The organism is Poseidonocella sp. HB161398, assembly GCF_005870025.1.
Taxonomy (GTDB): domain Bacteria; phylum Pseudomonadota; class Alphaproteobacteria; order Rhodobacterales; family Rhodobacteraceae; genus Mangrovicoccus.
The window spans coordinates 1-57,671 of the sequence record NZ_VATA01000042.1; the positions used below are offsets into that span (position 1 = coordinate 1).

The following is a 57,671-nucleotide window of genomic DNA, read 5'->3' on the forward strand; positions in this document are numbered from 1 at the left end:
TCCCTCGACGAGCTGCTGACAAAGATCGCCTGAGCCCCCGGGGCAAAAGGCAAAGCGCAGGGCCCCGCCGGAAACGGCGGGGCCCTTGTGCATTCCGCCGGAGCGCATTCCGCCGGGGGGGGGCGCATGCCCCGGCTGCCGAAGTTTTCGGCAGCGCCGCGCCGCGGCGAGGGCAGGAACCGTGCCGGGCGGGCGCGGCAGCGGGTCCCGCTTGTCGCGCAGGTCCCGGGGTGCTACGGCCAAAACTCTAGCAGTTGCATCAGAATTGACCTTTCCCACGTGCCCGAGACGACGCCCCGACTGGAAATCCGCAAGCTGGAACGTGCCTTCCACGGCCATCCCGTTGTCAACAAGGTGTCTCTGGGCATCGAAGCGGGGGAATGCGTCTGCCTGCTGGGCCCGTCGGGCTGCGGCAAGTCGACGACGCTTAGGATGATCGCCGGGGTCGAAGTGCCCGATGGCGGCGAGATCCTGCTCGACGGCCGCGCGGTTTTCGGGCCGGGGGTCTTCGTCGAGCCGGAGAAGCGCTCGATCGGGCTGATGTTCCAGGATTTCGCGCTCTTCCCGCATCTGACCGTGGCCGAGAATGTCGCTTTCGGGCTGAAGGGCAGCAAGCCGGAGAAGCGCGGCCGCGTCACCGAGCTGCTCGCCCGGGTCGACATGGCGGGCTATGACAACGCCTTCCCGCACGAGCTGTCGGGCGGCGAGCAGCAGCGCATCGCGCTGGCGCGCGCGCTGGCGCCGCGGCCCAAGGTGATGCTGATGGACGAGCCCTTCTCGGGGCTCGACAACCGGCTGCGCGACGGCATCCGCGACGACACGCTGGCGCTGCTGAAAGAGGAGGGCACGGCGGTTCTGATGGTCACGCACGAGCCCGAGGAGGCGATGCGCATGGCCGACCGGATCGTGCTGATGCGCGACGGGCAGATCGTGCAGTCGGGCGCGCCCTACCACATCTACAACAAGCCGGTGGACAAGGCGGCGGCGGCGTTCTTCTCGGATATCAACGTGCTGAAGGGCACGGTGCGCGGGGCGACCACGGAAACGCCCTTCGGCTCCTTCTTCGCCCCGGGCGTGCCGGACGGCACCGAGGTGGAGATCGTCATCCGCCCGCAGCACCTGAAGATCGATTTCGACCGCGGCGGCAAGGGCCCGGCGCCGACGCCCGAGCATGGCGTCCCGGCCCGCGGCAAGGTGCGCCGCGCGCGCTATCTGGGCCGCGAGAGCCTGGTCGAGTTCGAGATGGAATTCGACGGTTCGCGGCTTCAGGCGGTGATCCCGGGCGTCTTCCTGCCCGAGGAGGGCCAGCGGCTCTGGCTGATGATGCGGCGCGACCGCTGCCACGTCTTCCCGGTCGCGGCGCCGCTTTCGGCCTGAGGCCTCAGCCCGCCACCAGCGACAGCGCCAGGTAGCCCGCCGCCGAAAGCAGCGCGGCCGCGGGCACGGTGACGATCCAGGCGGCGATGATGGTCAGGAAATGCGAGCGCCGCACCAGGCGGCGGCGGGTGCGCTCCTCGACCGGCAGGCGCTTCTGCGGATCGCGGGCGCGCGACAGCCGCTGCTCGTGCTCCCATTCGCGGTAGAAGCCGACGCCGAAGACGCCGCCGATGGTGATATGGGTCGAGCTGACCGGCATGCCTGCCCAGGAGGCGAGGATGACGATGATCCCGGCCGAGAGCGCGATGCAGCTGGCGCGCAGCGGGTTCAGCCGGGTGATCTCGTCGCCGACGAGCTGCACCAGTTTCGGCCCGAAGAGCAGCAGGCCCGCCGAGATGCCCAGGGCGCCGATCATCGTCACCCAGAAGGGGAAGGCGACGATCTCGTCGGCATGGCCGACCTCGACCGCATGCACGATCGCGGCCAGCGGGCCGATCGCGTTGGCGACGTCATTGGCGCCATGGGCGAAGGACAGGATCGCGGCAGAGAAGATCAGCGGCAGGCGGAACAGCGTCTTGAGCGAGCGCTTGCGGTTCTCCAGCCCTTCCGAGGCGCGGTGCACCGCGGCGCGCGAGCCCGCCCAGGCGGCCGCGCCGGCCAGGGCGCCGCCGCCGATCACCACGGCCGGGGACAGGGAGGCGGGGTAGGCCAGCCCCTTGATGCCCAGGTAGATGGTGAAGGTCGCCGCCATGGCCGCGATCATGACCGGCACCCAGATGCGGGCGGCGGCGATCTTGTCCTCGCGCTCGACCACGGCGCGGGTCAGCAGCGCCAGCAGCCCGGCCGAGAGCAGCCCGCCGGCCAGCGGCGACACGACCCAGGTGGCGGCGATGGCGGCCAGGCTCGACCAGTGGATGGCGGCGACGCCCGCGGCGGCCAGTCCGGCGCCGATCATCGCGCCCAGCACCGCATGGGTGGTCGAGATCGGCGCGCCGATCCAGGTCGCGATATTCAGCCACAGCGCCGCGCCGAGCATCGCCGAGAGCATCGCCAGCGTGTAGCTGCGCAGGTCGCCGAAGCCCGGCTGGTCGATGACGCCGCTGGAAATCGTGGTGATGACCTCGCGCCCGCCGATCAGCGCGCCCGCGCTTTCGCAGACCGCGGCGATGGCGATGGCCCCGCCCATGGTCAGCGCTCGCGCGCCGACCGCCGGGCCCATGTTGTTGGCGACGTCGTTGGCGCCGATATTGATCGCCATGTAGGCGGCGAAGACCGCTCCGGCGACGACAGCCAGGCTGCCGGCCGAGGAGATCCCGGCCAGCAGGGCCGCGACGATCGCGGCGGCTGTGACGAAGAGCATGGCGAGCCCGGCGCCGACGAAGGGGCGCACCGCGTAGATGCTGGCCGCCTCGAGCGTCGAGACGCGGCCGAGATCGCGGTCCAGCGTCGTCCACTGGGTGTCCCTGTCCTGTCCGGCCATGTCTCGGCTCCGGGTGCTTCGGGCTCAGCCGCGCGGCGGCGGCGGGCAGGGCGCCTCGAAGGCGCGCAGCATCTCCTGCAGCCCCTCCTCGTCGACAAGCTGCGCCGCCTCGGCGGGGGCGAACCAGCGCCGCTCGCGCTGGCCCAGCTCGGGATAGTCCTCGGCCAGCGACTCGAACTGCATCGCGTAGACCGCGACCGAGACCGGCACGGGCAGGCCGCCATCGAGCCGCTTCAGGTAGGAATAGTAGCCCGCCAGGACCGGAGCGCCAGGGCGGAACCGCACGCCGGCCTCTTCCCAGGCCTCCTCGGCGGCCGTGCCCGCGGCGTCGAGCCCGCGCTTCGGCCAGCCCTTCGGCAGGACCCACCGCCGCGTCTCGCGCGACGTCACCATCAGGATCTCGGTCTCCGCGCCGCTGCCGCGATGGCACAGCGCCGCCACCTGGAAGCGGGGCGGGCGGCGCAGCAGCGGGCCGAGGAAATCATGGATGAGGGCGTGGATCATCTGTTCGGTATCGGACACTCGTCGTCGAAAAGGGGGAATGCGGGGATTCCGGCGTCAATTGGACGTTTGCACTTACGCGCGTCTTGCCGCAGGATCAATGCCGCAGGCGCCCGGAATCCGAAAACGTGTCCGCAGTTGCGGCGGCATGGCAACAATCCGGGCCTTCCGCGGCCGGTTGGGCCCGCGGCCGGTCGGGCTGTGCAGGCGCTGCCGCTTTGCTAGTCATCCGGCGCCGCAAGGCAAGGCGGTTTTGCCATCCGCGGCGGTTTTGCCCTTCTATCCGGCGCGCGGAGCCTCTACATACGCGATACTGTCCGGGACGCGGGTTCGGCCCGGACCTGCAGTATGGAGACCAAGATGCTGAACAATATCGGCCCCATGGGCTTGATCCTGATCGCCGTGGTGGTGCTGGTCCTGTTCGGGCGCGGCAAGGTCGCCGGCCTCATGGGCGAAGTGGGCAAGGGGATCACCTCGTTCAAGCGCGGCATGAAAGAGGGCCAGGACGAGCTGGAGAAGCCGGCCGAGACCAAGGACGTGACCCCGAGCGAGACCGCCAAGGACAAGGTGTAAGCCTTAATGTTCGACATCGGCTGGACCGAGCTCGTGGTCATCGGCGTGGTGGCCCTGATCGTCGTCGGACCGAAGGACCTGCCGGTGATGTTCCGCACCCTGGGGCAGTTCACCGGCAAGGCACGGGCGATGGCGCGGGAATTCACCAGCGCGATGAATGCCGCCGCCGACGAGGCGGGGGTGAAGGACGTGGAGAAGAGCCTCCGCGACATCTCCAACCCGCGCGCGGCCGGGATGCGCAAGATGCAGGACGCCGCCGACGCCTTCGAGAAATGGGATCCGATGGCGGGCCGGGACGGCAAGTCCGGCGGCGACGGCAAGTCCGCCGCGGACGCGCCGAAGGCGCCCGCCGGGCCGTCCTCGCGCGCCGAAGCCGAGGCGGCGATGGCCGGCAAGGCGGCGACCGGGCCCGCGCCCGCGCCTGCAGCGCCTGAGGCGCCCGCCGCCGGGACCGACAGCCAGCCGGACAAGAGCGCATGACCGACGACGACATCGACGACAGCTCCGCCCCGCTCATCGAGCATCTTGCCGAGCTCCGGACGCGGCTGATCCGCTCCGTTCTGGCCTTCGTGATCGCGATGGTGCTGTGCTTCACCGTGGCCGAGCAGCTGCTCGACTTCCTGGTGCAGCCGATCGCCGAGATCCTGCGCGCCCGCGGCGAGGATCCGCGGCTGATCTTCACCGCCCCGCAGGAGAAGTTCTTCGTGCTGGTGCGGATCTCGGTCGTGGCGGGCTTCGGGCTGAGCTTCCCGGTGATCGCCCACCAGATGTGGCGCTTCGTGGCGCCGGGGCTCTACAAGTCCGAGAAATCGGCCTTCATGCCCTTCCTGATCGCCTCGCCGGTGCTGTTCCTCGCGGGGGCCGCGTTTGCGCAGTACGTGGTCACGCCGATGGCGATGAACTTCTTCATCGGCTTCTCGGACGCGATCCCGGCGCTGGCCAACATGATCGCGGGCAACGGCGATTTCGAGGCGCCCGCAGGCAGTGCCGCGCAGGAGGAGCTGAAGACCGTCTTCCTCGGCTCGGTGCGCGAGAGCCTAGACCTGTCGCTGAAATTCATCTTCGCCTTCGGGCTCTGCTTCCAGCTGCCGGTGCTGCTGACGCTGATGGGCAAGGCCGGGATGGTCTCGGCCCGCGGCCTGGCGGACATGCGCAAATACGCGGTGGTCGGCATCCTGACGCTGGCCGCGCTGGTGACGCCGCCGGACGTGATCACCCAGGTGATCCTGTTCACCGTGGTCTATGCGCTCTACGAGGTGTCGATCTTCCTCGTCGCCCGCGTCGACCGCGAACGCGAGAAGCGGCTGAAGGCCGAAGGACTATGGGACGAGGAAGTCGATGGACACGGCGTTTGACCCCGATCCGCTGACCCGCATCGCCGAGGCGCTGGAGCGGCTCAGCCCGCCGCCGGGCTCGGTGCCGAATTTCGACGCGGCCGATGCCTTCGTCTGGCAGACCGCGCCGGACCGGCTGGCGCCGGTGGCGAAGATCAGCCGGATCGATCTCGACCTGCTGGTCGGGATCGAGCGCTCGCGCGATACGCTGCTGGCCAATACGCTGCAATTCGCCAGGGGCTTCCCGGCCAATAACGCGCTTCTCTGGGGCGCGCGCGGCATGGGGAAATCCTCGCTGGTGAAGGCGGTGCACGGCGCGGTCCTGGCGCAGGGGCACGAGGTGAAGCTCGTCGAGATCCAGCGCGAGGACCTGCCGACGATCGGCCGGCTCCTGCATGTGCTGCGCGAGACCGAGACCCGGGTGATCCTGTTCTGCGACGATCTCAGCTTCAGCCATGACGACCAGCACTACAAGTCGCTCAAGGCGGTGCTCGATGGCGGGATCGAGGGGCGGCCGGACAATGTCATCCTCTACGCGACCTCCAACCGCCGCCACCTGATGCCGCGGGACATGATCGAGAACGAGCGCGGCTCGGCGATCAACCCGGCCGAGGCGGTAGAGGAGAAGGTCTCGCTGTCGGACCGGTTCGGCCTCTGGCTCGGCTTCCACGCCTGCTCCCAGGACGACTACCTGGCGATGATCGAGGGCTACTGCCTGGCCTACGGGCTGGAGATCTCCGCCGAGGCGCTGCGCGCCGAGGCGATCGAATGGCAGGCGACCCGCGGTTCGCGCTCGGGCCGGGTGGCCTGGCAGTTCTTCACCGATCTCGCGGGGCGGAACGGCATCCGCCTCTGAGCGCTGCCGCATTTGCGCCATGAAAGGGCCCGGGGATTGCCCCGGGGCCTCCCTCATGGCGCCATCTGCCGGGGCTAGGACGGTGTCATCGCAAGCGAGCGATCAAAGGTCCCGGGGCCGAGCACTCATAGCCCCCGCACCGCGGAGCCCCGGGACCTCAAACCTCTCCAGACATCGCGAACCGCCCGGACGCCTCAGGCCTCTTCCAGCAGCTGCTCCGGCCGGTAGCCTTCCTCCTTCAGCACCCGCGACACGACCGGCCGCGCCAGCATCAGCCGGAAATGCGCCAGCAGCTTCGGCGGCATCGCAACGCGGGTCTTGGCGGCCCAGAATTCCACGTAGAACAGCACCGGATCGGCGGCCGAATAGCTGCCCGCGGCATAGCCCTCGGGCGGCAGCACGGTCTCGAGCCAGTCGAAGCCCGCGGCGACGATCCGGCGGCCCATCGCCTGGGTGCCGGGATCGCTGCCGAAGGCCCCGGCCGAGAAGATCCGCGCGAAGCCCTGGCCGTGGATCGTCGCGGTGACATGCGACATGATCTCGAGCGCGCGGGTCTGCGCGGCGGGGTCCTCGGGCCAGAAGCGGCGCGAGGCCTGGCCGAGCCAGACGGCGATCGCCAGGAGCTCGGTCATCACGGTGCCGTCGCGGCGCACCAGGACGGGGATCGAGCCCTTGGGGTTCAGCGCCAGGAAGTCGGGGGTCAAATGGTCGCCGCGGGGCAGGTTCACGACATGCGCCTCGAAGACCTCGCCCATTTCCTCGAGCAGGATGTTGAGCGCGGTCGTGCACGAGCCCGGCGCCATGTAGAGTTTCATGTTTCCCATCTGTGGTCCTTTCCTGAGCCAAGGGGCGGCGAACTGCCTGCGCTTTCCGCAAGCGGCGAAGGGGGAGCCCCCGCATCAGGTGCGGGGGATGGACCGCAGGGCGGCAGCCGTCCTTCCCTCGCCGCACCATGACCGAGACCGATCCCTCCGCCGCGCTGGCCGCGGTTCTGCGCTATCACGAGGCCAGCAAGCACCGTGCCGCGGGCGTCGCGCCGGGGCCGGGCCCGGTCGACTGGGACGCCCAGCCGGCGCGGGTGCGGGGCTATCCCGGCTGCTTCCGCCTGCCGCTGGTCGAATCGCGCGTGCCGCCGGGGCCGCCCGGGGCGATGACGCTGGGGCGGATGCTGGCGCTGAGCCTCGGGGTCACCGGCTGGAAGGTCGAGGGCGACGATGCAAGGCCGGTGCGCGCGGTGCCCTCCTCGGGCGGGCTCTATCCGGTCGAGGCGCATGTCATCGCGGGCGGGCTGCCGGGGCTGGCCGACGGGATCTGGCACTACGACCCGGAGGCGCACGGGCTGGAGCTGCGCGCCGAGGCGGCGCTGCCGCCGGGGCTGTGGATCGCGCTCAGTTCGGTGGCGGGGCGCGAGGCCTGGAAATACGGGCTGCGGGCCTTCCGCTACACCCAGCTCGATCTCGGCCATGCGCTCGGCGCGCTCTGCCTCGGCGCGGCAGCGATGGGCTGGCAGGCCCGGATGCTGCCGCCCGAGGGGCTCGGGGCGCTCCTGCGGCCTGGCGCGGGGGAGGTGCCGGAGGCGCTCCTGCGGATCGGGCCGGGGCAGGGCGCGCCGGTGGCGGAGGGGGCCGTGTGGCAGGGCGCGCCCGCGGAGCTGGAGCCGGGGCTCTGCGATCCCTGGCCGGAGCTTGCCGAGGTGCAGGCGGCCACCCTGCGCCCCGCGGCCTGGCCCGCATCGCGCCCGCCGCAGGTCCCGTGGCGGCCGAAGCCGCAGATCCTGCAGGCAAGGCGCAGCGCCCGCCGCTTCACCGCCCGCGAGCCGGTCCCGGTAGAGAGCCTGGCTCGCATCCTCGGCGCGCTCGATCCCGCCCGCGCGCCCTTCGGGCTCTGGCCCTTCGCGCCGCGGATCCATGCGGCCGTCGCGGTCCACAAGGTTGCGGGGCTGGCGCCGGGGCTCTTCCTGCTGCCGCGTGGGCCGGGGGCGCCCGCGCTTGCAGGCGAGGCCGTGCCGGAGATCCCGGGGCTGCTGCGGCTCTCGGAGGGCGATCTGAGGCGCGAGGCGCGGGCGGTTTCCTGCGGGCAGGGCATCGCCGCGGAGGGCGCGGCCTGCCTGATGCTCCTCGCCGAGACCGCGCCGCTGCGCGACGATCCCTGGCGCTACCGCCAGCTCCACTGGGAGGCGGGGCTGGCCGGGCAGATGCTGTACTACGCGGCCGCCGCCGAGGGGCTTGGCGCTTCGGGCATCGGCTGCGTGCTCGAGGACGAGGCGGCGGCGCTGGCCGGGCTGCCGGAGGGCCATGCCGTGCTCTACAACTTCGCCATCGGCCGGGCGCGGCCGGACCCTGCGCTGAGAGACCGCCCCCCGGACCCGCCGTCGCACTGGTAAGTGCCCGTTCCGCGGCCTATCTCGGTCACAGGCGGAAGCGAGGACAGCACGGGTGATCGGATCCCTGATCGACACGATGGCGCGCAGCGTCGAGGAGGCGGGCAGCGCGGTGAGCGAGGCCTTCCTGGAACCGGTGGTGCGGCTCGGCGTGACCGGGCTCAGCCGGTCGGGCAAGACCGTGTTCATCACCTCGCTGGTGGCCAACCTGCTGGACCGCAACCGCATGCGGCAGCTGGAGCCCGCAGCGACGGGGCGGATCCTCACGGCCTATCTGCGGCCGCAGCCCGACGACACGGTCGCGCGCTTCCCCTATGAGCGGCACCTGGCGGCGATCACCGGCACCGATCCGCACTGGCCCGACGGCACCCGCGCGATTTCCGAGCTGCGGCTGTCCTTCCGGGTGCGGCCCAAGGGGCTGGTCGGCGGGCTGAAAACGCTCGGCGGGCTGACCGGGCCGCGCACCGTGCATCTCGACATCGTCGACTATCCCGGCGAATGGCTGCTGGATCTGGGCCTTCTCGACAAGTCCTATGCCGAGTGGTCGCAGACCGCGCTGTCGCGGCTGGCCACCCGGCCGGGCGGGCAGGCCTATCTCGACGCGATGGCGGCGGCCGATCCGGCGGCGGGGTTCGAGGACCAGCTGGCCGAGACCCTGGCCGGTCTCTTCGCGGCGAGCCTGCGCGCCTCGCGCGAGGCCGGATTCTCGGACTGCTCGCCCGGGCGCTTCCTGCTGCCCGGCGAGATGGAGGGCTCGCCCGCGCTGACCTTCGCGCCGCTGCCGCCCCGGGGCGACGCGCCGCGGCGCAGCCTCTGGCGGGAATTCGAGCGCCGCTTCGAGGCCTACAAGTCCAAGGTGGTCAAGCCCTTCTTCCGCGACCATTTCAGCCGCATCGACCGGCAGGTGGTGCTGCTCGACGTGCTGGGCGCGATCCATGACGGCCCGGCCGCGCTGGAGGACCTGCGCGGGGTGATGGCCGATGTGCTGGGCGCCTTCCGCCCGGGCGCCAATTCCTGGCTCTCCTCGCTGCTCCTCGGCCGCCGGGTGGAGAAGATCCTCTTCGCCGCGACCAAGGCCGACCACCTGCACCATTCCCAGCATGCCCAGCTGGCGGCGATCACCGAGGCGCTGGTGCGCGAGGCGCGCGACCGGGCGCAATTCGCCGGCGCCGAGACCGGGGCGATGTCGCTTGCCGCGCTGCGCGCCACGGTCGAAGAGACGCGCCAGCATGGCGGGCGCAAGCTCGACATGGTGCGCGGACGGCGGCTCGATACCGGGGCGGAGGCGGCCTTCTATCCCGGCGAGCTGCCCGCCGATCCGATGCGGCTGCTGGCCCCGGCCCGCGAAGGGGCGGAGCGCTGGCTCGATGCCGACTACCAGGTCATGCGCTTCGCGCCGGCGCCGCTGACCCTCGTGCCCGGGGACGGGCCGCCGCATATCCGGCTGGACCGGGCGGCGCAGTTCCTGTTCGGGGACAGGCTATGACACGGATGGCGGCGGGAGGCCCGAGATGACCCGAGACGATACCCTGCGCGGCGGCCCGGTGCTGTTCGACATCGGCACCGGGGACGAGCCCGCGGCCGAGACGCCCTCGACCGCGGCGCCGGTCGGAGAGGACCCGGCGGCCGAGGCGGCAGCGATGGCGACGCTGGCGCATCTGGCGGCGCGCGACCGCTCGGTTCTGGGGCGCTGGTTCCTCGGGCTCGGCGCGGCGCTGGTCTCGGCCTTCTTCGGCATGGCGGCCTGGGCGGCGGTGGCCGCGCTGATGCAGGCCAGCCCGGTGCTGGCGGGGGCGATGACGCTCCTGCTGGCGGCCTTCCTGCTGGTCGCGGTTATCCTCGTGCTGCGCGAGCTCTGGGCGCTGTCGCGGCTGTCGCGGCTCGACCGGATCCACCAGGCGGCGGCCGAGGTGCTGGCCCGCGGCGATCTGGAAGCCTCGCGCAAGCTCGCGCTCAATCTGGGCAGCTTCTATGCCGGGCGGCGCGACCTGGAATGGAGCGCGGGCGGGCTCGAGAAGGCGGTGACGGAGCATTTCGACGCCGATGCGGTGCTGGGCGTGACCGAGCGGGCGCTGGTCGCGCCGCTCGACCAGCGCGCGGTGCGCGAGGTCGAGGCGGCGGCGCGGCAGGTGGCGACGGTGACGGCGCTGGTGCCCCTGGCGCTTGCCGATCTGGTGACGGCGCTGGTCGCCAATCTGCGGATGATCCGACGGATCGCGGAAATCTACGGCGGCCGCGCCGGGGTGCTGGGCGCCTGGCGGCTGACGCGGGCGGTGCTGACCCATCTGGTGGCGACCGGCGCGCTGGCGGTCGGCGACGACCTGATCGGCTCGGTCGCGGGCGGCGGCCTGGTCAGCCGGGTGTCGCGGCGCTTCGGCGAGGGCGTGGTCAACGGCGCGCTGACCGCGCGGGTCGGCGTCGCGGCGATCGAGGTCTGCCGCCCGCTGCCCTTCCTGACCCAGACCCGGCCCTCGGTGACGCGCATCGTCCAGCGCTCGCTGCGCGGGCTCTTCTCGGAGCCGGGCGCGAGAGGATGACGGACGCTCCGGAGAGTGGCGCCGGCATGCAGCCCTCCTGATCATCGACATGCAGATGGAGATGCAGCGCCGGATCGATTCCGGGGCAGACTGCGTCAATCCCGGATGCGCCCTGGCGGAGGCCTTCCGCCGCAGCGGGCGGCCGGAGCTGCATGTCCGCCATGGCGATCCCGATCCGGCCGGGCCGTTCCATGCCTCCGCGCCGATGCCCTGCGCGCTGGCCGGGGATGGCGAGCCGGTTTTCATCAAGACGACCTCCTCGGCCCTTGCCAGCACGGTCCTGGAGGCGCATCTGCGCGGGCAGGGGGATCGGCCGCCTGGCCGTGGCCGGCGCGGTGGCGGGGTTCTGCGTCAATTCGACGGTCCGCCATGGCTGCGATCCGGGCTTCGGCATGACGGTGGCCCGCGACGCGGTGCAGGGCTTCGGCCTGCCGCAGGACGGGCTGTCGGCGGAGGTGGTCTTCGCCGTGACGATGGCCGCGCTCGCTGCGGATTTCGCCCGCTGCGCCGGCACCTCCGGGCTGCTCCGCGCGCTCGCCGGCGGGGCGGCGGCTTGAGACGTGAGCAAATAGGCGAGCTGCCCCGCAAGGCAGGCCCGTGACCGGTTCGCCGCAAGGGAGGCGAGCTTTGCCCGTCCTGATCTGACGGACTTCACGCATGCGGCGATTCAGCCCCCGTCTGTCAAAGAGCCGCGCGGCGTGGCACGGGGCGACAAGCGAGGGCTCGACGGCATCTTCCGCAGCGCCCTTGCTCGGCCTGCCCGGGCGCTGCGGGTCCCGCACCACCGTCCGCAATCCAGTCAATCGTCCGGCCAGGTCAGCCGTCTGGATGCCGGTCTCGGACCCACTTGCGGAACGCTCCCCGGACCGCAACCCGTTCAGCGACGCCCGATCATCCGTCCCTCCAGTCCGCGTCCTCGGGCGATGGGCGGGCGGAGATCATGCCATCGATCGTTGCCGTGGCGAACTGAGAAACAGGATTGACGACAAAATCGATCTGCGCAGCCCGCCGGGGCGGGTGTTCGGCAGGGCTGCTGCCGGCGATTTTCCCGCCGCCCGCCCGTGCCTTCCGGAGCGGCGCCGACCGTCGTTGCGACGGCCGCGCCATTCTCCTGCACGTAGATGCGATGTCATCTGTCCGCTTCCCTGGCTCGGGCTTGCAGCAGGGTCTCCGTCCCGCTCAATCGCCAAGGGCATGCCTTCGATCCGGCGCGGGCGCGGTCTTTGGACGGCGGCCTCCCGAGTAGCGCAGGCGCAGCTTCCAGCGGAGGTCTTTTCGGAAATATGCCTCCACCCGCGATCCGCGGAGAGACTGCCGACAGGATGCCGGTTCGGGCAAATTCGGCTTGCCGGTGCTCACGGCGCAAGCCGGCGGCAGGTCCTGGCCACGGCCTCGCCGGAACCTGGCCTCGGCGTGCCCTCGGAGGTCCGCAATCCGGCGGCTGTCTGGGCAACACGGTCCGGCGGGGGGGGGCGTGCCGCTGGCCTGCGGCCAGCCGCGGCGCGGGACATGCGGGAGATGCAGTCCGGGTGCGGAGGGTCGGTTCTGCGGGGGCGCACAGGGGTTTTCCGGAGGATCACAGCGATCTGGCTGTCGGTCGGATTGTCTGGGTGCCGCCAGATGGCGGATCGCCTCGGAGGCGGGCGCAGCGATGGCAGGTTGCGCGGAGGGCAGATTGCCTTGGGGGTGGGGCCGGCGTTTGCGGGCTGCGCGGCGGATGGTCGTGGGGGCGGGCGCAGCGATAGGAGGCTGCGCGGAGAGTAGATTGCCTTGGGGGTGGGTCCAGCGTTTGCGGGCTGCGCGGCGGATGGCCGTGGAGGCGGGTCCGGCGTTGGCGGGCTGCTCGGAAGGCGGATGGTTGTGGGGGCGGGCGCGGTGATGGCAGGTTGCGCGGACGACAGAGCGCAGCCCGGGCCTTTCGCGCCGGTCGGGCCAGAGGGGCCGTCCTGTCCCTCCGGCGAATGCTCCCGGCCTAAGGCGCAAGCCGTGTTGCTGCTGTCGGCGGGCTGGGGAATGCGCCCTCCGGATGAATCCGCTGCGGCCGGTGGTGCGGCGAGTAATGCCGCAGAGCTTCGCGGTCCGTGAACCTCGCGGCTCTGGTCGTCGGCCTTCGGAGCCGTCCGGGCCCCCGACCACCGGCGCATTGCGCAGAATCCGGCGGCAGCCGGGCAGGGGATTGCGAGAATGGCTGCCACCGGGACGCGTATGGCGGTGCAGGGAGGGGCGCACTCTCCGGCCGGCCCAAGGCATGGGAGACGGCTCCTGGCCGGGGGCGCCACGGCCGCCGGAGAAGGGTCCGGCGCACGGGGCTCTTGCCGGGACAGGGTCACTCCGCGGCGGTGCCGAGGGCGCTTCCCGCCTCGCGCGCGTCGCTGCAGGAGGAGGTCAGGCTGCAGGCCGTGCGCTGGACCAGGCGGTTGCGCTCGTCGATGCGCTGCAGCCGCTCCTCGATATTTTCCTGGAACTGGTCGAGCTGGCGGATGACGCTGACCAGGTTGTCACCGGTGTTGCGCAGCCGTGCGCCCTCGATCTTGCACATCATCCGCGTCGCGCCGAGACCGGTGATCAGCCGCTTCATGTCGCGCACCGACTGGGTGAAGCGCGCCGCCTGCCGCGCGACCATCGCCATGCCGTCCTGCGCCTGCAGGTCATAGGCAAGCCGCTGCTCGTTCAGGATCCGCGTCTCGGCTGCGACATCCATGTGCTCGTCCAGTCCGGTCTCGCGCTGGAAGGCGGCGACCATCTCCTGCTGGATCAGCGCGGTGCATTGCAGGAACTGCGCGGTTTCGATCGCGCGGGTCATGTCGTGGAAGGAGCCGCCGTTCTCGTCGGCGAAACTGTGCATCCAGCCCGAGATCTCGTCCGAGAGAATGCCGTAATTGGCGGAGATCACGCTGATCGGCCCGCCCGCCGCCTCCAGCCGCGAGGCGAGGATGCGCATGTTGTAGGGGATGCCGCGGATGCTCTGGAACACGTCCGAAAGCTCGCCGGTCTGGTCGGCGACCTCGCGCAGCGCGCCGGTGATGGTGCGGAAGGGCCCTATCCAGGGCGCCTCCGTCCGCTCCAGCCGCTCCGAGCGGGCGGCGGTCTCGGTCGCGGCGGCATGGGACATGAAGGCCCGGTAGCTGGGAAACCCCATCTCCTTCAGCCGCTCCAGCAGGAGCGCGGCCGAGGTCTCGGGCGTCAGCCCCTCGCTGCGCTCGCGCGCCAGGAGCGCCGCATATTCCGCCTCCACCGTCTTCAGCAGCGGACTGACCGGCTTCAGCCGGATCGAGAGATAGCCGTCCTTCACCGGGGAGACGAAGGCGAAGACCCAGTAATGCAGCCCGTCGCGGGCCATGTTCTTGACATAGGCGCCGATCGGCTCCCCGGCCTGGATGGTCGACCAGAGCAGGTGGAACACCGCCTTGGGCATGTCCTTGTGGCGGATGACCTTGTGCGGTGCGCCGATCAGCCGGTCCCAGGGATGGTCGGCGACGCGCTGGAACACGGTGTTGCCGGTCTGGATCACCCCGCGCCGGTCGGTGCGCGAGAAGAACAGTTCCGTGACCTCGAACGGAGCCTCGCCCTGGCTGGGGCGGCGGGCATGCAGGGGCGGGGTGCTCATCTGCGGGCGGAATCCGGGACGGACTGGGCTGCGGCGGGGAACTGCGACACTGGGGACTCCTCACTCCTGCGGTACCGGCGCCCGGACTCCGGGCAGGGGGACCTTAGGCGACTCGCCCTTTGCGAAGGCTTAATGCCGCCGCGCCGCGCCGGGGCGCTTTACCTCGGCGCCGGGCCTGCCTATAACCCGCGCCATGACCGCGATGTGCATCATTATTGCGCGAATTATCCGCCCGGCGCTCCACGCTTGAGTTGCCGGGCCAAGGCGCATGATCTGCCGCGCCGCCATCGCCGTTCACGAATTTCCCCTTGAGGACCGCCCCGATGTCGTCTGAGACCGAGACCCCCGACTACAAAGACACGCTGTTCCTGCCGAAAACCGACTTCCCGATGCGCGCGGGCCTGCCCAAGCGCGAGCCCGGCTGGCTGGCGCGCTGGCAGGAGATCGGCATCTATGACCGCCTGCGCGAGAAGGAGGGCCGGGCGCCCTTCACGCTGCATGACGGCCCGCCCTATGCCAACGGCCATCTCCATATCGGCCACGCGCTCAACAAGGTGCTGAAGGACATGGTGGTCCGCTCGCAGCAGATGATGGGCAGGGACGCGCGCTACATCCCCGGCTGGGACTGCCACGGCCTGCCGATCGAGTGGAAGATCGAGGAGCAGTACCGCGCGAAGGGCAGGAACAAGGACGAGGTCCCGGTCATCGACTTCCGCCAGGAATGCCGCGCCTTCGCCGAGGGCTGGATCGGCATCCAGCGCGACGAGTTCAAGCGGCTGGGCGTCACCGGCAAGTGGGAGAAGCCCTATCTGACGATGGACTTCCACGCCGAGCGGGTGATCGCCGAGGAATTCATGAAGTTCCTGATGACCGGCACGCTCTACCAGGGCTCGAAGCCGGTCATGTGGAGCCCCGTGGAAAAGACCGCGCTGGCCGAGGCCGAAGTCGAGTACCACGACCACAAGTCCCACACGATCTGGGTGGCGTTCAAGGTGCGCCGCGCCGAGGGCGCGCCGGTGCCCTTCGACGAGGAGGCCGGCGACTACGACACCGCGAACCAGGCGCTGCTCGACGAGGAGCTGGCCGGGGCGCGGGTAGTGATCTGGACCACCACCCCCTGGACCATCCCCTCGAACCGGGCCGTCGCCTTCTCGAAGGCGATCGAGTACGGGCTCTACCGGGTGAAGGCCACGCAGGAGGAGAGCTGGACCGCCGCGGGCGAGCTCTATGTCTTCGCCGACAAGCTGGCGGGCGATGCGCTGGAGAAGGCGCGGGTCACCGAATACGAGCGGGTGCGCAGCGTTACCGCCGAGGAGCTGGGCCATCTGGTGCTGGAGCATCCCTTTGCCGCGCTCGAGGGCGCGGAGGGCTTCTGGGACTACGACGTGCCGGCGATCGACGGCGAGCACGTGACCGACGATGCGGGCACGGGCTTCGTCCATACGGCGCCGAGCCACGGCCAGGAGGACTACGAGGCCTTCGTCGCGCGCGGCTGGATGGACCGGATGACCCACAATGTCGGCGAGGAATCCGAGTTCCTGCCGCATGTGCCGTTCTTCGCAGGGCTGCAGGTCTTCGACCGCAAGGGCAAGGAAGGCAAGGCCAACCGCGCCGTGATCGAGAAGCTTGTCGAAGCGGGCGGCATCATCGCGCGCGGCCAGGTCAAGCACTCCTATCCGCATAGCTGGCGCTCCAAGGCGCCGGTGATCTACCGCAACACGCCGCAATGGTTCGCCGCCATCGACCGCGAGGTCGGCGACGGCCAGGACACCTATGGCAAGACGATCCGCCAGCGCGCGCTGACCTCGATCGACGAGCTGGTGACCTGGACGCCCCGCACCGGGCGCAACCGGCTCTATTCGATGATCGAGGCGCGGCCCGACTGGGTGCTGTCGCGCCAGCGCGCCTGGGGCGTGCCGCTGACCTGCTTCACGAAGAAGGGGGCGCTGCCGACCGATCCGGACTTCCTGCTGCGCGACCCCGAGGTCAACGCCCGCATCACCGCCGCCTTCGAGGCCGAGGGCGCTGATGCCTGGTACAAGGACGGCGCCAAGGAGCGCTTCCTCGGCAACGGCTACAGCCCGGAGGAATGGGACCAGGTCTTCGACATCCTCGATGTCTGGTTCGATAGCGGCTCGACCCATGCCTTCGTGCTGCGCGACCGCGAGGACGGATCCGAGGACGGCATCGCCGATCTCTACCTGGAAGGCACCGACCAGCACCGCGGCTGGTTCCACTCCTCGATGCTGCAGGCCTGCGGCACTAGGGGGCGGGCGCCCTATCGCGGCGTGCTGACCCACGGCTTCACGCTCGACGAGAAGGGCATGAAGATGTCCAAGAGCCTGGGCAACACGATCGCGCCCGAGCAGGTGATCCAGCAATACGGCGCCGACATCCTGCGGCTGTGGGTGGCGCAGTCGGACTATACCGCCGACCTGCGGATCGGGCCGGAAATCCTCAAGGGCACGGCCGACAGCTACCGCCGGCTGCGGAACACGATGCGCTTCCTCCTGGGCAATCTCGACGGGTTCACCGAGGACGAGCGGATCGACGTGTCGGAAATGACCGAGCTCGAGCGCATGGTGCTCGACTGGGTGGCCGAGCTCGACGACGTGGTGCGCGAGGGCTATGCCGCCTACGACTTCCAGGGCGTGTTCAACCGGGTGTTCAACTTCGCCACGGTGAATCTCAGCGCGGTCTATTTCGACATCCGCAAGGACGTGCTCTACTGCGATGCGCCTGACAGCCTGCGCCGCCGCTCGGCGCGCACCGTGCTCGACATCCTCTTCCACCGGCTGACCGCCTGGCTGGCGCCGGTGCTGGTCTTCACCATGGAGGAAGTCTGGCTGGAGCGCTTCCCGGGCGAGACCTCGTCGATCCACCTGCAGGATTTCCCGGCGGCCAATCCCGAATGGAAGGCGCCGGAGCTGCGGGCCCGCTGGGAGACGCTGCGCAATGTCCGCCGCGTCGTCACCGGCTGCCTCGAGCTGCAGCGCCAGGAGAAGGTGATCGGTTCGTCGCTGGAAGCGGCGCCGGTGGTGCACGCCCCGGCCGAGGTGATCGCGATGATCGGCGAGGATGCGCAGAGATTCGCGGATATCTGCATCACTTCTGCGCTAGTGCTGAGCTCGGAGCCGGTGCCCGAAGGCGCCTTCACCCTGCCGGACGTGCCGGGGGTGGGCGTTGTCTTCGCCAAGGCGGAGGGCGCGAAATGCGGCCGCTGCTGGAAAGTGCTGCCGGATGTCGGCACGCATGCGCATGCGGGCGTCTGCGGCCGCTGCGACGAAGCGCTCGGCTGACGCCGCGAAGGGAGAGGGCCGCGGGAGAGGGAGTTCCCTCTCCCGCACCCTCACCCCGCCGCCCGTGCCCAGCCGCGGGACAGGGAGCCGGCCGGGCGGTTCTCCGGTCGGTGCGGACAAAGTGTCGGCCCCGCTTCCGGCATGGCCGCAGCCGTCATGCCTCCGGGTCAGGGACCGCGACGCTTTTAGCGGTGGAAACGGACGCCTGTTAGCGGTATCAGTCATAATTGGGACACGTAACCACAGCTCGAGGAACCGCCATGGCCCTGCATTCCGTCATCGCAGAGGTCACGGAGCGCATCCGTGACCGCAGCCGCGACACCCGCCAGACCTATCTGGACCGGATGAAGGCGCAGGCGGCGGACGGACCCCGCCGCGCGCACCTGACCTGCGGCAACCAGGCCCATGCCTATGCCGCGATGGGCGACGAGAAGGACGCGCTGGCCGCCGGCCGCGCGCCGAATATCGGCATCATCACCGCCTATAACGACATGCTCTCGGCGCATCAGCCCTATGAGCGCTATCCCGACATGATCCGCGCCGCCGCGCGCGCCGCGGGCGGCACCGCGCAGGTCGCCGCCGGCGTGCCCGCCATGTGCGACGGCGTCACCCAGGGCCAGACCGGCATGGAGCTGTCGCTCTTCTCGCGCGACGTGATCGCGCTGGCCGCGGCGGTCGGGCTCAGCCACAACACCTTCGACGCGGCGCTCTATCTGGGCGTCTGCGACAAGATCGTGCCGGGGATGATCATCGCCGCCGCCACCTTCGGCCATATCCCGGCGGTCTTCCTGCCGGCCGGGCCGATGACCTCCGGCCTGCCCAATGACGAGAAATCCCGCGTCCGCCAGCAATTCGCCACCGGCGAGGTCGGCCGCGACAAGCTGATGGAGGCCGAGATGGCCTCCTATCACGGCCCGGGCACCTGCACCTTCTACGGCACCGCGAATACCAACCAGATGCTGATGGAGTTCATGGGCCTGCACCTGCCAGGCGCGAGCTTCATCAACCCCAATACGCCCCTGCGCGACGCGCTGACCGTCGCGGGGACCGAGCGGGCGCTTGCGATCACCGCGCTCGGCAACGACTTCCGGCCCGTCAGCTCGATCCTCGACGAGCGCGCCTTCGTCAACGGCATCGTCGGGCTGATGGCCACCGGGGGCTCGACCAACCTGGTGCTGCACCTGCCCGCCATGGCCCGCGCCGCGGGGATCCAGCTCGATCTCGACGATTTCTCGGCGATCAGCTCGGTCGTGCCGCTGATGGCCAAGGTCTATCCGAACGGCCTCGCGGACGTGAACCATTTCCACGCGGCCGGCGGGCTCGGCTACATGATCGGCGAGCTGCTCGCAGGCGGGCTGCTGCATCCCGATACCGAGACCGTCGCGGGCACCGGCCTGTCGCACTACACCCAGGAGCCGGTGCTCGATGCCGGCGCGCTCGGCTGGCGGGCGGGCGCCGCGGAGACGCTGAACGACAAGATCCTGCGTCCCGCCGCCGATCCGTTCCAGCCGCAGGGCGGGCTGAAATCCCTCGACGGCAATCTCGGCCGCGGCATCATGAAGGTTTCGGCCGTCGCGCCCGAGCATCACGTGATCGAGGCCCCGGCCGCCGTCTTCCAGGACCAGGAGTCGGTCAAGGCCGCCTTCAAGGCGGGCCAGCTCGACCGCGACGTGATCGTCGTCGTCCGCTTCCAGGGGCCGAAGGCCAACGGCATGCCCGAGCTGCACGGGCTGACCCCGGTGCTCTCGGTGCTGCAGGGCCGCGGCCACAAGGTTGCGCTGGTGACAGACGGGCGCATGTCGGGGGCATCGGGCAAGGTTCCTGCCGCAATTCACGTCACTCCCGAGGCCGCGGATGGCGGGCCTCTGGCGCGGCTGAAGGATGGTGATATCATCCGGGTCGATGCCACCAACGGCGTCCTGGCCCTCGCCGGCGACGCGGAGGAGTTCGCCCGCCGCCCTGCCGCCGCGCCGGATCTGAGTGCCAATGGTTTCGGTCTGGGGAGGGAACTCTTTGAAGTCTTCCGAGCATCTGTGGGCTCTGCCGCGGACGGCGCCCGGGTGGTTGCGGGAGGCCATGCGCCTCAGGCCGCCACCGAAACCGCATCTGCCCTATAGAAGGAAAACGCCGATGACACCCCATCAGGCCAGCGATTCCCTGCGCGAGCTCGCCGAGCTTGCCCCGATCATCCCGGTCATCGTGGTGAAGAACGTCGAATATGCCAAGCCGCTGGCCGAGGCGCTGGTGGCAGGCGGCCTGCCGGCGCTGGAGGTGACGCTGCGCACCCCGGCGGCGCTGGAGGCGATCCGCATCATGTCCCAGGTCGAGGGCGCGGTGGTCGGCGCGGGCACCGTGCTGACGCCGAATGACGTGCAGCGCGCGCAGGATGCGGGCGCGACCTTCGCGGTCTCGCCGGGCTCGACCCCGACGCTTCTGCAGGCCTGCGAGGCCGAGGGCCTGCCGATCCTGCCCGGGGCGGCGACGCCCTCGGAGGTGATGGCCAACCTGGAGCGCGGCTACGAGCTGCAGAAATTCTTCCCCGCCGAGGCCGCGGGCGGCGTGCCGATGCTGAAATCCATCGGCGGCCCGCTGCCGCAGGTCAGCTTCTGCCCGACGGGCGGCGTCTCGGTGAAGAACGTGACGCAGTACCTGGCCCTGCCGAACGTCATCTGCTGCGGCGGCTCCTGGGTCGCCCCCGAGAACATGATGGCCGAGGGCGACTGGGACGGCATCGCCCGTCTCGCCGCAGAAGCCGTGGCCATCGCCAAGGGCGAGAAGGCGGCCGAACCGGCCTGATCCGGCTCAGCCCTGCTGGGCGACCCGGTAGCGCGACTGCACGAGACCCGAGGCGAAAGCCCGGGTCTCTTCGTGTTCCAGGGCGATTTCGGCGGGCAGTGCGCCGAAAAGCGGCCGGCCGCCGCCGAGGAGCAGCGGAACATGCGTCACCGTCAGCCCGGCGATCAGCCCGGCACCGAGGAAGGACGTCACCAGCTGCCCGCCATCGACATAGGCGCGGGCATGGCCGCGGGCGGCGAGCAGGGCCATCGCCGCGGCAGGGGAGGCATCCGAGAATTCGACGCGCCCCTCGAGCCCCGCGGGCACCGGGCGGCCCGCAAGCTGCCGCGACAGCACCAGCACGGGCAGCGCATAGGGCCAGGGATCGAAGCCCTTGGCGGTTTCCCAGGTGCCGCGGCCCATGACGATCGCGTCCATGCCTGCGATGAACCGCCCGTAGCCGGTATCCTCGCCGGAGCTGCCGAAGGGCTCCAGCCAGTCGATGCCGCCATCCGCACGGGCGATGTAGCCGTCGAGGCTGGCGGCGATGAAGACATGTCCGCTGGTCATGGAGCCTCCCTGCCGGATCGCGGGCATCAGCGCATGGCCGGGGCCCCGGCGTCAACTCCGGCGCCAACTCCGGCGCCGCACGACGCTCGGCGCTTTCCAAAGCGGCGCGGCTGATCTATAGGCGGAGACCCTGCCGCCTCCGGGAGTCCCAGACATGACCGACACTGCCCGCCCCGCCATCCGCCTGATGCCCAAGGCCGATGCCCGCTCCATCCGCTGGGGCGCGCCCTGGGTCTATGCCGACAACCTGGTGACCGACCGGCGCACCCGCGCGCTGGCGCCGGGCACGATCGCCGTGCTGCAGGATGCCGAACGCCAGGACATGGCGCTGGTCGCGGTCAATCCCGCCTCGAAGATCATGGCGCGGATCATCGACCGCGATCCCGCGGCCGTGGTCGACAAGGCCTGGTTCGCCCGCCGCTTCGCCCGCGCGCTGGACCTGCGCTCGCGGCTCTATGCCGAGCCCTTCTACCGGCTGATCCATGCCGAGGCCGACGGGCTGCCCGGGGTGGTGGTCGACCGCTTCGGCGACACCGCGGTGATCCAGCCCAATGCCGCCTGGGCGGAGGCGCATCTCGACCTGATGGTCGAGGCGCTGGTCGAGGTGACCGGCATCGCCAATGTCCTGAAGAACGCCTCCGGCCGGGCGCGCAGCCTCGAAGGGCTCGACGACGAGAGCAAGGTGCTGCGCGGCACGCTGGCCGAGGGGCCGGTCGCGGTGAAGATGAACGGCGCCACCTACATGGCCGACCTGGCCGGCGGGCAGAAGACCGGGCTCTTCTACGACCAGCGCGACAACCAGGCTTTCGTCCAGCGGCTGGCCCGCGGCACGCGCATGCTCGACGTGTTCTCGCATGTCGGCGGCTTCGGCCTGGCCGGTCTGGCGGGCGGCGCGGCGCATGTGACCTGCGTCGATGCCTCGGCCGCGGCGCTGGAGCTGGCCCAGCAGGGCGCCGAGGCGATGGGCCAGGGCGCCGCCGCTTTCGCCACGCGCCAGGGCGATGCCTTCGACGTGATGACCGCGCTCGAGGACGAGGGGCTGCATTTCGACCTGGTGGTCTGCGACCCCCCCGCCTTCGCGCCGTCGAAGCCCGCGCTCGAGGCCGGTCTGCGCGCCTACGAGAAGGTCGCGCGCTCGGGCGCGAAGCTGGTGGCGCCCGAGGGCGGCTACCTGGCGCTGTGCTCCTGCTCGCATGCCGCGACGCTTGAGAAGTTCCGCAATGCCTGCCTGCGCGGCGTCGGCCGGGCGGGGCGGCAGGTGCAGCTGATCCATACCGGCGAGGCTGGGCCCGACCACCCGCTGCATCCGCAGCTGGCCGAGTCGGGCTACCTGAAGGCGATCGTGTTCCGCGTGCTGCCCCTGTGAGAGCCGTCCTCGACGCCTGCGTGCTGTTTCCGACGCTGACGCGCGGGCTCCTGCTCGACGCGGCGGCGGCAGGCGTCTTCACCCCGCTCTGGTCGCCGCGCATCGCCTTCGAATGGACCCATGCCGCCGGGCGCGAGACGCCCGCGGCCGAGGTCGCGGCCGAGGCGGCGATGCTGGCCGCGCGCTGGCCCGGGGCGGAGGTGGCGCTGCCCGACGGGCTGGAGGCGACCCTGTCGCTGCCCGATCCCGACGACATCCATGTTCTGGCCGCGGCGATCGCGGGCGAGGCGCAGGCGATCGTCACCTTCAACATGCGCGACTTTCCCGGCCGCACGCTGGCGCGGCACGGGGTGACGCCCTGGCATCCCGATTCCTTCCTGCTCGAGGCGCTGCGCGAGGCCGAGGCGCCGATGCTGGACGCGCTGCGGGCGCGGCTTTCCGGCCTCAGGGACGGGGACAGCCCGCGGGCGCTGCTGAAACGGGCACGCCTGCCGCGCTTTGCCAAGGCGGCCGAGCCGCTGCTCTGAGGCCTCTTGCAGGCGCCGGGCAATAGCGCCAGAACACGGGCCATGACCCGCTCGCTTCTCACCCCGCTTGTCGCCGCCCTGCCTGCCACCGTGCCCTTCATCGGCCCCGAGGAGATGGAGCGCCGCCGCGGCCGTCCCTACCGGGCGCGGCTGGGTGCCAACGAGAATGTCTTCGGCCCCTCGCCGAAGGCGGTGGCGGCGATGGAAGCCGAAGCGGCAGAGACCTGGAAATACGGCGATTCCTCCTCGAAGGAGCTGCGCGCCGCGCTGGCCGCGCATCTGGGCGTGGCCGAGCCGCATGTGCTGATCGGCGAGGGGATCGACGGGCTCCTGGGCAATCTGGTGCGGCTGACGGTGGGGCCGGGCGATACCGTCGTCACCTCGGCCGGGGCCTATCCGACCTTCAACTACCATGTCGCGGGCTTCGGCGGGACGCTGGTCACCGTGCCCTATCGCGACGACCGCGAAGACCCGGCGGCGCTGATCGACAAGGCGCGCGAGACCGGGGCGAAGCTGGTCTATCTGGCCAATCCCGACAACCCGATGGGCACCTGGCACGACGCGGCGACCGTGCAGGCGATGATCGAGGCCGTGCCCGAGGGCTGCCTGCTGGTGCTCGACGAGGCCTATATCGAATTCGCGCCCGAGGGCACCGCGCCGGCCTTCGCGCCCGAGGACAGCCGGGTGATCCGGATGCGGACCTTCTCCAAGGCCTACGGGCTGGCGGGCGCGCGCGTGGGCTATGCGGTGGGCGAGGCCGGTCTGATCGCGGCCTTCGACCGTATCCGCAACCATTTCGGCATGGCGCGGATCAGCCAGGCCGGGGCGCTGGCGGCGCTGGAAGACGGGGCGCATCTCGACTGGACCCGCGCGCAAGTCTCCGCGGCGCGCGACCGGATCGCCGCCATCGGCGCCGCGAACGGCCTGCCGGCGCTGCCCTCGGGGACGAATTTCGTCGCGCTCGACTGCGGCGCGGACGGCGCCTTCGCCCGCCGCGTGCTCGAGGAGCTCGACGCGCGCGACGTCTTCATCCGCAAGCCCTTCGTCGCGCCCGAGGACCGCTGCATCCGCATCTCGGCCGGGCGTCCCGAAGAGCTCGACCTGCTGGAAGAGGCGCTGCCCGCGGCGCTGGCCGCCGCGCGCGGCTGAGCGGAGGGGGCGGCGACCGGCCGCCTTCGCCACGGGGCGGTCAGCGGCTAGACCCGTGGCAGAGTGCAACTGCCGGGAACTGACCCCATGCCGCTTCTCCATGTCCTGATCCATGCCCCGACCGAGGGCGCGCTGGCCCGTGCGCGCAGCAATGCCCGCAACCTGATGAAGGCGCGGCCAGAGGCGATCGTCGAGATCGTCGCCAATGCCGGTGCCGTCGCCCCGGCCATCGCCCTGGCCGATCCCGGAACCGACCCCTATCTGCGGCTCTGCGGCAACTCGCTGGCGGGCCAGGGGCTCGAGGCGCCCGCGCATCTTTCCGTGATCCCCGCCGCGGTGGTGCATCTGGCCGAGCGCCAGGCCGAGGGCTGGGCCTATATCCGCGCCTGAGATCCGCCTGCCGGCGCCGCGGCGCCTGCGGCTCCCCCTTGGCAGCGCGGCGGCCGGAAGCTAGGACTGGCCTCCCGCAACAGGAGGATCCGCCTTGGACCAGACCGCCGACCGCATCGCCCGCTCCATCGCCACAGAGATCAGCGCCACGCCGAAGCAGGTCACGGCGGCGGTGGAGCTGCTCGACGGCGGCGCGACCGTGCCCTTCGTCGCGCGCTACCGCAAGGAGGTGACGGGCGGGCTGGACGACACCCAGCTGCGGACGCTGTCCGAGCGGCTGGGATACCTGCGCGAGCTCGAGGCGCGCCGCGCCGCAATCCTCTCCTCGATCGAGGGCCAGGGCAAGATGACCGCCGAGCTGGGCCGCGCGATTGCCGGGGCCGAGACCAAGGCGGCGCTCGAGGACATCTACCTGCCCTACAAGCCCAAGCGCCGCACCAAGGCGATGATCGCGCGGGAGAACGGGCTGGAGCCGCTCCTGCGCGCGATCCAGCAGGACCGCTCCGCCGATCCCGAGGCGCTGGCGGCGGGCTATCTGGGCGAGGCCGTGCTGGGGGTGAAGGAGGCGCTGAACGGCGCGCGCGACATCATCGTCGAGGAGCTTTCCGAGAACGCCCATCTGCTGGGCCGGCTGCGGGACTTCATGCGCGCCGAGGCCGATATCTCGGCCGCGGTGGTGCCCGGCAAGGAGGCCGAGGGGGCGAAGTTCTCGGACTATTTCGAGCATCGCGAGGCCTGGAAGAGCATCCCCTCGCACCGCGCGCTGGCGATCCTGCGGGCGGCGGCCGAGGAGGTGGTGACCATCTCCATCGCGCCCGAGCCCGAGACCGGCGCCGACCGCGCCACCGGCATCATCGCCTCCGAGATCGGCATCCGCGGCGATGCGCCGGGCGACCGCTGGCTGCAGAAGGCGGCGGGCTGGACCTGGCGGGTCAAGCTCGGCCTGTCGATGTACATGGACCTTCTGGGCGAGCTGCGCAGCCGCGCCCATGAGGAGGCGATCCAGGTCTTCGCCCGCAACCTCAAGGACCTGCTGCTGGCCGCGCCGGCCGGGCCGAAGGCGGTTCTGGGGCTCGATCCGGGGATCCGCACCGGGGTCAAGGCCGCGGTGGTCGACGCGACCGGCAAGCTGCTCGACACCGCGACGCTCTATCCGTTCCAGCCCAAGAACGACATCCGCGGCGCGCAGTCGATCATCCTCGACCTGGTCCGCCGCCATAGCGTGCAGCTGATCGCCATCGGCAACGGAACGGCGAGCCGCGAGACCGAGCGGCTGGTGGCCGACACGCTGCGGCTGCTGCCGGGCGATCTGCCGAAGCCGACCAAGGTCGTCGTCTCCGAGGCCGGGGCCTCGGTCTATTCCGCCTCGGAACTGGCGGCAAAGGAGTTCCCGGGGCTCGATGTCAGTCTTCGCGGCGCGGTCTCGATCGCGCGGCGGCTGCAGGATCCGCTGGCCGAGCTGGTCAAGATCGAGCCCAAGGCGATCGGCGTCGGCCAGTACCAGCACGATGTCGACCAGCGCCAGCTGGCCCGCTCGCTGGAGGCGGTGGTCGAGGATGCGGTGAACGCGGTGGGCGTCGACCTGAACACCGCTTCGGCGCCGCTCCTGTCGCATGTCGCGGGCCTGGGGCCGCGGCTTGCCGAGGCGATCGTGGCGCATCGCGACGCCAATGGCGCCTTTGCCAGCCGCAAGGCGCTGATGAAGGTGGCGGGGCTGGGGCCGAAGGCCTTCGAGCAATGCGCGGGCTTCCTGCGCATCCAGGGCGGGACGGAGCCTCTCGACGCCTCCGCCGTGCACCCCGAGGCCTATGGCGTGGCGCGCAAGATCGTCGCCGCCTGCGGCCGCGACCTGCGCTCGATCATGGGCGACCCGGCGGCGTTGAAGGGGCTGCGCGCGCAGGATTTCGTCGATGCGGAGTTCGGCCTGCCGACGGTGCGGGACATCCTGTCGGAGCTGGAGAAGCCCGGCCGCGACCCGCGCCCGAGCTTCAAGACGGCGAGCTTCGCCGACGGGGTGGAGGACATCAAGGACCTCAAGCCCGGCATGCGGCTCGAGGGGACGGTGACCAATGTGGCGGCCTTCGGCGCCTTCGTCGATATCGGCGTGCACCAGGACGGGCTGGTGCATATCAGCCAGCTGGCCGACCGGTTCGTGAAGGATCCGCACGAGGTGGTGAAGACCGGCGATGTGGTGCAGGTCACGGTCACCGAGGTGGATGTGCCGAGGAAGCGCATCGGGCTGTCGATGAAGAAGGACGGCGGCGCCTCGGCCCGCGAGGAGCGCAATGCCCGCGGCCCGGGCGGCCCGCGCGGCAATGGCCCGAAGGACGGCGGTCCGAAAGGCGGCAAGGCCGGTCCGAAGGGCAAGCCGGCCGAGAGCACCGGCGCCTTCGGCGCGGCGCTGATGGACGCGATGAAGAAGAAGCGCTGACCCGGAGCGCAGCGCGGACGGTCGCCGCGGGCCCGACTCGGCTGCCCGCGGGAAGTCAGGCCCGACGGCAGCCGGGTCGGGCCTTCCTGTCCCTCTGGCGCCGTTCTGCGGGGGCGGGCGATGCGGGCGCGGGCCCGGGGGCAGGCCGACAGGCAGCGTCTTCGGCGCGGTGCTGGTGGACGTGATGACGACGAAACGCCGACCCCGGGGCGCGGCGCGGACGGTCGCCGCGGGCCCGACTCGGCTGCCCGCGGGAAGTCAGGCCCGACGGCAGCCGGGTCGGGCCTTCCTGTCCCTCCGGCGCTGCGCTGCGGGGTCAGGCGATGCGGGCGAGGAGCGCGCGGCAGGCTGCGAGTTCGGAGACGGCGATCGACTCGTCGGGCTGGTGGCCGTCCTTCATCGTTCCCGGGCCGCAGACCGCGGTGGGGATGCCGAGCCCGGCGAAATAGCCCGCCTCAGTGCCGTAGGCGACCTTGAGCGGTGCCGGATCGGGCAGGGCGGCGGCCAGCGCGGCGATGGCCGGATCGGCGGGATCGGCCTCGAGCCCGGGATAGGCGCCGGTCTCGGTGATCTCGATACCCCCGGGAAGGCCCTGCACGACGCCCGCGAGGATCTCCGCGGCGGTTTCCTGCGCCAGGTGGCGGATCTCGAACTCGACCTCGGCCAGCTCCGGCACCATGTTGAGCGCCACGCCGCCCCGCATCACCCCGGCATGGATCGTCGAGCAGGGCATGTCATAGGCCGGGTCCTGCGCGCCCCCGGCCTGGAGCCGCGCCTGCTCGCGGCGCAGCGCCGCGACGAGGTCGCAGGCGAGATGCAGCGCGTTGCGGAAGACCGGCGCCATCGAGGAATGGCCGGGCTCGCCATGGCAGCGGGCGAGGTAGCTCGCCTTGCCCTTGTGGCCGGTGGCCAGCCGCATCGAGGTCGGCTCGCCGACGATGCAGAGGCCGGGACGGCCGAGCACCGGCACGACCTGGCCGATCATCTCGGCGATGCCGCGGCAGCCGATCTCCTCGTCCCAGCTCAGCGCGATCATCACCGGCCGGGAGGGCGGCGCGGCGCGCAGGGTCGCGGCATGGGCCAGCACGCAGGCGAGAAAGCCCTTCATGTCGGTGGTGCCGCGCCCCGCCAGCCGGTCGCCGCGGGCGGTCAGGGTGAACGGGTCGCTGCTCCAGCTCTGCCCGGCCACCGGCACGACATCGCTATGGGCCGAGAGCAGCAGCCCGTCCGGCCCCTCGCCGAAGCGCGCGAGCAGCCCCGCCTTGGTGCCGTCGGCGGAGGCCACGCGGGTGACGGCGAAGCCGCAGCCCGCCAGGTGGTCCTGAACCCAGGAGATCATCTCCAGATTGGGGCCGCCGGTCAGGGTGGGGAAGGCGACGAGCCGCGCCAGGAGCTCGGTTTCGGTCATGGTCTTGCCTCATGGGTGATGGCGCCGCCGCAGATCGTCAGCGCGACGCGGCAGGCGGCAGGGTCGCGGGCGAGCCCGGCCGGGCTGCCCGCCATCAGGACCAGGTCGGCCGCCATGCCGGGGGCGAGCCCGCCCAGCCGGTTCTCGGCGAAGAGCGCATGCGCCCCGCCCGGGCCGTAGGCGGCCAGCACCTCCGCCAGGGGCAGGCGCTGGTCGGGCACATCCGCGGCCCAGGGACGGCGCGCCAGCGCGGCATGGATGGCGTTCACCGGCGAGAGCGGCGCGGTCGGCCAGTCGGTGCCGAAGGCCAGCGGCACGCCCGCGGCGGCCAGCGCCGCCCAGGGGAAGGTGTCGCCCCAGCGGTGGCGGCCCATGATCGAGACGGTCGGCTCCAGCGGCAGGCCGCTCGAGCCCGGCGGGTGGACGGGCTGCATCGAGGCGATGGCGCCGAGCGCGGCGATCCGGGCCAGGTCGCCGGGGTGGAGCATGTCGATATGCTCGATCCGGTGGCGGGCGTCGCGGCGGCCATTGGCCCGGCAGGCGGCCTCGTAGCCCTCGATCACCGCGCGCACCGCGCCGTCGCCGACCGCATGGGTCTGGAGCTGCAGCCCGGCCGCATCGGCCAGGACGCAGATCTCGGCGAAGCGCGCAGGCGGGAAGAGCGGCGTGCCGCGGAGGCCCGGACGGCCGGGATAGTCGTCGGTGCGCAGCGCGGTCCAGGTGTCGAAGACCCCGTCCATGAACATCTTGATCCGGCCGAAGGAGAGCCGCCCGACGGGCGGGCGGGATGCGGCCTCGAGAAGCGCCGCGATGCGGGCGTCGTCATGCTCGGGCGCGATGGTCATCGGCAGGCTGACCCGGACGGGCAGCGCACCCTCCTCGGCCATCTCCGTCAGCAGCTCCGCCAGGTAGAGGCTGCCATCCATGTTGACGACAGAGGTCAGTCCCTGGCGGGCGCATTCCTCCATCGCCGCGCCGAGGGCGGCGCGGTCATGGGCGCGGGCGGCGGCATCGGGCGCATCGGGCTCGCGGCCGATCAGCCCCAGCCCCTCGCGGCCGCCGCTGGCGGCATGTTTCTGCGCGAGGCCCATCGCCTCGAATTCCTGCAGCTCGCCGGTCGGCTGCCCGTCCGCGCCGGTGACGACGCCGGGCACGTCCGGCACCGCGTCCATCAGCCCGGCGAGGCGCAGGAGCGCGGTATTGGCCCAGGCGCAGTGGAAGTCGACCGAGGTGACGAGCAGCGGCCGGTCCGGGCAGACCCGGTCGAGCGCATGCCGGTCGGGGCGCGTGCCGCGGCCGAAGAGGTCGTAATTCGCCGACCAGCAGCAGAGCACCGGGTCGCTGTCGCGGCCCTCGGCATAAGCGGCAAGCGCGGCGCGGAAGGCGTCCTCGCCCGCCACCTCCAGCAGGTTCAGCTGTCCGAGCGCCACGCCGCCGGTGAGCAGGTGCAGATGGCTGTCGATCAGCCCGGGCAGCAGGCAGAGCCCGCGTCCGTCGATCTCGCGCGATCCGGGGACGGGGGCGGGCACGATGATCCCGTCCGCGACGGCGACGGAGATCTCCGCGCCGGTGATGGGATCGGCAGCGCCGGTGATATGGAGGGGGGGCATGGGGTCTTCCGGTCTGTCGAGGCTCCGCCCCGGACGGGGGCGGAGCCGGGTCGGCTTACTGCAGCAGGTCGGTCCAGACCTTGGTCACCAGATCCTGCGCGGCGGGCGAGCAGGCCTTGGAGAACTCGACCGGCACGGTCGGGAACAGCTCGGGCGCGTTCTCGGGGGTGTATTTCGCCGAGGCCTCGTCGATCTTCACCGGCGCGGAATGGGCGTAGTAGTTGTACTGGATCGTGGCGTTTTCCTCGGTCGACATGAACTCGATGAACTTCTTGGCCATGTCGACATTGGCGGCGCCCTTCGGCACGACATAGCTGTCGAGCCAGCCGACCAGGCCTTCCTTGGGCATCGCGTATTCCAGGTTCGCGCCGGCGTCGCGGGTGCGCAGCACGTTGCCGTCCCACCAGAAATGCGCCGCGACCTCGCCCGAGCCCAGGCGGTTCTCGATATTGTCGGACGAATAGGCGGCGACATAGGGCTTCTGCGCCATCAGCAGGTCGTAGACCTTCTTCATCTCCGACTTGTCCTCGGTGCAGAACTCGACGCCCAGATAGAGCTGTGCCGCGCCCACGACCTCGTCGGGATAGGAGAGCGAGGCGATCTTGCCCTGCAGCGCCTCGGTCGGCTCGAAATAGACGCCCCAGCTGTCGACCGGACCGTCATAGAGGTCGCGGTTCACCGCGAAGCCCGCCGTGCCATAGGCCATCGGGATCGAATAGTCGTTCTCCGGGTCCCACCACTGGCCCTTCCAGCGGTCGTCGACGGCGGCATAGGCGTCCAGATCCTTGGCGTCGATATCCTCCAGCAGCCCCTCGTCGATCATGATCTTCACGAAATGCTGGGAGGGGGTGACGATGTCGTAGCCCGAGGCGCCGGCCTGCAGCTTGGTCAGCGCGTCCTCGTTCGAGTTGAAGCCGTCGTAATTCACGGTGGCGCCGGTCTCGGCCGAGAATTTCTCGATCAGCTCGGGCGCGATGGAGTCGGACCAGGCGTAGATGTTCAGCGTGCCCTCGGCCAGGGCCGGAGCGGCCAGGCAGATCAGCGCGGTGCCGGTCAGCAGGGTCTTTTTCATGGGAGGTCTCCTGTTGGGTCTGTTATCGGTTATCTGTCAGAGGTCCCGCCGCATGGCGCGCGCGCTCATCGCCAGGGCGATGGTGGCGATCGCCAGCGAGACGAGGATCATCAGGGTCGAGATCGCGTTCAGCTCGGGCGTGGTGCCGCGCTTGATCAGCGAGAAGATGTAGACCGGCAGCGTGGTCGAGCCGCCGGAATTCAGCATGTTCGAGGTGATGAAGTCGTCCATCGACATCACGAAGGCCAGCATCGCGCCGGCGAAGACGCCGGGGGCGATCATCGGCAGGGTCACGCGCCGGAAGGCGGTCAGCGGCGTGGCATAGAGATCCTGCGCGGCCTCCTCGAAGTCGCGGCTCATCCCCTGCAGCCGGGCGCGGATCGGCAGGAAGGCGAAGGGCGTGCAGAAGGCGGTGTGCGCCAGCGTCAGCTTCACCATCCCGTTGGCGATGCCGAGCTGGGAGAAGAGGATCAGCACGGCGACGGCGACGACGATCTCGGGCAGCATCAGCGGCAGGTTCACCACCGCCTCGGAGAGCTTGTAGATGCGCTTCGAGGGCGCCCGCGACAGCACCATGGCGGCCATCAGCGCGATCGCCGTCGCGCCGATCGTGGCGATGACGGCGACGGTCAGCGAGACGCGCAGCGCGTCCATCAGCGCCTTGTTCTGCAGCGCGGCCGCGTACCACTGGGTGGAGAAGCCGGTCCAGACCGAGACCAGGCGGTTCTCGTTGAAGGAGAACCAGATCACCACGGCGATCGGCAGGTAGAGCCAGAGGAAGAAGACGGCCGTGACCAGCCTGGCGCCGGGATAGCGGCGGATATCGTGGGCGGGGGCGCTCATGGCTCCATCTCCCGGGCGATGGCCGCGGCGCGGCGGGCGTTGAGGACCAGCACGATGACCACCATGGCCATCAGCACCATGGCGATGGCGGCGCCGAAGGGCCAGTTGCGGCCGCCGCCGAACTGGGTCTGGATCAGCGTGCCCATCATCATCTGCTTGCCGCCGCCCAGCAGCATCGGCTCCAGCACGGTGCCGATGGCGGGGACGAAGACCAGGATCGCGCCGGCGGCGAGACCCGGCCAGGTCAGCGGCAGGATCACCCGGCGCAGCGTGGTCCAGCGGTTGCCGTAGAGGTCGTGGGAGGCCTCCAGCAGCGCCGGGTCGAGCTTCTCGATGGCGGCGTATACGGGAAGCACCATCAGCGGGATGTAGCTGTAGACCATGCCGGTCAGCATCGCGCCGGGGGTGAAGAGGAACGTGTCGACATCGCCGCCGCCGAAGAATTTCCAGGTCTTCTCGGCGAGCCCCTCGTTGCCGAGGATGATCAGCCAGGCATAGACGCGCACGATCATCGAGACCCAGAAGGGCAGGGTCACCAGATAGACGAGGAAGGGCTTCCAGTTCTCGCGGGCATTGGCGATGACATAGGCGACGGGCACCGACAGCGCCATGCAGATCGCCGTGGTGGCGAGGCCGTAGGCCAGCGTCCGGCCGATGATGACCAGGTATTTCGGGTCGAATTCCAGCTCGTCCGTCCAGCCCATGGTGAACAGGATCTCGCGGTAGCTGGAGACGTTCAGCGCCCAGTTGAAGCCGCCATAGGGGCCGCGATCCGCGAGGCTGACCCCGGCGACGATGGCGACCGGGATGATCAGCGTCAGCCCCATCAGCGCCCAGGCGGGGACGAGGCCCCAGAGGCGGAAGCTCTTCAGCGCCGCCCGGGTCATTGCGCCAGGACCCGCGCGCTGTCCTCGCGGAAGCCCAGCGACACCGTCTGGCCGGGCTCGAAGCTCTCGGCATGCGACAGCGCGTTGCGGCGCGACACCCGCAGCGGCTGGCCCGCGACATCGACGGTGTAATGGGTGAAGCCGCCCATGTAGTTGCGCCCCCGGACCGTGCCCTGCAGGACATGGCCGTCGGCCTGGCTCTGCATGCCGATCTTCTCGGGGCGCAGCGACAGCGTGGCGGGGCCGGGACCGGTCAGCCCCTTCTGCCGCGCGGTGATCTCCAGCCCGAAGGGCGTGCGGATGCGCGCCATGTCGCCCTCGACCGACAGCACCTCGGCGGCAAGGAAATTGGTCTCGCCGATGAAGTCGGCGACGAAGCGGTTCTCGGGGTCCTCGTAGATCTCGGCCGGGGTGCCGAGCTGCTGGATGCGGCCCTCGCCCAGGACGCAGATGCGGTCCGACATGTCGAGCGCCTCCTCCTGGTCATGGGTGACGAAGATGAAGGTGATCCCGGTCTTCTTCTGAAGGGATCTCAGCTCGTCGCGCATCGCCTGGCGCAGCTTCAGGTCCAGCGCCGAGAGCGGCTCGTCGAGCAGCAGCACCTGCGGCTCGGGCGCCAGCGCGCGCGCCAGCGCGATCCGCTGGCGCTGCCCGCCCGAAAGCTGGGCGGGGCGGCGGGCGGCGAACTGGGTCATGTGGACCAGCTCCAGCATCTCGGCCACGCGGGCCTCGCGCCGCTTGCGGTCCCAGCCCAGGTTCTCCAGCCCGAAGGCGATGTTCTGCGCCAGCGTCATGTGCGGGAAGAGCGCGTAGCTCTGGAACACCGTGTTCACCCGCCGCCTGTGCGGCGGCAGCGTCTCGATCTCCGCCCCGTTGAGCAGGATCGCGCCCTCGGAGGGGCTCTCGAATCCCGCGATCATCCGCAGGAGCGTCGTCTTCCCGCAGCCCGAGGGGCCGAGCAGGGTGAAGAACTCGTTCTCGTGGATGGTGAAGCTGACCTGGTCCAGCGCCTGGTAGGAGCCGAACCTCTTCGAGACATTGTAGACCTCGACCGCCTTGCCGCGCGCCATGCGTGTTTCCCTGTTCCTCTCCCGCTTTGCGCGGGCAATCGTTACGCCAGTTCCGTGATTTCGCGCCGGAAGGGCAGGGCGTCGCCGATCGGCGCCATGTCCAGCTCGCGGGCATAGCGGTGCCCGGCATAGGTCGCCCAGGCGATCGGCCCCGGCGCCTCGGCATCGCCGATGAGCTTCACCGACTTGATCCCCGCATCCGCCCAGTCGGCCTCGCGGGCCTTCAGTGCGCGGTAGACCGCGTCCTGGCCGCTGCGCGAGGCGACCATCACGACCGCGTCGCAGCCGAGATGGGCGCGCGCATCGGTGTAGCTGCAGCAGGTCTCGGCCCCGTCCGCGCGGATCGCGGCGATGCCGGTATTCAGCACGATCTTCACCCCGGCCTCGGCCAGCCGGCGGTGGATCGCCGCCTGTTCCAGCGTGTTCAGCGTCCAGTCGGACACATAGGCCGAGGGCGTGACAAGCGTGACGTCGCAGCCCTTCTGCGCGCAGAGCTCGGCCAGCACGCCGCCCATGTAGTAATGGTCGTCGTCGAAGACCACGACCTTGCCCGAGGGCAGGCGGCCCGCCATCAGGTCGTCGGGGGTCAGCACGGTCATGGCCGGGTCGATGGGCATCGGCACGACATGCTGGCGCGAGACGCCGTCGGCGCGCCAGGTGGCGCCGGTGGCGAGGCAGACATTCTCGAAGCCGAACTCCAGGATTTCCTCCGCCGAGAGCGGGCTGTCGAAATAGGTCTCGACATTCGGCCGCTGGCTCAGCTGGTAGGCGCGGTAGTCTGCGACCCGGCCCCAGGCCGAGAGGCCCGGCAGCAGGCGCTCCTTCGCGACGCGGCCGCCCAGCTCCGTCCCGGCCTCGGCCAGCGCGACGTCATAGCCCCGCAGGCTCAGCGCGCGGGCGGCTTCCAGGCCGGCGGGGCCGGAGCCCACGACCAGCACGTTCGAGCTGGCGCCCTTCTGGTTCATCTTCTCGGGATGCCAGCCCTTGCGCCATTCCTCCATGAAGGTCGGGTTCTGCGTGCAGCGGCTGATCGACATGGTCATGTCGCCGGTGACGCAGATGTTGCAGCCGATGCATTCGCGGATGTCCTCGATCCGGCCCTCTTCCACCTTCTTCGGCAGGAACGGGTCGGCGATGGAGGGCCGCGCGCAGCCGATGAAATCGAGCGTGCCCTGCCGTACCAGCCGCGCCATCACGTCGGGCGAGGTGAAGCGGCCGACGCCGACCACCGGCTTCGAGGTCAGCTCGCGGATGCCCTTGACCAGGACCTCCTGCGCGGCCTCTTCCTTGAAGCGCGAGGGGCCCGAGCAGTCCTCCCAGGTGCCCTGCGCCAGATCCCACAGGTCGGGCAGGTCGGCATTCATCTCGATGAACTCGCGCACCTCGGCATTGGAGAAGCCCAGCTCGCCCAGCGTCTCGTCGAGGCTGACCCGGAGCGTCAGCGCCATCGTGTCGCCCACCGCGTCGCGGATGTCGGCGACCACCTCGTTGACGAAGCGCGCGCGGTTCTCGAGGCTGCCGCCGTATTCGTCCGAGCGCTGGTTGGTCGCGCGGCTGAGGAAATGCTGGAAGATGCCGAAGCCATGCGCGCCGTAGAGGCAGATCAGGTCGAACCCGGCCAGCTTCGAGCGCTTGGCGGCATTGACGAACCAGCGGCGCAGGTCGCGGATGTCGGACTTGTCGAGCGCGCGGGCCTGCACCGGATCGTTGGTGAAGGTGCGGATCGGCAGGGCCGAGGGCGCCAGCGGCACCTCCTTGGTGTAGAGGTTCGGGCCGTTGATGCCGGAATAGGCCAGCTGGATGCCCGCCAGCGCGCCATGGGTCTTCATCGCGTCCGACATGCGGTTCAGCGCGGGGATGTCGCGGTCGTCCCAGAGGCGCAGCTCGATGAAGGGGGTGATTTCCGAGGTATGGTGCATCTCGGTCTGCTCGGTGAAGATCACGCCCCAGCCGCCCTCGGCCTTGATGCCGCGCATCGCGGCGGCGGCGGAAGGGTCGCGGTAGCCGCCGCCATTGCAGTGCGGCACCTGGTAGAAGCGGTTCTTGGCAGTGAGCGGGCCGATTTTCACCGGCTCGAACAGGATGTCATAGTGGCTGGACGACACGCGCGGCTCCTCAATCCGAGTCGAGCGCAAGGAAGCGTTAATCTCGGCTGCAGGTAAATTATGGCTTGCGGAAGCGCGTGTTAGGCCGGGCCTAATTGCTTATGTTTTAACCCCGAAAGATGCCGCATTGGGCGGCGGGCGAAGATTTATGTCTGTACATAATGACTGCTCAGCCGCGCGGCGCGACCGGGATCCAGCCCGAGAGCGGCACCAGATCCGGCAGGGTCGCGGTCCAGAAATGGCCCTGGAAGGGCTGGTCCATGCTGCGGCTGATGGCCTGGCGCCGGAGCGCGCAGAGAAGCAGCGCGCCGACCGCGCCATGGGCGACGATCGCGAGGTCGCCCGCATGCGGGCGCGCGGCGATGGCGGTGACGGCGGCGAGGATGCGCGCCTGGGCGTCGGAGGCCCGCTCCCATCCGCGGATGCTGTCCTCGGGGCGGGCGAAGAAGGCGTCGGCGGTGCGCTCGAACTCGGCCGGGGGCAGGAAGCCGGTGGCGCTGCGGTCGTTCTCTCCCAGCCGCGGATCGACGGCGATGCCGCAGCCGCGCGCGGCGGCCAGCAGTCCGGCCGCCTCGATCGCCTTGGTCTCGGCGCTGGACCAGACCGTGCCGATCGCGGCGGCCTCGGGCCCGCGGGCGAAGGCGCGCATCCGCGCGATCCCGGCCTCCGAAAGGTGCCAGCGCTCGACCGGCGTCTCCGGGTCGAGGACGACCTCGGGATGGGTGATGAAGATCAGCCGGGACACGGGCGGGCTCACGCGGCGCCCGGCATGTGGATGCCGGGGGTGCGGACCGGGGTGATTTCGGCCTGGCAATGCTCGATGAAGGCGCGCACGGTCAGGGTGGAGCGCGCGCCGCCCGGCAGCAGCAGCCCCAGCGTCATCGGCCGCACCGGCCCCTCGAGCGGCACGAAGCGCAGCCGCCCGCCATCGGGGGCCAGGTCGGTCACGGGGCGGATATTGGCGATGGAATAGCCGAATCCGTTGGCCACCAGCGAGCGCATCACCGCCATGTCGCGGGTCCGCTCGGCGATGCTGGGCACGACCCCGGCCTCGCGGAAGAAGGACAGGAAGTACTCGGCCGAGAGCGGCAGGTCGAGCAGCACCATCGGGAAGCCCGCGAGCATCTCGGGGGTGATGCTGTCGAGATGCGACAGGGCGTGCTCCTCGGGCAGCAGCACATAGGGCGGCAGGCTGACCAGCGGCACGAATTCCAGATCGGCCGGGATGTCGAGATCGTAGGTGATCGCCAGGTCCAGCCGCGCGCCGCGCAGTCCGTCGAACAGCTCGGTCTGGTCGCGCTCGAACTGGCGGAAGGCGACCTCCGGATAGCGGTCGACGAAGCCGCGGCGCACCTGCGGCAGGACGATCTGCGCGAAGGTGCCGAGGCAGCCCACGTTGAGCGGGCCGCGGACATGGCCGGTGATGTCGTTCGACAGGTCGCCGAGCCGCCGCGCGCGCTCCAGCACGTCGCGGGCATGGTCGAGGAAGCGCTGCCCGCCCTGGGTCAGCGACAGGCCCTGGGCATGGCGGCGCACGAAGAGCTGCAGCCCGAATTCCGCTTCGAGCTGCGAGATCGCCGCCGAGATCGAGGGGGAGGAGACATTGACCTTCTCCGCGGCCAGCGCGATCGAGCCGCATTCGCCCACGGCCACGAAATATTCGAGCTGCCTGAGGGTGAAGCGCAATGCCATGAATGCCGTCCCGTGCCGGATGAGGGGTCATCTCTATGTCGGCACGGGACGCTGGAAGGTCAATACCGGCTTAGTACTTGATCCAGACCGTTTTCAGGGCGCTGTACTTGTCGAAGGAGTGGATCGACAGGTCGCGGCCGAAGCCCGACTGCTTCATCCCGCCGAAGGGCGTCAGCGCCGAGAGCGCGTCGACCGTGTTGACCGAGACCGTCCCGGCATGGATGCGGTCCGAGATGTCCATCGCGCGGCTGAGGTCGCGGGTCCAGACCGAGGCGGCCAGGCCGTAGACCGTGTCATTGGCGATTTCCACCGCCTCGTCATCGCTGGCGAAGGTCTGCACCGTCAGCACCGGGCCGAAGATCTCGTCGCGGGCGATCGCCGCGTCGCGCGGCACGTCGGCGAAGATCGTCGGGCGGATATAGGCGTCCGAGCCGCCGATCGCGACGCGCTCGCCCCCGGTCACGAGGCGCGCGGTGGCGCGGCCGGTCTCCAGGAAGCCCGCGACGCGGGCGGCGTGCCCGGCATCGACCATGGCGCCCATCTGCGTCTCGGGGTCGAGCGGATCGCCCTGGCGGATTGCCTCGGCCTTCTCCTTCAGCCGGGCGATCATCTCCCCGGCGATGCTCTCATGCACCAGCAGGCGCGAATTGGCTGAGCAGACCTCGCCCTGGTTGAAGAAGATGCCGAAGGCGGCCATCTCGGCGGCCTTGTCCAGATCGGCATCCGCAAAGACCAGGTTCGGGCTCTTGCCGCCGGTTTCCAGCCAGACCTGCTTCATGTTGCTCTCGCCGGCATAGCGCTGGAACATCTTGCCGACCTCGGTGGAGCCGGTGAAGACGAGGCAGTCGACATCCATGTGCCGCCCCAGCGCCTGGCCGGCATCCTCGCCGAAGCCCGGCACCACGTTCAGCACGCCGTCGGGCAGCCCCGCCTCCTTCGCCAGCTCGGCAAGGCGCAGCGCCGAAAGCGGCGACTGCTCGGCGGGCTTCAGCACGACCGAGTTCCCGGCGGCGAGCGCGGGCGCCAGCTTCCAGGTCGCCATGTCGAGCGGGAAGTTCCAGGGCACCACCGCGCCGATCACGCCCAGCGGCACGCGCCGGATCAGCGCCAGGTCGCGCCCGCCGGTGGGGGCGACCTCGTCATAGAGCTTGTCGATGGCCTCTGCATGCCACTGGAAGAAATAGGCGGAGCCCGGAACGTCGACATTCACGGTCTCGGAGATCGGCTTGCCCATGTCGAGCGTGTCGGTCAGCGCGAGCTCTTCCAGGGTCCCGCGGATGAGCTCGGCGAGCTTGAGGAGCACCTCCTTGCGCTCGCCCGGGGTCTTCTGCGACCAGCGGCCGTCCTCGAAGGCGGCGCGGGCGGATCTGACGGCCAGGTCGATATCCTCGGCGCCGCCGCGCGCGACCTCGGCCAGCACCTTGCCGGTGGCCGGGTTCACGCTGGCGAAGGTCGCGCCGGAGAGGGCCGGGCGGAAGCCGCCGTCGATCCACAGGCCGGTGCGGAATTCCATCGCCTCCGCGGCGGCCAGGTAATGGGCGTGGCTCTGCATCATTCGTCTCCGGGCACGCCGTAGGAGGGCGCGTCGGTGGGGTTCAGCGCGCGGGTGACATAGGCCTCGGCCTGGGGCTTGTAGACCTCCCAGGCGGCGGCGATCGCGGCGATGGGGCAGTCCTCGGTCCAGTCGCAGCGCAGCTCGGCATAGGGCCAGGCCTGTTTGTCGACGACGAGCAGCCCGGCGGAATGCACGGGGCCTGCCTCGCCGCCCGCGGCAAGGCCCGCCTGCATCGCCGCGACCAGCCGGTCGCCGAGCGCGCCCGGCGCGGCCTCGAAGGCGGCGATCATGGCGGCGGGCACGCCGTCATTGGCCAGGAGGTTGCCCCCCGCGGCGCAATCCGTGCCCTCGGCCGCGGTCCAGATGCCAAGCGCATTGCCGCCCGAATGGACATGCGTCCCGCCATTGACGTCGACGGCCAGAAGCTGGCGGTAGTCGGGGAAGGCGTCCTTCTCCGCGGCCAGCGTCACCGCGGCCTCGGCGGTCAGGCCCTCGGCGAGGCGGTCGAGGATGAAGGGCCCGAGCGCGGGATTGGTCACGTTCTGCGAAGCGGCCGCGCCCGTGCCCGCCCGGGCAAAGGCGCAGCGCGCGGCGACAGCCGGGGAGGAAGACGAGATCGCCACCCCGAACTGTCCGGTCTCGGCGCAGCGCGCCACGATGGAGAAGGTCATGCCCTGCCTTTCGCTCAGTCCGGGATCACGGCGGTGGCGTCGATCTCGACCAGCCACTCGGGACGCGCCAGCGCGACGACGACGAGGCCGGTGCAGACCGGGTGCACACCTTTGATGTACTCGCCCATGGTGCGGTAGACCGCCTCGCGGTGGCGGACATCGGTGAGATAGACGACGAGCTTGCACAGATGGCCCATCTCGCCGCCGGCCTCCTCGATCAGCTGGCGGATGTTCTGCATGACCTTGTGGGTCTGCTCCACCGGGTCGTGGCTGTCGATGTTCTTTGCGGTGTCCAGATCCTGCGGGCACTGGCCGCGCAGGAAGATGGTGGTGCCGCGGGCGGTGACGCCCTGCGCCAGGTCGTTGTCGAGCCGCTGCTCGGGATAGGTGTCCTTGGTGTTGAACGGACGGATGCGGGTATGGGCCACGTGGGGTCTCCGGGTCTTCTGTCAGGCGGTTTCGGTGGCGCGGGCGGGCTCGTAGGCGAGATAGCCCTGCTGCTTGGAGATATGGTCGGCGATCGCCCCGGCATCGTGCCACACGCCCCAGATGAAGGACGAGCCGCGGCGGGTCTGCCAGGGCAGGCCGAGGAAGTAGATGCCGGGCTCGGCCACGCAGACGCCGCGCTCATGCGCGGGGCGGCCGTCGTCGCCGGTCGCGGCAGGCGGCAGCCAGCTGTAGTCCTGGCTGAAGCCGGTGGCCCAGATGATCGCGCCGATGCCCTCGGCGGCGAGATCGAGCGACAGGACAGGATCGGTCACGCAGGCCGGATCGGGCAGGATCTCGTGCGCCTCGGGCTCCTCGGGCAGGTGCAGCCCGTTGCGGGCGACGAAGTCGTCGGCCTCGCGCAGCACGGCCAGGTAGTTGGCATCGCCATAGGCCAGGCTCTCGGCCAGGTCGGGGGTGAAGCCGAGCCTGCCGTCCTCGTAGCGGTCGGCCTTGCCCAGAAGCGTCACGCCCTGCTGTGCCAGGCGGCGGAAATCGACCGTCTGGCCGCCATGGACGCCGCTGGCGGCGAAGGTGACATGCTCGGCGCCCGGGCGGGTGGCCATGTCCCATTTGTTCAGCACGCCCAGCCACCAGACGAAATCGCGGTCGCGGTAGCGCCGCGGCGGGCGGTCATGCGGGCCGACGGCGAGGAAGACCTTGCGCCCGGCCTCCATCAGCTCCTGCGCGATCTGCGCGCCCGAGGCGCCGGCGCCGACGACCAGAACCGCGCCCTCGGGCAGCGCGCCGGGATTGCGGTACTGCGCCGAATGCATCTGCGCGATCCCAGCCTCTTCGGGGACGATGGCGGGGATCACCGGCTTCTGGAACGGGCCGGTCGCGGCGACGACATGCCCGGCCTCGACCGTGCCCTCGGAGGTCTCGACGCGGAAGCCCGCGCGGCCCTCGAGCGGCGTCACCGAGGTGACGTCCACGCCGCAGCGCACCGGCGCGCCGATCTTCGAGGCGTAGCGGGCGAAATAGTCGGCGATCTCCTCCTTCGGCACGAAGGCGTCCGGAGAGTGCCCCTCGAACTCCATGCCCGGGAAGCGGTCATGCCAGGCCGGGCCGTTCGCGACCAGCGAATCCCAGCGCTCCGAGCGCCAGCGCTCGGCGATGCGCGCGCGCTCCAGCACCAGATGCGGGATGCCCATCCGGCCCAGATGCTCGCTCATCGCGATGCCTGCCTGTCCGGCGCCGACCACCAGCACCTCTGTCTTCTCAACCGGCATGTTCCTGTCCTTCTGCGGGGAGTACCTGTCCGCCTACCTGCTGCCCGAGGGTCAGCGGCGGGAAAAGCAAAACCTCTGTCACCCTTGCTTAGCCCTTGCCTAAGCGGCGAGGATCGCGCGGGCGCAGCGCTCGCCGATCATCATGCTGGGCACGTTCGTGTTGCCGCCGATCAGCGTCGGCATGACCGAGCTGTCGGCGACGCGCAGCCCGTCGATGCCCTGCACGCGGAGCCCTTCGGGCTCGACCACGGCCAGCGGATCGGTGCCCATCTTGCAGGTGCCGACCGGGTGGTAGACCGTCAGCGCCTCGGCGCGGAGATAGGCTAGGATCTCGTCGTCGGTCGAGACGTCCGGGCCGGGCAGCATCTCGGGGCCGCGAATCGGCTCGAAGACGGGGGCGGCGAGGATGCTGCGGGCGATCTTGATGCCCTCGACCAGGGTGGCGGCATCCTCGGGCGCGGTGAAGAAGCGGTGGTCGATCTCGGCCGCGCCATCGGCGCCCAGCCGGATCTCGCCCACGGATTTCGGCCGCAGCACGCAGGTATGGATCGCGTAGCCATGGCCGTACTCGACCAGCCGCCCGCGATGGCTGCGGTAGCCGGGGACGAAATGGAACTGGATGTCGGGCTCGGCCCCGGCGAATCTGGTGCGGGCGAAGCCGCCGGCCTCAACGTAGTTGGTCGTCAGCATGCCCTTGCGCGCCAGCAGCCACTGGAAGGGCGCGGCGATCATCGAGGGCAGGTTCTGCACCGAAAGCCCCAGCGTCATCGGCGAGGCCGAGCGCACGGTGATCATGCCGTCGACATGGTCGCGCAGGTTCTGGCCGACGCCGGACAGGTCATGGGCAACCTCGACGCCCGCGGCCTTCAGCATCGCGCCCGGCCCGATGCCCGAACGCATCAGCAGCGCGGGCGAGCCGATCGCCCCGGCGGCCAGGATCACCTCGCGGGTTGCGCGGATCTCGCGCTCGCCCTCGGGGCCCGCGACCACGACGCCGGCGGCGCGGCGGTCCTCGAGGATCAGCCGCCGGGTTTCCGTGGCCGGAAGGACCGTCAGGTTCGGGCGGTGCATGGCCGGCTTCAGGAAGGCGCGGAAGGACGACCAGCGCTTGCCGTCATGCTGGGTGACATTGTAGATGCCGACCCCCTCCTGGGTGCCCGCGTTGAAATCGGTGTTCTCGGCCAGCCCGGCGGCGCGCCCGGCCTTCACGAAGACCTCCGAGACCGGGTTGGGGTCGCGGGCGCGGTCGACATAGAGCTCGCCCTCGGTGCCGTGCCAGTCGGGCGACTGGCCGAGCATGTTCTTCTCCAGCGACTTGAAGACCGGCAGCACGTCGTCCCAGGCCCAGCCCTTGCAGCCGAGCGCGGCCCATTCGTCGTAATCCGAGCAGGCGCCGCGGATGAACACCATCGAGTTGATCGTCGAGGAGCCGCCGAGCGCCTTGCCGCGGTTCACCGGGATGCGGCGGCCGTCGAGCTCGGGCTGCGGGGTGCCGACATAGGCGTAGTCGTATTTCGGGTTGCCGTAGAGCGAGAGGATCCCGGCAGGGACCTGGACATTCGGCGCGGATTCGCTGCCGCCGCCCTCGATCACGCAGACCGTGGCGCCCCCGGCCGAAAGCCGGTTGGCGATCACGCAGCCCGCCGATCCCGCGCCGATGATGATGTAGTCGTAGGTGTCAGCCGTCATGCCCGTCTCCGCTTGCCGCTCGGCCGGAGCGGAGCCGAGCCGGGCCGGGGCCGACAGTATGTTTTGGCTTTGCAGCGCGTCGGATTTTCCGAACTGCCGTCGGAGGTCTCGCAAGTATCTGGGAATAAATGGATTTCCGACATGCCTGCGCCGCTCCGCCGACAGGCGCTGGGCGTCTTGGTGAATTTTTGCACAGCCTGCCCGGGGTTTCGGCAGAGCGCAAAGCCCGGGCAGGGGCTCGACGGGGCGGCGGGCCGGGGCTAGCGTCCGCGCCGGAGGTGCGGGCATGAGCGACGCGAACCGGGCGCAGGACGCCTTCTGGAACAAGGGGCCGGGACAGCGCTGGGCGGAGTTCCAGCCCGATCTGGATCTGCTCCATGGCGATGTCACGCGGCTGCTGCTGGAGGCGGCGGCGCCGCTTGCCGGGCTGCGGGTGCTCGATCTGGGCTGCGGCGCGGGGGCCTCGTCGCTGGCGGCGGCAGAGGCGGCCGGGCCGGACGGCAGGGTGGCGGGCTGCGACTTCTCCCATGTGCTCCTCGAGCGCGCCGCGGCGCGGGCGGCGGAGGCCGGGGCGGCGACGCTCTCCTTCTTCCATGCCGATGCGCAGGAGGACGACCTGGGCGGGCCCTGGGATCTGGCGATCTCGCGCTTCGGCCTGATGTTCTTCGCCGATCCGGTGGCGGCCTTCGCCAATATCCGCCGCCATCTGGTGCCGGGCGGGCGGCTGGTCTTCGCCGCCTGGGCGGAGGCCGCGGACAATCCCTGGTTCGACCTGCCGCGCCGCGCCGCGGCCGCGCGGCTGGGCGCGGCGGCGCCCGAGCCGCCCGGCGCGCCCGGGCCGATGGCCTTCGCCGATTCCGCCCGGGTCTGCGGCCTGCTCGGCGAGGCGGGGTTCGCCGCCGCCGCGGCCGAGCGGGTGCCCGCGGTCATGTCCCATCCCGGCGGGGTGGCGGCGGTGCTGGGGATCCTGCCCTTCATCGGCCCGGTCGGCGGGCGGATGCGCGAGGCCGGCGGCAGCGCGGCGGATCTGCAGGCGATCCTGGACGAGGTCGCCCGCGGCTTCGCCCGCTGGGACGGGCCCGGCGGGCTGCGGCTTCCCGCGGAAATCCTGCTCTATTCCGCCCGCGCCTGAGGAACGGGCGCAGGCGGCAGGGCGGCGCGCCCGGCCTGCGCTTTCCCGTGACGCCGTCGTGGGGCCGTGATAAGCGCGAGTCATGACCCGTATTCCGACGAAGGAAGAGGTCCTTGCCTGGATCTCCGACAACCCCGCACTCAGTTCCAAGCGCGACATCGCCAAGGCCTTCGGCCTGAAGGGCGCCGCGCGCGTGGAGCTGAAAGCGGTCCTCAAATCTCTCGAGGCCGAAGGCCATCTGGAGAAGCGCCGCAAGAGCTACCGCGACCCCGAACGCCTGCCGCCGGTCTCCATCCTGCTGGTGGAAGAGCCCGATATCGACGGCGATCTGTTCGGCCGCCCGCTGGAATGGCAGGGCGAGGGGCCCGAGCCGCGCGTGCTGATCCGGCCGCGCCTCAACGATCCGGCGCTGGGGCCGGGCGAGCGCATCCTGGCGCGCGTGACCAAGGTCGAGGGCGAGGACCACGCCTATACCGCGCGGCTGGTGCGCCGCATCGGCCACAATCCCCACCGCATCCTGGGGCTCTACCGCAAGACCGCCGAGGGCGGGCGGATCGTGCCGATCGACAAGAAGTCGGACCGCGAATGGCGGGTGCCGCCGGGCGCCAGCCACGGCGCGAAGGACGGCGAGCTGGTCGAGGCCGAGCAGTCCGGGCCGCGCGTCCGCATGGGCCTGCCCTCGGCGCGGATTATCACCCGGCTGGGCGATCCCAGCCAGCCGAAGGCGGTGTCGCTGATCGCGATCCACCAGCACGGCATTCCCGACGATTTCCCCGATGCGGTGATCGCCGAGGCCGACAAGGCCAAGCCGGTCGGGCTCTCGGGGCGCGAGGATCTGCGCGACCTGCCGCTGGTGACGATCGACCCGGCCGATGCGCGCGACCATGACGACGCGGTCCATGCCGCCCCCGACGAGGATCCGGGCAATCCCGGCGGCCATGTCGTCTGGGTCGCCATCGCCGATGTCGCCGCCTATGTCCGCCCCGGCAGCGATCTGGACCGCGAGGCGCGCAAGCGCGGCAACTCCACCTATTTCCCCGACCGCGTCGTGCCGATGCTGCCCGACCGGCTTTCGGGGGACCTGTGCTCGCTGCACGAGGGCGTCGCGCGCCCGGTGATCGCGCTGAGGATGGTCTTCGACGCCGAGGGCAGCAAGCGCGGGCACAGCTTCCACCGCGCGCTGATGCGCTCGGCCGCCTCGCTGACCTACGAGGAGGCGCAGGCCGTCGCCAATGGCGAACCCTCCTCGGAGCGCGCCGAGATGCTGGCCGAGACGGTGATCCGGCCGCTCTTCGACGCCTATGCCGCCTGCGCGAAGGCGCGCGACCGGCGCCAGCCGCTGGAGCTGGACCTGCCCGAGCGGCGCATCCAGCTCTCGGAAGAGGGCAAGGTGACCTCGGTGGCCTTCCGCGACCGGCTGGACGCGCACCGGCTGATCGAGGAATTCATGGTCATGGCCAATGTCTGCGCGGCCGAGACCCTGACCGCCAAGCGGCAGCCGCTGCTCTTCCGCATCCACGAGGAACCCAGTCCCGACAAGCTGGAGGCGCTGCGCGAGACCGCGACTGCCTCGGGCCTCGTGCTGGCCAAGGGGCAGGTGCTGAAGACCGCGCATCTCAACCGGCTGCTGCAGCAGGCCGCCGGGACCGACCAGGCGGAGCTGATCAACCTCACGACGCTGCGCTCAATGACCCAGGCCTATTACAGCCCGGTCAATCTGGGCCATTTCGGCCTGGCGCTGCGGGCCTATGCGCATTTCACCTCGCCGATCCGCCGCTATGCCGACCTCGTCGTGCACCGCGCGCTGATCGCGGCGCATGGCTGGGGGGCGGACGGGCTGACGCCGGAGGAAGAGGAGCTGCTGGAGAAGACCGCGCAGCATATCTCGGATACCGAACGCCGCTCGATGGCAGCCGAGCGCGACACGACCGACCGCTATCTCGCGGCCTTCCTCAGCGAGCGGCTGGGCGCCGAGATGACCGGCCGGATCGCCGGGGTCGCCAAGTTCGGCCTCTTCGTGAAGCTCGACGAGTCGGGCGCCGACGGGCTGGTGCCGGTCCGCACGCTGGGCCACGAGTTCTTCCATCACGACCCGGCGACGCAGACGCTGATGGGCTCGGAGACCGGCCGGGTCTTCTCGACCGGCCAGCGCGCGCTGGTGAAGCTGCAGGAGACCGAGCCGGTCACCGGCGGCGTGCTGCTCGAGCTGCTCGAGGTCGAGGGCGAGGAGGTGACCCGCACCGGCGCCCGCCGCGCCCCGCCCTATGGCCGCAAGGCGCCGAAGGGCAAGGGACCGAAGCGCAAGCCGGGCTTCCGCGCGGCTCCGGGCGGCACGGGCCGCAAGGTGACGCGCAGCCGCCGGAAGTGACCCCGCCAGGGGGCAGGGCCGCCCGCCGGCCCGGCCCCTCGGGCGTCCTTCGGCAGGGAGGCCGGCCGGTGGGCCGGGGGCCTCTGCCGCGCAGGTTTCGTCTGTCCGGGCGCCTCCGGCAGGGGGCTGAAAAAGCGTGTCCCGCGACAGAGGCCGGGCGAATCCGGAGAGACTGTCCCGGAGGCGGCCACGCTTGCCCTCCTCTTGGAGCGGCTCCAGCTGCGTGCAGGACGGTTTCCACTAATTTGACGTCTCGGCATCCTGTCAGGGGCGGTCCCAGAGCTGTCGCCCGTGCAGTGGCCGCATGGGGCGTGCTCGGCGCGCGGCAGGCCTGCCGCGCGGGTCGGAGACAGGCGGCGTGCTTCGCCATCATGACCTGCCAGCGCGACCCGCCGGGCCATGGCCTGTCCCGCTTCGGGGGCGGACGTCGCGTGCCGCCATCTCGGGACGCGCTGGCGAGCGGCACTTGAGCCCGGCGCGCTGCGCGGGATGCATCCGGTCCGGTCCGGGACGTTGGACGCACATCGGGCGCGCGGGCTGGCCGCATTCGCCGGGCCTGGCGTTTCGCTGGCCAATGGCAGAGGCGGTGCGATCGGGGATTTCCCGGGTGTCGGCAGGAGATCCGTCCTCGCTCCGCCCGGACGGCTGGTCCGCCCGCAGGGGCGCACTCCATCCCGTCATGAGGCGCTGCGTTCGGCGCCGGGGAGGGCGGGAGCGACCCGGGCGGGGAGGGCGCATCGGGCGGCAAGGGTCCGGAGAATGCCCGGCCCGGCCGCGGCCAAATCGCCGCCGGACCGGACATCCTCCGGGTCTTCCGAAATGATTTCCGCCCCCCCCGGAGCGGGGGATGCACCGGTCTGGCCTCAAGCTGCCTCGGGAAGGGACAGGCGAGGGGACCATCCACGGCACGGGCGAAAAGGGATTGATGAAATAACTTCGTCATGAAAGCGGGAAAGCCGCCTTGCGCCAGCTCCGGACAGGGCGGGGCGGACCCGCCATCCCGGTGCTGCATGACGCTGATCGCACGCCCTCGGTTAAGGCAAGGTTTCGCCAGGCAAATAATTTTCCTCGCATTTTCCGGATCGTGGCGGCGGCCGGGGACTCTATCCGTGGCGGCCGAATTGCGGTAATCTGTCCCGAAAAGCCAAGACCAAGACCAAGACCAAGACCAAGAACATAACGAGAAGAGCAGTCTCAGAGCAGGAGTAAGGCCATGGCAGCCAGGATAATGGCTCTCGCCTATGCAGGTATATTCTCGATTCTCCCGGTTCTCGCGCCCGCCCATGCCGCCGAAGGGCCCGCGGTCACGCGCGCGATGAGCCCCTCGCCGCGCCCTCTGGCGCGCCCGGGCGATGTCGCGCTGCCGGTCGTGCCGGCCGTCGCCAATAGCGGCTTCGCCCGCTGGCTCAGCGGCTTCCGCAGCCGCGCCCTGGCGCAGGGCATCTCGGCGCGGACCTTCGACCGGGCCTTCGCCGGGGTCGAATACGATGCCGACGTGATCTCGCGCGACCGCAACCAGGCGGAATTCTCCCGCAACCTGTGGGACTATCTCGACAGCGCCGTCTCCGAGACCCGCATCCGCAACGGCCGCGCGGCGCTGGATTCGCAGGCGCTGGTGCTTGACCGGATCGAGGCGAAATACGGTGTCGACAAGGAGGTCGTGGTGGCGATCTGGGGGCTGGAAAGCGCCTATGGCAGCTATCGCGGCTCGACCCAGATCGTCCCGGCCCTGGCGACGCTGGCCTATGACGGGCGCCGCGGCGCCTTCTTCGAGGAGCAGCTCGTCGCCGCGCTGCGCATCCTGCAGGCCGGGGATACCGATCCGCGCCACATGACCGGCAGCTGGGCCGGCGCGATGGGCCATACCCAGTTCATGCCGACCTCCTTCCTGGAATACGCGGTGGATTTCACCGGCGACGGGCGGCGGGACATCTGGTCGGACGATCCCTCGGACGCGCTGGCCTCGACCGCGGCCTACCTGGCGCGGTTCGGCTGGGTAAAGGGACGTCCCTGGGGCGTCGAGGTGCAGCTGCCGAAGGGCTTCGACTATGCCCATGCCGGGCATGACACCAAGCGCCCGGTCGCCGACTGGACGGCGGCCGGCGTGCGCGGCATGGACGGCCGCCCGGTGGCCGATAACGGCAAGGCGGCGATCCTCTTGCCCGCGGGCGCGCGCGGCCCGGCCTTCATGATCTTCCAGAACTTCAACGTGATCGAGCGCTACAACGCCGCCGATTCCTACGTGCTGGCGGTCGGCCACCTGTCGGACCGGCTGAAGGGCGGCGGGCCGTTCCAGCGCGACTGGCCGCGCGGCGACCGGGCGCTCCTCTCGGCGGAGAAGAAGGAGCTGCAGACCCGGCTGACCGCGGCGGGATACTCCACCCAGGGCGTCGACGGGCGCATCGGGCCGAACACGATCGACGCGATCCGGGCCTACCAGGTGGCGCGCGGGCTGACGCCGGACGGCTATCCCAGCGCGGACCTGCTGGAGCATCTGCGCTGACGCAGGGGCGGGGCGGGAGGGGCGCGCCTTTGCACTTGACCTTCCCCGAGACTCCCCATAAGACACCGCAACTCAGGCGGCGCGGTCTCATCCCGCGCTCCTTTCCGTTATAAACCTACGCCATGCTGCTTGTCGTATGGCTGACACCAGACGAGGATACCCCCATGTCGCGCCGTTGCGAACTGACCGGTAAGGGCCCGATGGTTGGCAACAATGTCAGCCACGCCAACAACAAGACCAAGCGTCGCTTTCTGCCGAACCTGAATGACGTCACCCTGATCTCCGACACGCTCGGCCGCTCGTTCAAGCTGCGGATCTCCGCATCTGCGCTGCGCTCGGTCGACCACCGCGGCGGTCTGGACGCGTTCCTGGCGAAAGCCAAGGACGAAGAGCTGTCCGTGAACGCTCTGAAGATCAAGAAGGACATCGCCAAGGCGCAGGCCGCCACGGCCTGATCCGGCGACAGGCCCGCATCAGCGGGCCGCCAGTCATCACGAAGCGCGCGACGGGGCCCTGTCGCGCGTTTTTCGTTTTCGGGCAGGCTTTTTCCGGGGGCTTGCCGGACGGGCGGTCCCGTCCGGCGGCAGGCTCAGGCCGGGACCGGCGCGGCGCAGATGGCGTCGAGCACCGGCGCGGCGAAGCCCGGCTCCACCTCGCGCACCCAGGAGAGGAAGGCGCTGATGCGCCGCTCGGTCTTCTGCGGATGGTTCTGGGCGATATCGGCGATGCGGTGGTCGAGGAAGGGATTGGCGAAGCGCTCCAGCGTGGTCGCCAGATAGGCCTCTGCCTCCGTCTCCATGCCGCGCAGGGCGAAGCCCGGCAGCACCTCTTCGGCCATCACCGCCTTCAGCCGCGCGCCGACCGGCCCCGCCAGCAGGTCGCGCACGATGGCATCCGGATCGGCCCCGGCCTCCTGCCAGAAGGCGACCATGGCGGTATGGCCGAGATTGAGGATGTGCAGTTTCAGCCGCTCGATCGTCTCGAGCTTTTCCACCACCTGCACCGAAGGGTGGTCGACCGGCGCGGCCAGTCCCGGCTGCGCCTCGATCGCCCAGAGCGCATAGGGTTCGGCCACCGCGCCCACCGGGTCGAGCGGCGCCGAGACGATGCGGTCGACCAGGCTGTTCACCCAGAGGCAGCCGCCGAGCCAGCCGGTCAGCGCGGGATCCGCGCCCTGCTGGGCCGCGATCTCCAGCACGCGGGCCTTCAGTACGTGGCCGTTGTCGGGGATCAGCTCCATCGGGAAGATGGCCAGCGGCGGCCGCCCGGCCGCCTGGCGGGCCTTCAGCAGATGGAAGAGCTTCGCGGGATAGCTCATCGCCTGTTCCGGGGCGGGGGCGGTGTCGGCGGGCTTCGGATCGTAGCCCGAGTCGCCGGTATTCGACAGGATCGCCTCTGCCTCGCCGGTGACGATGCGCGACAGCTCCTCCCAGTCGCTGGCGGTCGAGAGCGTGCGCTTGACCGAGGTGACGCGGCGCTCCTCGTCGACGACCTGGCCGTCCTGCATGCCGCGGATCAGCACCGGATAGCCCGCCGGGTCGGCCAGCGCGCCCAGCCGCCCGGCGCGGGACGGGTCGCCCGAGCTCTGCACCACGGTGATCGCGCCCGCCGGGCGGCCTTCGGAGAAGAACAGGTCGGCATGCGCCTGCAGGAAGCGCGACGTTCCGAACTGGACGATGGGGGTGGTGACGGGCATGAGGGTCCTCGCAATCTGGCAGTATGTTCGTCTTTTATTTATAAAGTACCAAACCGGGAAGCGCCTGTCTCGGGGAAAGGAGCGCGGCAATGTCGCGGGGCAAGCAGACCTTCCGCACCGGGGTGAACCGGATGCTCGACCTCCTGGCGGGGCTGGCGCCGGGCACGGCGCTCGGCTCCGAGCAGGAGCTTTCGGCCGGGCTCGGGCTCAGCCGGACGACGGTGCGGGGCATTCTGGCGCATCTGGCGGAGGCGGGGGTGATTGCCTGGGACGGGCGCGACAAGCGGCTCCTGCGGGCGCCGCTGGACGCGGACCGGCTGGAGGAGGCGCCGGATCCGGGGGCGGCCTTCGGCGCGCGCTTCCTCGGCTGGATCCTCGAGGGCGACGTGCCGCCCGGCACCGCGATCAACGAGAGCGAGCTGGCGAGGCGCTTTGGCGTGCCGGTGGCGACGGTGCGCGACTACCTGATCCGCTTCGAGCCGATGGGGCTGATCGCCAAGGAGCCGAACCGGCACTGGCGGCTGAAGGGCTTTACCCGCGCCTTCGCCGCCGAGATGTTCGACATGCGCGAGCTGATCGAGATGACGGCGATGCGGGCACTGGCCGCCGAAGCGCAGGGGCCCGCGCGGCAGCGGATCGCGGCGCTGGCCGAGGCGCATCGCGCGATGCTGGCGGGTCCGGAGGCGGGGCTGGCGGGGTTTCCGGCGCTCGATGCCGCCTTCCATGCGCTGGTCTGCGAGGCGGCGGGGAACCGGTTCTTCGACGAGTTCATGCAGCGGATCTCGATCATCGTCCACTACCACTACCAGTGGCGCAAGCATGACGAATTCGCCCGCAACCGCGGCGCGGCGGCCGAGCACCTGGCAGTGCTCGACGCCATCCTTGCAGGGCGGGGCGAGGAGGCGGTCCGGCTCTTCGCCGCCCATCTCGCCACCGCGCGGGAGAACCTGCTGCGCTCGGTCGCCTGGGACTGAGCGGCCGGGTCAGCCCAGCATCGCCAGCAGCGACTGCGACGGCTCGCCGGTGACCGGCAGGCCGCGGCTGCGCTGGAAGGCCGAGATCGCCTCCTGGCTCTTCGGGCCGAGCACGCCGTCGACCCCGCCGGTGTCGTAGCCCGCCCGGGTCAGCCGCGCCTGCAGCGCGATCCGGTCATCCTTGGTCAGCCCGTAGCGGTCGGGCGGGAAGGGCGTGCGCAGCGGCCCTCCGCCGGCGATCCGGTCGGCGAGATGCCCGACGCCGATCGCGTAGGAATCCGAGTTGTTGTAGCGCTTGATGACGCTGAAGTTCTTCGTCACGGCAAAGCGGGGCCCGCCCGGCTGCGGCTGGATCAGGCTGCCCGCGGGCGTGCCGCCGAGATATTCCTCGCCCCAGGGCAGGCCGCGCACCCAGCCATGGCGCGACAGGTAGGCGGCCGTCGAGGCCAGCGCGTCCGAAGGGTCCTCCGACCAGATGTCGCGCCGCCCGTCGCCGGTGAAATCGACCGCATAGGCGAGGAAGGAGGTCGGCATGAACTGGGTGTGGCCCATCGCGCCGGCCCAGCTGCCGGTCATCCGCTCCGGCGGGACGTCCCCGGCCTGCAGGATCTTCAGCGCGGCGATTAGCTGGCTCTCGAAGAAGGCGCCGCGGCGGCCGTGATAGGCGAGGGTGGAGGTGGCCGAGATCACCGGGATATTGCCGCGCCGCTCGCCGTAGAAGCTCTCCAGCCCCCAGATCGCGCAGATGATATGCGGATCGACCCCGTAGCGCGATTCCAGCGCCGAGAAGGTGGAGCGGTGGCGCGCGAAGGCCGCGCGGCCCTTCGAGACGCGCTCGTCCGAGGCGGCGATCGCCAGGTAGTCCTCCAGCGTGCGGGTGAATTCGGTCTGGTTGCTGTCGCGCTTGATGACGCCGGGCAGGTAGCCCGCCCCCTGGAAGGCGCGGCGCAGCGTGGCCTCGGAGATGCCCTTCGCCTGGGCGCGGCCGCGGAAGCCCGACACCCAGGCGTCATAGCCCGCGTTGCGCGTCGGCATCATCTCCGGATCGAGTGCCGCCGAGGCGCCGGGCCCCCGCGTCACCGCCTGGCTGCTGCAGCCCGCGAGCCCGAGCGCGATGGCGCCCAGCCCGAAATCTCTCCTCGTGAATAGCATTCTTCCTGCCTGTTCTGCCTGATTTGCGGTTTGCCTGTGCCTATCAGAGTAAGGCTTCGGCGGCGGCAGGCAATGCGCGCCGCCGCCGGGATCCCGGAAATTCGGCGATTTCCGCCCATGGGGTGCGACGGCATCGCCGGGGCAGCGAAATTCGCCTCTGCGGCGGCGGGCGAAGCTGTTAACGATAGGGTGAATCCGGCCGGTGCGCAGAGGCGCCGGTCCCATTCGAGACCATGGAGAACCGAATGTCTCACCCGATGGCGCGCCCGCGCGCCGGAACTGCCGTCCTTGCACTGGCGCTTCTCCTTTTATCCGCCTGCGGGGGCGGGCGCGACGCGCCGCGCTCCCCGCTGGGCACGCCAAGCCAGCTGCATCCCGCCGATCACCGCGCCGAGGGCATCCCGACCCAGTTCGGCGACATCCGCCCGCATGAATGGAGCTACATGGCGCCGTCGCGCTACAGCGTCCACGGGATCGACGCCTCGCGCTACCAGGGGCAGATCGACTTCCACGCGGCGCGGTCCTCGGGGATCTCCTTCGCCTGGCTGAAGGCGACCGAAGGGGGCGACCATGCCGATCCGGCCTTCGAGCTGAACGCGCCGCGGGCGCGGGCCGCGGGCGTGCCGGTGGGCGCGTACCATTTCTACTATTTCTGCCGCACCGCGCGCGAGCAGGCGAAATGGTTCATCCAGAACGTGCCGCGCCGTGCGGGCGACCTGCCGCCGGTGCTCGACATGGAGTGGAACCACCAGTCGAAGACCTGCCCCTACAAGCCCGATCCGCAGACCGTGCGCTCGGAGATGCAGACCTTCCTGCAGATTGTCGGCAGTCACTACGGCACGGTGCCGGTGGTCTACACGACGCCGGATTTCTACGACCATAACGGGCTCGAGGCGGTGACGGGGGCGGAGTTCTGGCTGCGCTCGACCGCGGCGCATCCCTCCGAGCGCTATCCGGGCAAGAGCTGGTCCTTCTGGCAGTATACCGGCACCGGCGTGGTCTACGGGGTCGGCGGCAAGGTCGACCTCAACGCCTTCGCCGGCAACCGCGCGAGCTGGGAGCGCTGGCTCGAGGCCCGGGTCCAGCGCTGAGCACAGTCTTCCTGCCCCGCGCCCAGGGCGGCGGGGCAGGGGCGTCCGCCGGGCGGCGCGTCAGAGGATGAAGTCCCCGGCATCGAGTCCGGTGATGCCGCGCAGGCGGATCTCGCCATCGGCAATGCCGTCGCCATCGGTGTCCATCTGCACGATGGCATGCACGCCCGCCTGCAGCTTGTAGCGCAGCTCCATTCCGCCCGAGGCGGTGAAGGCGCCGGTCCCGAGGAAGGCGAAGCTCTCCTGCTCGATCCCGCCGAGGTCGATCAGGTCGGTGCCGCGCTGGAAATCGGCCAGCACGTCGCGCGCCGCCCCGGTTCCGGCTTCGGCGGCATTGTTCCAGACGAAGATGTCGGCATTCTGCTGGCCGTAGAGAACGTCGGTGCCGAGTCCGCCGGTGATCGTGTCGTTGCCGCTGCCCCCGACCACCGTGTCGTCGTCGTCGCCGCCATCGAGGAAATCGTCGCCCAGATCGCCGCGCAGCGCGTCGCCGCCCTCCCAGCCGCAGATCTCGTCTTTGCCGCCCTTGCCGCGCATGTCATTGGCGATCTCCGAGCCGATCAGCAGGTTGTCCCCAGCATTGCCGTTGACGACGGCCGTGCTGCTATCCGCGACGGCGGTCGCATCGGCGCTGCCGCGCAGCGAGATCTCCTCGAAGCCGGTGGCATAGAGCGCATCGTCCCAGGACAGGAGCGTGTCGATGCCGGTGCCGCCCGCGACCACGGCCTCGGTCTCGTCGATCAGGACGATGTCGTCATCGCCCCCGGCATCGAGCGGGCCCAGCAGCATGCCGCCGCGGCCGTCGAAGCGGTCACTGCCGCTGCCGAGAGAGACCGTCCCCATGCTCCCGCTGTTGCGGACGACGTCATCGACGCTGCCGGTATCCACATTGCCGACGGCACCGCCGTCATTGACCAGCGTGTCCTGGCCACTGCCCATCAGCAGGCCGTCCATGTCGCCGGAATTCAGGACGTAGTCGCTTCCCGAATTGGTGCGCGCCAGCCCGTCGATGCTGCCGGTATTCTCGATCCGGTCGTCGGCGCTGCTGGAATAGATGGAGAAATGGGTGATCGAGCTTTCGCCCACGGCCGAGAGCAGGCCGGAATTGTGCAGCGTGAGCGTGCCGGTGGTGACATAGACCGGTGCCGGGGCGGCGATCCGGCCGTCATTGGCGATGCGCACGTCGCCGCTGGCGCCCGGCGTCGCGTAGATGCCGTAGTAGTTGCGGCTGAAGGTCGTGCCGTCATTGAAGACGAAGAAGCTGCTGCTGCCCGCGCCGGTCAGCAGCACCGCCATGCCTTAGGCGTAGATCTCGCCGGCAGTCTCCAGGTAGTCGTCGCCGGTCATGGTGATCCGGAGCGCATAGCCGGTCAGCGCCGAGACGCTGCCGTTCCGGCCGATCATGCCGAGGGCGTGCGTGCCGTCGATCTCGATCGCGTCATCCGTGCTGGAATAGACCGAGCCCTCGATCATGAAGTTGGCATTGCCGGTGCCGGAGATGGCCGTGCCGGTCGTGGCCAGGGCGCCGTTCGGGCCGACATGGACCTCTTCGCCACTCACCAATGTTCTCGCGGTCGTGCTTGCGCCGTTCAGGACGAACTTGTCATGCCGAGTACTTCCCTCACGCGAAATCCGCCCGGACCCCCCGTCCGGCACGGCTGCCAGGGCCGGGCATGCGCCCGCCTGGCCGGTTGAAATTTCCCTTTGGTTCCTGGCGGGACCCCAATGGCTCTGCGGCCGGAACCGCACTCGCGCCCTCCGAAGGCACCGGCCGGACCGGCACGTTTCAGTTTGCCCCTGCGACCTTATTGGGCCGGTTCCGCCGGTCAAAGCCTTTCGGCGTGCAAGGCAAGGGAGCTTTGTCGCGGCGCGTTCTTCCGTCCCGGGCCGGGGCCGTCCCTGTCGGCGTCCCTGTCCGCAGCGCGACCGCCTGCCCGGCCTCCGGCCCCGCAATCCATGCCATCCGCGAGGCGCCCGGCTCCGCACCAGAGGGACGTCCCCGCCGCTGGCCCCGCTCCGCTTCCCCTGCCTGCAATGGCGGCCTGGCGTTGGGTGCCGGGCAGCGGGCTGCCTGCGGTTTCGGTTGGCCGCGGCCAGAGAAGTCCGGCTTCTTTCAAGCCCGTGGCCCGCGCTGATTGGCATTGCGGCAGAAGAGGGATGCTCCGCACCTGGCCAGGGCAGGCCGTGCCTGGCGAGCCTTTCCTCCGCCGCTTCCGGCGTAGCTCCGGCCGCGCCCTCGGTCCTGGCCTGCCGGGGCGCGCCCTTGGCTGCGGCGGCCAGCGCCGGAGAGCGCGCGTCGAGCGGTCTGTTCCGGCTCCCTTCCAGCGCGGCGGCGGCCGGCTTCGCGCGCAGCCACCGATCGCGTCCCGGGGCGCGGTGCAGCTGGCGTAGGCGATCGCGCGTGCCGACAGGGTCGGGGTGCTGAGCCAAGCTGAGCCAGGGGATGCCGCCGATGGTCAGACCGGTGATGAGGCCCGCACGCTCGCACAGAGCGGGGGCGGCGCCCGCCGCCGGTCCGAGGGCCGCGCCCCGGGCGGCGATGTACTTCGCGAGATGGTCGGGTTCGCCGCGGAACGGCCGATGGAATTGGAGAGCCCGTCAATCGATCCGGCGGACCAATGGCATCGGGAAGGAGAGCGGCGCCAGGACTGGTGCGGTGTGCGGCGCGAAGAGCTGCAGCCGGATCGCGCAACGCAAGGGCTGTCGCGACCGGGACGGGCAGGCCCGTGCCGGCAGCGTCGCGTTGCGCCTTCCGCGTCTCCGGACCGGTTCCTGCTTCCCGCCCTTTCTCGAGCCACGGCGCTCGGTGGAAAAGGCGCTGGCCGGCATGATCCGGGAGGCCTGCGTTCATGGCGGCCGGACGTCTTCGATGGATGATCTGATTCAGGCGACGGGCGGGACCGTCATCTCGAGGAGCCAGGTCAGCCGCCTGCGCGGGGAACGGGTCATTTTCCGCCTTAGGTCCGAGGACGATTGCGAGCCGCGAACGCGTCGATGCCGTCCTGGCACGGCCGATCGAAGGCGCATTGCCCTCCGGCGGGGAAAGCCTCCCCCGGAGCCTTTCCTCTTCCGCCCCGGCTCATGGATCGGCGCCACCTCCCTCAATGTGCGGGAGGGCGGGCGCACCGTCCGCGTCGCGGTTACGCTGGCAGTGGGCGCGAACAGCTTGCCAGCGAAGGCGCCATCGGTCCGAGCCCGATGGCGGACGGTTCGAGGTCCCGGGCATGGCAATCGGCGCGTGCGGGGTAGGGCCGTTCCGGGTCGTGCACGGGGCTTTCGCCAC

General features: G+C 70.5%; 46 protein-coding genes and 1 pseudogene (1 of these 47 running past the window's edge). 24 read left to right on the top strand and 23 right to left on the bottom strand.

The window, feature by feature from the left end; all coding sequences use genetic code 11:
- Positions 1–279 precede the first annotated feature (279 nt).
- A complete protein-coding gene (locus FGX59_RS25210; protein ID WP_240722696.1) occupies positions 280–1,377 on the top strand; it encodes an ABC transporter ATP-binding protein in 1,098 nt (365 codons plus the stop codon).
- Positions 1,378–1,381: 4 nt separating this feature from the next.
- On the opposite strand, the gene FGX59_RS25215 is transcribed toward FGX59_RS25210, so the two are convergent.
- Positions 1,382–2,857: an inorganic phosphate transporter gene (locus FGX59_RS25215; RefSeq protein WP_138469899.1), complete on the bottom strand. Its 1,476-nt coding sequence runs from the start codon at positions 2,855–2,857 to the stop codon at positions 1,382–1,384.
- Between the two features lie 24 nt (positions 2,858–2,881).
- Positions 2,882–3,361 carry an NUDIX hydrolase gene (locus FGX59_RS25220; RefSeq protein WP_138469900.1) on the bottom strand — a complete coding sequence of 160 codons (480 nt, stop codon included), beginning with the start codon at positions 3,359–3,361 and terminating at the stop codon, positions 2,882–2,884.
- A 357-nt stretch (positions 3,362–3,718) separates the two neighbouring features.
- Here FGX59_RS25220 and tatA point away from each other — a divergent pair, with 357 nt between their 5' ends.
- From tatA to FGX59_RS25240, 4 genes are read left to right on the top strand one after another with little or no spacing between them, the layout of a single operon-like run.
- Entirely contained in the window at positions 3,719–3,931 is a 213-nt protein-coding gene (gene tatA, locus FGX59_RS25225) for a twin-arginine translocase TatA/TatE family subunit (protein WP_138469945.1), read from the top strand.
- Positions 3,932–3,937: 6 nt separating this feature from the next.
- Complete coding sequence (tatB, locus tag FGX59_RS25230; protein WP_138469901.1) at positions 3,938–4,411, top strand: Sec-independent protein translocase protein TatB; 474 nt, start codon at positions 3,938–3,940, stop codon at positions 4,409–4,411.
- A complete protein-coding gene (gene tatC, locus FGX59_RS25235; protein ID WP_138469902.1) occupies positions 4,408–5,286 on the top strand; it encodes a twin-arginine translocase subunit TatC in 879 nt (292 codons plus the stop codon). The genes tatB and tatC overlap by 4 nt, the downstream gene beginning before the upstream one ends.
- A complete protein-coding gene (locus tag FGX59_RS25240; RefSeq protein WP_138469903.1) occupies positions 5,270–6,121 on the top strand; it encodes an ATP-binding protein in 852 nt (283 codons plus the stop codon). Before tatC ends, FGX59_RS25240 begins: the two co-directional genes overlap by 17 nt.
- Before the next feature lie 194 nt (positions 6,122–6,315).
- On the opposite strand, the gene FGX59_RS25245 is transcribed toward FGX59_RS25240, so the two are convergent.
- Complete coding sequence (locus tag FGX59_RS25245; RefSeq protein WP_206078430.1) at positions 6,316–6,945, bottom strand: glutathione S-transferase family protein; 630 nt, start codon at positions 6,943–6,945, stop codon at positions 6,316–6,318.
- Between the two features lie 128 nt (positions 6,946–7,073).
- Between FGX59_RS25245 and FGX59_RS25250 the strand changes: the two genes are divergently transcribed.
- The 4 genes from FGX59_RS25250 to FGX59_RS39360 all read left to right on the top strand — a co-directional run bounded on the left by FGX59_RS25250 (position 7,074) and on the right by FGX59_RS39360 (position 11,595).
- Positions 7,074–8,504: a nitroreductase family protein gene (locus tag FGX59_RS25250; RefSeq protein ID WP_138469904.1), complete on the top strand. Its 1,431-nt coding sequence runs from the start codon at positions 7,074–7,076 to the stop codon at positions 8,502–8,504.
- A 76-nt stretch (positions 8,505–8,580) separates the two neighbouring features.
- Complete coding sequence (locus tag FGX59_RS25255) at positions 8,581–9,987, top strand: YcjX family protein (protein ID WP_138469947.1); 1,407 nt, start codon at positions 8,581–8,583, stop codon at positions 9,985–9,987.
- Between the two features lie 25 nt (positions 9,988–10,012).
- Positions 10,013–11,038, top strand: a complete 1,026-nt coding sequence (locus FGX59_RS25260; RefSeq protein WP_138469905.1) for a YcjF family protein — start codon at positions 10,013–10,015, stop codon at positions 11,036–11,038.
- A 323-nt stretch (positions 11,039–11,361) separates the two neighbouring features.
- Positions 11,362–11,595 carry an isochorismatase family protein gene (locus FGX59_RS39360; RefSeq protein WP_255471640.1) on the top strand — a complete coding sequence of 78 codons (234 nt, stop codon included), beginning with the start codon at positions 11,362–11,364 and terminating at the stop codon, positions 11,593–11,595.
- Positions 11,596–13,364: 1,769 nt separating this feature from the next.
- Here FGX59_RS39360 and FGX59_RS25270 read toward each other — a convergent pair.
- Positions 13,365–14,645 (bottom strand): PAS domain-containing protein, encoded by a 1,281-nt coding sequence (locus FGX59_RS25270; RefSeq protein ID WP_138469906.1) that lies wholly within the window; start codon positions 14,643–14,645, stop codon positions 13,365–13,367.
- Positions 14,646–14,968: 323 nt separating this feature from the next.
- On the opposite strand from FGX59_RS25270, the gene ileS reads away from it, so the two are divergent.
- The 3 genes from ileS (at position 14,969) to FGX59_RS25285 (ending at position 20,740) form a co-directional block, all read left to right on the top strand.
- The gene (gene ileS, locus FGX59_RS25275) at positions 14,969–17,944 is read left to right on the top strand and encodes an isoleucine--tRNA ligase (RefSeq protein ID WP_138469907.1); all 2,976 of its coding nucleotides are present in this window, start codon (positions 14,969–14,971) and stop codon (positions 17,942–17,944) included.
- 260 nt (positions 17,945–18,204) lie between these two features.
- Positions 18,205–20,061 carry a phosphogluconate dehydratase gene (edd, locus tag FGX59_RS25280; RefSeq protein WP_138469908.1) on the top strand — a complete coding sequence of 619 codons (1,857 nt, stop codon included), beginning with the start codon at positions 18,205–18,207 and terminating at the stop codon, positions 20,059–20,061.
- A 13-nt stretch (positions 20,062–20,074) separates the two neighbouring features.
- Positions 20,075–20,740, top strand: a complete 666-nt coding sequence (locus FGX59_RS25285) for a bifunctional 4-hydroxy-2-oxoglutarate aldolase/2-dehydro-3-deoxy-phosphogluconate aldolase (RefSeq protein ID WP_138469909.1) — start codon at positions 20,075–20,077, stop codon at positions 20,738–20,740.
- A 6-nt stretch (positions 20,741–20,746) separates the two neighbouring features.
- Here FGX59_RS25285 and FGX59_RS25290 read toward each other — a convergent pair whose 3' ends face one another.
- Entirely contained in the window at positions 20,747–21,289 is a 543-nt protein-coding gene (locus FGX59_RS25290) for a dihydrofolate reductase family protein (RefSeq protein WP_138469910.1), read from the bottom strand.
- Between the two features lie 154 nt (positions 21,290–21,443).
- Between FGX59_RS25290 and FGX59_RS25295 the strand changes: the two genes are divergently transcribed.
- The 5 genes from FGX59_RS25295 to FGX59_RS25315 all read left to right on the top strand — a co-directional run bounded on the left by FGX59_RS25295 (position 21,444) and on the right by FGX59_RS25315 (position 27,152).
- Positions 21,444–22,655, top strand: a complete 1,212-nt coding sequence (locus FGX59_RS25295; protein WP_138469911.1) for an RSP_2647 family RNA methyltransferase — start codon at positions 21,444–21,446, stop codon at positions 22,653–22,655.
- Positions 22,652–23,182: an RSP_2648 family PIN domain-containing protein gene (locus FGX59_RS25300; RefSeq protein WP_138469912.1), complete on the top strand. Its 531-nt coding sequence runs from the start codon at positions 22,652–22,654 to the stop codon at positions 23,180–23,182. The genes FGX59_RS25295 and FGX59_RS25300 overlap by 4 nt, the downstream gene beginning before the upstream one ends.
- A gap of 42 nt (positions 23,183–23,224) precedes the next feature.
- On the top strand, positions 23,225–24,331 hold the full coding sequence (locus FGX59_RS25305) for a pyridoxal phosphate-dependent aminotransferase (protein ID WP_138469913.1): 1,107 nt from the start codon (positions 23,225–23,227) through the stop codon (positions 24,329–24,331).
- 87 nt (positions 24,332–24,418) lie between these two features.
- A complete protein-coding gene (locus FGX59_RS25310) occupies positions 24,419–24,721 on the top strand; it encodes a hypothetical protein (RefSeq protein ID WP_138469914.1) in 303 nt (100 codons plus the stop codon).
- A 94-nt stretch (positions 24,722–24,815) separates the two neighbouring features.
- Positions 24,816–27,152, top strand: coding sequence for a Tex family protein (locus FGX59_RS25315; protein WP_138469915.1), 2,337 nt, complete (start codon positions 24,816–24,818; stop codon positions 27,150–27,152).
- A 316-nt stretch (positions 27,153–27,468) separates the two neighbouring features.
- On the opposite strand, the gene argE is transcribed toward FGX59_RS25315, so the two are convergent.
- From argE to FGX59_RS25385, 14 genes are all read right to left on the bottom strand, one after another.
- On the bottom strand, positions 27,469–28,560 hold the full coding sequence (gene argE / locus FGX59_RS25320; RefSeq protein WP_138469916.1) for an acetylornithine deacetylase: 1,092 nt from the start codon (positions 28,558–28,560) through the stop codon (positions 27,469–27,471).
- A complete protein-coding gene (locus tag FGX59_RS25325) occupies positions 28,557–30,170 on the bottom strand; it encodes an amidohydrolase (protein WP_138469917.1) in 1,614 nt (537 codons plus the stop codon). Before FGX59_RS25325 ends, argE begins: the two co-directional genes overlap by 4 nt.
- A gap of 55 nt (positions 30,171–30,225) precedes the next feature.
- A complete protein-coding gene (locus tag FGX59_RS25330; protein ID WP_138469918.1) occupies positions 30,226–31,242 on the bottom strand; it encodes an extracellular solute-binding protein in 1,017 nt (338 codons plus the stop codon).
- Between the two features lie 36 nt (positions 31,243–31,278).
- On the bottom strand, positions 31,279–32,085 hold the full coding sequence (locus FGX59_RS25335) for an ABC transporter permease (protein WP_138469919.1): 807 nt from the start codon (positions 32,083–32,085) through the stop codon (positions 31,279–31,281).
- A complete protein-coding gene (locus FGX59_RS25340) occupies positions 32,082–32,972 on the bottom strand; it encodes an ABC transporter permease (protein ID WP_138469920.1) in 891 nt (296 codons plus the stop codon). Before FGX59_RS25340 ends, FGX59_RS25335 begins: the two co-directional genes overlap by 4 nt.
- Positions 32,969–34,042 (bottom strand): ABC transporter ATP-binding protein, encoded by a 1,074-nt coding sequence (locus FGX59_RS25345; protein WP_138469921.1) that lies wholly within the window; start codon positions 34,040–34,042, stop codon positions 32,969–32,971. Before FGX59_RS25345 ends, FGX59_RS25340 begins: the two co-directional genes overlap by 4 nt.
- Before the next feature lie 41 nt (positions 34,043–34,083).
- Positions 34,084–36,147 (bottom strand): NAD(P)-binding protein, encoded by a 2,064-nt coding sequence (locus tag FGX59_RS25350; RefSeq protein WP_138469922.1) that lies wholly within the window; start codon positions 36,145–36,147, stop codon positions 34,084–34,086.
- Between the two features lie 169 nt (positions 36,148–36,316).
- The gene (locus FGX59_RS25355) at positions 36,317–36,892 is read right to left on the bottom strand and encodes a histidine phosphatase family protein (RefSeq protein ID WP_138469923.1); all 576 of its coding nucleotides are present in this window, start codon (positions 36,890–36,892) and stop codon (positions 36,317–36,319) included.
- An 8-nt stretch (positions 36,893–36,900) separates the two neighbouring features.
- Positions 36,901–37,839: a LysR substrate-binding domain-containing protein gene (locus tag FGX59_RS25360; RefSeq protein WP_138469924.1), complete on the bottom strand. Its 939-nt coding sequence runs from the start codon at positions 37,837–37,839 to the stop codon at positions 36,901–36,903.
- Between the two features lie 70 nt (positions 37,840–37,909).
- Positions 37,910–39,391: an aldehyde dehydrogenase gene (locus FGX59_RS25365; RefSeq protein WP_171060823.1), complete on the bottom strand. Its 1,482-nt coding sequence runs from the start codon at positions 39,389–39,391 to the stop codon at positions 37,910–37,912.
- Positions 39,391–40,065 carry a DUF1028 domain-containing protein gene (locus tag FGX59_RS25370; protein ID WP_138469926.1) on the bottom strand — a complete coding sequence of 225 codons (675 nt, stop codon included), beginning with the start codon at positions 40,063–40,065 and terminating at the stop codon, positions 39,391–39,393. Before FGX59_RS25370 ends, FGX59_RS25365 begins: the two co-directional genes overlap by 1 nt.
- A 14-nt stretch (positions 40,066–40,079) precedes the next feature.
- Complete coding sequence (locus FGX59_RS25375; RefSeq protein ID WP_138469927.1) at positions 40,080–40,493, bottom strand: RidA family protein; 414 nt, start codon at positions 40,491–40,493, stop codon at positions 40,080–40,082.
- A gap of 21 nt (positions 40,494–40,514) precedes the next feature.
- Entirely contained in the window at positions 40,515–41,783 is a 1,269-nt protein-coding gene (locus FGX59_RS25380; protein WP_138469928.1) for an NAD(P)/FAD-dependent oxidoreductase, read from the bottom strand.
- 99 nt (positions 41,784–41,882) lie between these two features.
- Positions 41,883–43,472: a GMC family oxidoreductase gene (locus FGX59_RS25385; RefSeq protein WP_138469929.1), complete on the bottom strand. Its 1,590-nt coding sequence runs from the start codon at positions 43,470–43,472 to the stop codon at positions 41,883–41,885.
- Between the two features lie 286 nt (positions 43,473–43,758).
- Here FGX59_RS25385 and FGX59_RS25390 point away from each other — a divergent pair, with 286 nt between their 5' ends.
- From FGX59_RS25390 to rpmB, 4 genes are all read left to right on the top strand, one after another.
- Positions 43,759–44,604, top strand: a complete 846-nt coding sequence (locus FGX59_RS25390) for a class I SAM-dependent methyltransferase (RefSeq protein ID WP_138469930.1) — start codon at positions 43,759–43,761, stop codon at positions 44,602–44,604.
- 82 nt (positions 44,605–44,686) lie between these two features.
- On the top strand, positions 44,687–46,972 hold the full coding sequence (gene rnr, locus FGX59_RS25395) for a ribonuclease R (protein ID WP_138469931.1): 2,286 nt from the start codon (positions 44,687–44,689) through the stop codon (positions 46,970–46,972).
- 1,213 nt (positions 46,973–48,185) lie between these two features.
- Entirely contained in the window at positions 48,186–49,475 is a 1,290-nt protein-coding gene (locus FGX59_RS25400) for a lytic murein transglycosylase (protein ID WP_138469932.1), read from the top strand.
- A 164-nt stretch (positions 49,476–49,639) separates the two neighbouring features.
- Entirely contained in the window at positions 49,640–49,930 is a 291-nt protein-coding gene (gene rpmB / locus FGX59_RS25405; protein ID WP_138469933.1) for a 50S ribosomal protein L28, read from the top strand.
- A gap of 134 nt (positions 49,931–50,064) precedes the next feature.
- Here rpmB and FGX59_RS25410 read toward each other — a convergent pair whose 3' ends face one another.
- Positions 50,065–51,171, bottom strand: a complete 1,107-nt coding sequence (locus tag FGX59_RS25410) for a mannitol dehydrogenase family protein (RefSeq protein ID WP_138469934.1) — start codon at positions 51,169–51,171, stop codon at positions 50,065–50,067.
- 89 nt (positions 51,172–51,260) lie between these two features.
- Between FGX59_RS25410 and FGX59_RS25415 the strand changes: the two genes are divergently transcribed.
- Entirely contained in the window at positions 51,261–52,145 is an 885-nt protein-coding gene (locus FGX59_RS25415; protein WP_138469935.1) for a GntR family transcriptional regulator, read from the top strand.
- A gap of 9 nt (positions 52,146–52,154) precedes the next feature.
- On the opposite strand, the gene FGX59_RS25420 is transcribed toward FGX59_RS25415, so the two are convergent.
- Positions 52,155–53,297, bottom strand: a complete 1,143-nt coding sequence (locus FGX59_RS25420; RefSeq protein ID WP_138469936.1) for a lytic murein transglycosylase — start codon at positions 53,295–53,297, stop codon at positions 52,155–52,157.
- A 245-nt stretch (positions 53,298–53,542) separates the two neighbouring features.
- Between FGX59_RS25420 and FGX59_RS25425 the strand changes: the two genes are divergently transcribed.
- Positions 53,543–54,388, top strand: coding sequence for a GH25 family lysozyme (locus FGX59_RS25425; RefSeq protein WP_240722698.1), 846 nt, complete (start codon positions 53,543–53,545; stop codon positions 54,386–54,388).
- A gap of 60 nt (positions 54,389–54,448) precedes the next feature.
- On the opposite strand, the gene FGX59_RS25430 is transcribed toward FGX59_RS25425, so the two are convergent.
- Together FGX59_RS25430 and FGX59_RS25435 are read right to left on the bottom strand one after the other, a co-directional pair.
- The gene (locus tag FGX59_RS25430) at positions 54,449–55,684 is read right to left on the bottom strand and encodes a calcium-binding protein (protein ID WP_138469937.1); all 1,236 of its coding nucleotides are present in this window, start codon (positions 55,682–55,684) and stop codon (positions 54,449–54,451) included.
- 3 nt (positions 55,685–55,687) lie between these two features.
- Entirely contained in the window at positions 55,688–55,948 is a 261-nt protein-coding gene (locus tag FGX59_RS25435; RefSeq protein WP_138469938.1) for a hypothetical protein, read from the bottom strand.
- 978 nt (positions 55,949–56,926) lie between these two features.
- Between FGX59_RS25435 and FGX59_RS25440 the strand changes: the two are divergent.
- A pseudogene (locus tag FGX59_RS25440) lies at positions 56,927–57,671 on the top strand (transposase); its annotated part runs 622 nt beyond the window's last position; the annotation flags it as partial.

Coding starts and splice junctions, on each gene's coding strand:
- FGX59_RS25215 (WP_138469899.1), bottom strand. CDS start 2,857: ATGGCCGGACAGGACAGGGACACCCAGTGGACGACGCTGGACCGCGAT.
- FGX59_RS25220 (WP_138469900.1), bottom strand. CDS start 3,361: ATGATCCACGCCCTCATCCATGATTTCCTCGGCCCGCTGCTGCGCCGC.
- tatA (WP_138469945.1), top strand. CDS start 3,719: ATGCTGAACAATATCGGCCCCATGGGCTTGATCCTGATCGCCGTGGTG.
- tatB (WP_138469901.1), top strand. CDS start 3,938: ATGTTCGACATCGGCTGGACCGAGCTCGTGGTCATCGGCGTGGTGGCC.
- tatC (WP_138469902.1), top strand. CDS start 4,408: ATGACCGACGACGACATCGACGACAGCTCCGCCCCGCTCATCGAGCAT.
- FGX59_RS25240 (WP_138469903.1), top strand. CDS start 5,270: ATGGACACGGCGTTTGACCCCGATCCGCTGACCCGCATCGCCGAGGCG.
- FGX59_RS25245 (WP_206078430.1), bottom strand. CDS start 6,945: ATGGGAAACATGAAACTCTACATGGCGCCGGGCTCGTGCACGACCGCG.
- FGX59_RS25250 (WP_138469904.1), top strand. CDS start 7,074: ATGACCGAGACCGATCCCTCCGCCGCGCTGGCCGCGGTTCTGCGCTAT.
- FGX59_RS25255 (WP_138469947.1), top strand. CDS start 8,581: ATGGCGCGCAGCGTCGAGGAGGCGGGCAGCGCGGTGAGCGAGGCCTTC.
- FGX59_RS25260 (WP_138469905.1), top strand. CDS start 10,013: ATGACCCGAGACGATACCCTGCGCGGCGGCCCGGTGCTGTTCGACATC.
- FGX59_RS25270 (WP_138469906.1), bottom strand. CDS start 14,645: ATGAGCACCCCGCCCCTGCATGCCCGCCGCCCCAGCCAGGGCGAGGCT.
- ileS (WP_138469907.1), top strand. CDS start 14,969: ATGTCGTCTGAGACCGAGACCCCCGACTACAAAGACACGCTGTTCCTG.
- edd (WP_138469908.1), top strand. CDS start 18,205: ATGGCCCTGCATTCCGTCATCGCAGAGGTCACGGAGCGCATCCGTGAC.
- FGX59_RS25285 (WP_138469909.1), top strand. CDS start 20,075: ATGACACCCCATCAGGCCAGCGATTCCCTGCGCGAGCTCGCCGAGCTT.
- FGX59_RS25290 (WP_138469910.1), bottom strand. CDS start 21,289: ATGACCAGCGGACATGTCTTCATCGCCGCCAGCCTCGACGGCTACATC.
- FGX59_RS25295 (WP_138469911.1), top strand. CDS start 21,444: ATGACCGACACTGCCCGCCCCGCCATCCGCCTGATGCCCAAGGCCGAT.
- FGX59_RS25305 (WP_138469913.1), top strand. CDS start 23,225: ATGACCCGCTCGCTTCTCACCCCGCTTGTCGCCGCCCTGCCTGCCACC.
- FGX59_RS25310 (WP_138469914.1), top strand. CDS start 24,419: ATGCCGCTTCTCCATGTCCTGATCCATGCCCCGACCGAGGGCGCGCTG.
- argE (WP_138469916.1), bottom strand. CDS start 28,560: ATGACCGAAACCGAGCTCCTGGCGCGGCTCGTCGCCTTCCCCACCCTG.
- FGX59_RS25325 (WP_138469917.1), bottom strand. CDS start 30,170: ATGCCCCCCCTCCATATCACCGGCGCTGCCGATCCCATCACCGGCGCG.
- FGX59_RS25330 (WP_138469918.1), bottom strand. CDS start 31,242: ATGAAAAAGACCCTGCTGACCGGCACCGCGCTGATCTGCCTGGCCGCT.
- FGX59_RS25335 (WP_138469919.1), bottom strand. CDS start 32,085: ATGAGCGCCCCCGCCCACGATATCCGCCGCTATCCCGGCGCCAGGCTG.
- FGX59_RS25340 (WP_138469920.1), bottom strand. CDS start 32,972: ATGACCCGGGCGGCGCTGAAGAGCTTCCGCCTCTGGGGCCTCGTCCCC.
- FGX59_RS25345 (WP_138469921.1), bottom strand. CDS start 34,042: ATGGCGCGCGGCAAGGCGGTCGAGGTCTACAATGTCTCGAAGAGGTTC.
- FGX59_RS25360 (WP_138469924.1), bottom strand. CDS start 37,839: ATGGCATTGCGCTTCACCCTCAGGCAGCTCGAATATTTCGTGGCCGTG.
- FGX59_RS25365 (WP_171060823.1), bottom strand. CDS start 39,391: ATGCAGAGCCACGCCCATTACCTGGCCGCCGCGGAGGCGATGGAATTC.
- FGX59_RS25370 (WP_138469926.1), bottom strand. CDS start 40,065: ATGACCTTCTCCATCGTGGCGCGCTGCGCCGAGACCGGACAGTTCGGG.
- FGX59_RS25380 (WP_138469928.1), bottom strand. CDS start 41,783: ATGCCGGTTGAGAAGACAGAGGTGCTGGTGGTCGGCGCCGGACAGGCA.
- FGX59_RS25385 (WP_138469929.1), bottom strand. CDS start 43,472: ATGACGGCTGACACCTACGACTACATCATCATCGGCGCGGGATCGGCG.
- FGX59_RS25390 (WP_138469930.1), top strand. CDS start 43,759: ATGAGCGACGCGAACCGGGCGCAGGACGCCTTCTGGAACAAGGGGCCG.
- rnr (WP_138469931.1), top strand. CDS start 44,687: ATGACCCGTATTCCGACGAAGGAAGAGGTCCTTGCCTGGATCTCCGAC.
- FGX59_RS25400 (WP_138469932.1), top strand. CDS start 48,186: ATGGCAGCCAGGATAATGGCTCTCGCCTATGCAGGTATATTCTCGATT.
- rpmB (WP_138469933.1), top strand. CDS start 49,640: ATGTCGCGCCGTTGCGAACTGACCGGTAAGGGCCCGATGGTTGGCAAC.
- FGX59_RS25410 (WP_138469934.1), bottom strand. CDS start 51,171: ATGCCCGTCACCACCCCCATCGTCCAGTTCGGAACGTCGCGCTTCCTG.
- FGX59_RS25415 (WP_138469935.1), top strand. CDS start 51,261: ATGTCGCGGGGCAAGCAGACCTTCCGCACCGGGGTGAACCGGATGCTC.
- FGX59_RS25420 (WP_138469936.1), bottom strand. CDS start 53,297: ATGCTATTCACGAGGAGAGATTTCGGGCTGGGCGCCATCGCGCTCGGG.
- FGX59_RS25425 (WP_240722698.1), top strand. CDS start 53,543: ATGTCTCACCCGATGGCGCGCCCGCGCGCCGGAACTGCCGTCCTTGCA.
- FGX59_RS25430 (WP_138469937.1), bottom strand. CDS start 55,684: ATGGCGGTGCTGCTGACCGGCGCGGGCAGCAGCAGCTTCTTCGTCTTC.